At 60.3% G+C, this 56232-nt stretch carries 54 protein-coding genes (2 of these 54 cut by a window edge); 28 read left to right on the top strand and 26 right to left on the bottom strand.

Translation table 11 applies throughout. The features are described 5' to 3' along the window. Positions 1-554, bottom strand: partial view of a GNAT family N-acetyltransferase gene (locus ACP7BS_RS21085; RefSeq protein ID WP_426239683.1) — the 5' end (the start) only. Its footprint begins 619 nt before the window's first position; 554 of the gene's 1173 nt are visible here — the first part of the coding sequence; the start codon lies at positions 552-554; its stop codon lies beyond the left edge, outside the window. An 81-nt stretch (positions 555-635) separates the two neighbouring features. Continuing rightward, entirely contained in the window at positions 636-1889 is a 1254-nt protein-coding gene (locus tag ACP7BS_RS21080; RefSeq protein WP_426239715.1) for a lipopolysaccharide biosynthesis protein, read from the bottom strand. A 348-nt stretch (positions 1890-2237) separates the two neighbouring features. Between ACP7BS_RS21080 and ACP7BS_RS21075 the strand changes: the two genes are divergently transcribed. Both ACP7BS_RS21075 and ACP7BS_RS21070 read left to right on the top strand, forming a co-directional pair. Then, positions 2238-2924 carry a N5-glutamine methyltransferase family protein gene (locus ACP7BS_RS21075; protein ID WP_426239714.1) on the top strand — a complete coding sequence of 229 codons (687 nt, stop codon included), beginning with the start codon at positions 2238-2240 and terminating at the stop codon, positions 2922-2924. A gap of 53 nt (positions 2925-2977) precedes the next feature. Then, positions 2978-4093 (top strand): hypothetical protein, encoded by a 1116-nt coding sequence (locus ACP7BS_RS21070; RefSeq protein WP_426239682.1) that lies wholly within the window; start codon positions 2978-2980, stop codon positions 4091-4093. 30 nt (positions 4094-4123) lie between these two features. On the opposite strand, the gene nadE is transcribed toward ACP7BS_RS21070, so the two are convergent. From nadE to ACP7BS_RS21045, 5 genes are all read right to left on the bottom strand, one after another. Beyond that, a complete protein-coding gene (nadE, locus tag ACP7BS_RS21065; protein WP_426239681.1) occupies positions 4124-5137 on the bottom strand; it encodes an NAD(+) synthase in 1014 nt (337 codons plus the stop codon). Continuing rightward, positions 5134-6678: a class I adenylate-forming enzyme family protein gene (locus tag ACP7BS_RS21060; protein ID WP_426239680.1), complete on the bottom strand. Its 1545-nt coding sequence runs from the start codon at positions 6676-6678 to the stop codon at positions 5134-5136. Before ACP7BS_RS21060 ends, nadE begins: the two co-directional genes overlap by 4 nt. Before the next feature lie 26 nt (positions 6679-6704). Next, positions 6705-6983 carry an acyl carrier protein gene (locus ACP7BS_RS21055; RefSeq protein ID WP_426229896.1) on the bottom strand — a complete coding sequence of 93 codons (279 nt, stop codon included), beginning with the start codon at positions 6981-6983 and terminating at the stop codon, positions 6705-6707. A gap of 21 nt (positions 6984-7004) precedes the next feature. Next, positions 7005-8951: an asparagine synthase (glutamine-hydrolyzing) gene (gene asnB / locus ACP7BS_RS21050; protein ID WP_426239679.1), complete on the bottom strand. Its 1947-nt coding sequence runs from the start codon at positions 8949-8951 to the stop codon at positions 7005-7007. Between the two features lie 366 nt (positions 8952-9317). Continuing rightward, positions 9318-9578, bottom strand: a complete 261-nt coding sequence (locus ACP7BS_RS21045; protein WP_426229894.1) for a hypothetical protein — start codon at positions 9576-9578, stop codon at positions 9318-9320. 533 nt (positions 9579-10111) lie between these two features. Between ACP7BS_RS21045 and ACP7BS_RS21040 the strand changes: the two genes are divergently transcribed. From ACP7BS_RS21040 to ACP7BS_RS21025, 4 genes are all read left to right on the top strand, one after another. Beyond that, complete coding sequence (locus tag ACP7BS_RS21040; RefSeq protein WP_426239678.1) at positions 10112-10588, top strand: GNAT family N-acetyltransferase; 477 nt, start codon at positions 10112-10114, stop codon at positions 10586-10588. Positions 10589-10607: 19 nt separating this feature from the next. Further along, a complete protein-coding gene (locus tag ACP7BS_RS21035) occupies positions 10608-12632 on the top strand; it encodes a beta-N-acetylhexosaminidase (RefSeq protein ID WP_426239677.1) in 2025 nt (674 codons plus the stop codon). 365 nt (positions 12633-12997) lie between these two features. Then, complete coding sequence (locus ACP7BS_RS21030; RefSeq protein WP_426239676.1) at positions 12998-13213, top strand: hypothetical protein; 216 nt, start codon at positions 12998-13000, stop codon at positions 13211-13213. 19 nt (positions 13214-13232) lie between these two features. Beyond that, complete coding sequence (locus ACP7BS_RS21025) at positions 13233-15020, top strand: methyl-accepting chemotaxis protein (protein WP_426239675.1); 1788 nt, start codon at positions 13233-13235, stop codon at positions 15018-15020. A 74-nt stretch (positions 15021-15094) separates the two neighbouring features. On the opposite strand, the gene ACP7BS_RS21020 is transcribed toward ACP7BS_RS21025, so the two are convergent. Further along, positions 15095-18325 (bottom strand): efflux RND transporter permease subunit, encoded by a 3231-nt coding sequence (locus tag ACP7BS_RS21020; RefSeq protein WP_426239674.1) that lies wholly within the window; start codon positions 18323-18325, stop codon positions 15095-15097. A 39-nt stretch (positions 18326-18364) separates the two neighbouring features. Beyond that, positions 18365-19585 (bottom strand): efflux RND transporter periplasmic adaptor subunit, encoded by a 1221-nt coding sequence (locus ACP7BS_RS21015; RefSeq protein ID WP_426127293.1) that lies wholly within the window; start codon positions 19583-19585, stop codon positions 18365-18367. A gap of 185 nt (positions 19586-19770) precedes the next feature. Here ACP7BS_RS21015 and ACP7BS_RS21010 point away from each other — a divergent pair, with 185 nt between their 5' ends. Beyond that, positions 19771-20367 (top strand): TetR/AcrR family transcriptional regulator, encoded by a 597-nt coding sequence (locus tag ACP7BS_RS21010; protein ID WP_426229887.1) that lies wholly within the window; start codon positions 19771-19773, stop codon positions 20365-20367. A 55-nt stretch (positions 20368-20422) separates the two neighbouring features. Here ACP7BS_RS21010 and hutC (ACP7BS_RS21005) read toward each other — a convergent pair whose 3' ends face one another. Continuing rightward, positions 20423-21190, bottom strand: a complete 768-nt coding sequence (gene hutC, locus ACP7BS_RS21005; protein WP_426239673.1) for a histidine utilization repressor — start codon at positions 21188-21190, stop codon at positions 20423-20425. Positions 21191-21386: 196 nt separating this feature from the next. On the opposite strand from hutC (ACP7BS_RS21005), the gene ACP7BS_RS21000 reads away from it, so the two are divergent. The 7 genes from ACP7BS_RS21000 (at position 21387) to ACP7BS_RS20970 (ending at position 28228) form a co-directional block, all read left to right on the top strand. Beyond that, positions 21387-22226, top strand: a complete 840-nt coding sequence (locus ACP7BS_RS21000) for a transporter substrate-binding domain-containing protein (RefSeq protein ID WP_426239672.1) — start codon at positions 21387-21389, stop codon at positions 22224-22226. A gap of 142 nt (positions 22227-22368) precedes the next feature. After that, positions 22369-23091, top strand: coding sequence for an ABC transporter permease (locus ACP7BS_RS20995; RefSeq protein ID WP_426239671.1), 723 nt, complete (start codon positions 22369-22371; stop codon positions 23089-23091). A 15-nt stretch (positions 23092-23106) separates the two neighbouring features. After that, positions 23107-23817, top strand: a complete 711-nt coding sequence (locus ACP7BS_RS20990) for an ABC transporter permease (RefSeq protein WP_426229883.1) — start codon at positions 23107-23109, stop codon at positions 23815-23817. Between the two features lie 32 nt (positions 23818-23849). Continuing rightward, positions 23850-24620 (top strand): ABC transporter ATP-binding protein, encoded by a 771-nt coding sequence (locus ACP7BS_RS20985; protein WP_426239713.1) that lies wholly within the window; start codon positions 23850-23852, stop codon positions 24618-24620. A 2-nt stretch (positions 24621-24622) separates the two neighbouring features. Next, positions 24623-26116 carry an HAL/PAL/TAL family ammonia-lyase gene (locus ACP7BS_RS20980; protein ID WP_426239670.1) on the top strand — a complete coding sequence of 498 codons (1494 nt, stop codon included), beginning with the start codon at positions 24623-24625 and terminating at the stop codon, positions 26114-26116. A 20-nt stretch (positions 26117-26136) separates the two neighbouring features. Continuing rightward, complete coding sequence (solA, locus tag ACP7BS_RS20975; protein ID WP_426239669.1) at positions 26137-27294, top strand: N-methyl-L-tryptophan oxidase; 1158 nt, start codon at positions 26137-26139, stop codon at positions 27292-27294. Between the two features lies 1 nt (position 27295). Next, a complete protein-coding gene (locus ACP7BS_RS20970) occupies positions 27296-28228 on the top strand; it encodes an arginase family protein (protein WP_426239668.1) in 933 nt (310 codons plus the stop codon). Here ACP7BS_RS20970 and ACP7BS_RS20965 read toward each other — a convergent pair. After that, positions 28225-28758, bottom strand: coding sequence for a HutD/Ves family protein (locus ACP7BS_RS20965; RefSeq protein WP_426239667.1), 534 nt, complete (start codon positions 28756-28758; stop codon positions 28225-28227). The genes ACP7BS_RS20970 and ACP7BS_RS20965 overlap by 4 nt on opposite strands. 123 nt (positions 28759-28881) lie before the next feature. Between ACP7BS_RS20965 and ACP7BS_RS20960 the strand changes: the two genes are divergently transcribed. Continuing rightward, positions 28882-29145 carry a type II toxin-antitoxin system Phd/YefM family antitoxin gene (locus tag ACP7BS_RS20960; RefSeq protein WP_426239666.1) on the top strand — a complete coding sequence of 88 codons (264 nt, stop codon included), beginning with the start codon at positions 28882-28884 and terminating at the stop codon, positions 29143-29145. A 52-nt stretch (positions 29146-29197) separates the two neighbouring features. After that, positions 29198-29533 (top strand): type II toxin-antitoxin system VapC family toxin, encoded by a 336-nt coding sequence (locus ACP7BS_RS20955; protein WP_426239665.1) that lies wholly within the window; start codon positions 29198-29200, stop codon positions 29531-29533. A gap of 4 nt (positions 29534-29537) precedes the next feature. Here ACP7BS_RS20955 and hutU read toward each other — a convergent pair whose 3' ends face one another. The 5 genes from hutU to hutI are packed head-to-tail and all read right to left on the bottom strand — an operon-like array spanning position 29538 to position 35098. After that, positions 29538-31211 carry a urocanate hydratase gene (gene hutU / locus ACP7BS_RS20950; RefSeq protein ID WP_426239664.1) on the bottom strand — a complete coding sequence of 558 codons (1674 nt, stop codon included), beginning with the start codon at positions 31209-31211 and terminating at the stop codon, positions 29538-29540. Further along, entirely contained in the window at positions 31208-32032 is an 825-nt protein-coding gene (gene hutG / locus ACP7BS_RS20945; RefSeq protein WP_426239663.1) for an N-formylglutamate deformylase, read from the bottom strand. Before hutG ends, hutU begins: the two co-directional genes overlap by 4 nt. Next, positions 32029-32262, bottom strand: a complete 234-nt coding sequence (locus ACP7BS_RS20940) for a hypothetical protein (RefSeq protein WP_113247234.1) — start codon at positions 32260-32262, stop codon at positions 32029-32031. The genes hutG and ACP7BS_RS20940 overlap by 4 nt, the downstream gene beginning before the upstream one ends. A 1-nt stretch (position 32263) precedes the next feature. Beyond that, the gene (gene hutH / locus ACP7BS_RS20935) at positions 32264-33799 is read right to left on the bottom strand and encodes a histidine ammonia-lyase (protein WP_426239662.1); all 1536 of its coding nucleotides are present in this window, start codon (positions 33797-33799) and stop codon (positions 32264-32266) included. A gap of 48 nt (positions 33800-33847) precedes the next feature. Continuing rightward, complete coding sequence (gene hutI / locus ACP7BS_RS20930; protein WP_426239661.1) at positions 33848-35098, bottom strand: imidazolonepropionase; 1251 nt, start codon at positions 35096-35098, stop codon at positions 33848-33850. Between the two features lie 100 nt (positions 35099-35198). Between hutI and ACP7BS_RS20925 the strand changes: the two genes are divergently transcribed. Both ACP7BS_RS20925 and hutC (ACP7BS_RS20920) read left to right on the top strand, forming a co-directional pair. Then, the gene (locus ACP7BS_RS20925) at positions 35199-36539 is read left to right on the top strand and encodes a formimidoylglutamate deiminase (protein WP_426239659.1); all 1341 of its coding nucleotides are present in this window, start codon (positions 35199-35201) and stop codon (positions 36537-36539) included. Positions 36540-36664: 125 nt separating this feature from the next. Beyond that, a complete protein-coding gene (hutC, locus tag ACP7BS_RS20920) occupies positions 36665-37399 on the top strand; it encodes a histidine utilization repressor (RefSeq protein WP_426239712.1) in 735 nt (244 codons plus the stop codon). A 54-nt stretch (positions 37400-37453) separates the two neighbouring features. Here hutC (ACP7BS_RS20920) and ACP7BS_RS20915 read toward each other — a convergent pair whose 3' ends face one another. The 6 genes from ACP7BS_RS20915 to ACP7BS_RS20890 form a co-directional block, all read right to left on the bottom strand. Next, positions 37454-37594, bottom strand: coding sequence for a hypothetical protein (locus ACP7BS_RS20915; protein WP_200953611.1), 141 nt, complete (start codon positions 37592-37594; stop codon positions 37454-37456). Positions 37595-37640: 46 nt separating this feature from the next. Then, a complete protein-coding gene (locus ACP7BS_RS20910; RefSeq protein WP_113247230.1) occupies positions 37641-37880 on the bottom strand; it encodes a hypothetical protein in 240 nt (79 codons plus the stop codon). A gap of 342 nt (positions 37881-38222) precedes the next feature. Next, on the bottom strand, positions 38223-38795 hold the full coding sequence (locus tag ACP7BS_RS20905; protein WP_426239658.1) for a sarcosine oxidase subunit gamma family protein: 573 nt from the start codon (positions 38793-38795) through the stop codon (positions 38223-38225). Further along, positions 38788-41745 carry a sarcosine oxidase subunit alpha gene (locus ACP7BS_RS20900; protein ID WP_426239657.1) on the bottom strand — a complete coding sequence of 986 codons (2958 nt, stop codon included), beginning with the start codon at positions 41743-41745 and terminating at the stop codon, positions 38788-38790. Before ACP7BS_RS20900 ends, ACP7BS_RS20905 begins: the two co-directional genes overlap by 8 nt. Beyond that, positions 41742-42014: a sarcosine oxidase subunit delta family protein gene (locus tag ACP7BS_RS20895; protein ID WP_113247227.1), complete on the bottom strand. Its 273-nt coding sequence runs from the start codon at positions 42012-42014 to the stop codon at positions 41742-41744. Before ACP7BS_RS20895 ends, ACP7BS_RS20900 begins: the two co-directional genes overlap by 4 nt. Positions 42015-42023: 9 nt before the next feature. Next, the gene (locus tag ACP7BS_RS20890; RefSeq protein WP_426239656.1) at positions 42024-43274 is read right to left on the bottom strand and encodes a sarcosine oxidase subunit beta family protein; all 1251 of its coding nucleotides are present in this window, start codon (positions 43272-43274) and stop codon (positions 42024-42026) included. 90 nt (positions 43275-43364) lie between these two features. Between ACP7BS_RS20890 and ACP7BS_RS20885 the strand changes: the two genes are divergently transcribed. Beyond that, positions 43365-44342, top strand: a complete 978-nt coding sequence (locus ACP7BS_RS20885) for a GlxA family transcriptional regulator (protein ID WP_426239655.1) — start codon at positions 43365-43367, stop codon at positions 44340-44342. Between the two features lie 75 nt (positions 44343-44417). After that, a complete protein-coding gene (locus ACP7BS_RS20880) occupies positions 44418-45113 on the top strand; it encodes a helix-turn-helix domain-containing protein (RefSeq protein WP_426229865.1) in 696 nt (231 codons plus the stop codon). An 8-nt stretch (positions 45114-45121) separates the two neighbouring features. On the opposite strand, the gene ACP7BS_RS20875 is transcribed toward ACP7BS_RS20880, so the two are convergent. Together ACP7BS_RS20875 and ACP7BS_RS20870 are read right to left on the bottom strand one after the other, a co-directional pair. Beyond that, positions 45122-45544 carry a type II toxin-antitoxin system VapC family toxin gene (locus ACP7BS_RS20875; protein ID WP_426239654.1) on the bottom strand — a complete coding sequence of 141 codons (423 nt, stop codon included), beginning with the start codon at positions 45542-45544 and terminating at the stop codon, positions 45122-45124. Next, on the bottom strand, positions 45545-45787 hold the full coding sequence (locus ACP7BS_RS20870) for a type II toxin-antitoxin system Phd/YefM family antitoxin (RefSeq protein ID WP_426239653.1): 243 nt from the start codon (positions 45785-45787) through the stop codon (positions 45545-45547). A gap of 172 nt (positions 45788-45959) precedes the next feature. Here ACP7BS_RS20870 and ACP7BS_RS20865 point away from each other — a divergent pair, with 172 nt between their 5' ends. The 5 genes from ACP7BS_RS20865 to purU all read left to right on the top strand — a co-directional run bounded on the left by ACP7BS_RS20865 (position 45960) and on the right by purU (position 51379). Continuing rightward, positions 45960-46865: a class II glutamine amidotransferase gene (locus tag ACP7BS_RS20865; protein ID WP_426239652.1), complete on the top strand. Its 906-nt coding sequence runs from the start codon at positions 45960-45962 to the stop codon at positions 46863-46865. 38 nt (positions 46866-46903) lie between these two features. Then, positions 46904-47590 (top strand): protein GlxC, encoded by a 687-nt coding sequence (locus tag ACP7BS_RS20860; RefSeq protein WP_426239651.1) that lies wholly within the window; start codon positions 46904-46906, stop codon positions 47588-47590. Positions 47591-47605: 15 nt separating this feature from the next. Continuing rightward, positions 47606-48934 (top strand): FMN-binding glutamate synthase family protein, encoded by a 1329-nt coding sequence (locus tag ACP7BS_RS20855; protein ID WP_426229860.1) that lies wholly within the window; start codon positions 47606-47608, stop codon positions 48932-48934. A 91-nt stretch (positions 48935-49025) separates the two neighbouring features. After that, positions 49026-50333, top strand: a complete 1308-nt coding sequence (gene glnT / locus ACP7BS_RS20850; protein WP_426239650.1) for a type III glutamate--ammonia ligase — start codon at positions 49026-49028, stop codon at positions 50331-50333. Between the two features lie 161 nt (positions 50334-50494). Next, the gene (gene purU, locus ACP7BS_RS20845; protein ID WP_113246807.1) at positions 50495-51379 is read left to right on the top strand and encodes a formyltetrahydrofolate deformylase; all 885 of its coding nucleotides are present in this window, start codon (positions 50495-50497) and stop codon (positions 51377-51379) included. An 87-nt stretch (positions 51380-51466) separates the two neighbouring features. Here the strand turns inward: purU and ACP7BS_RS20840 are convergent, their stop codons facing one another. Then, positions 51467-52798, bottom strand: a complete 1332-nt coding sequence (locus ACP7BS_RS20840) for an NAD(P)/FAD-dependent oxidoreductase (protein WP_426239649.1) — start codon at positions 52796-52798, stop codon at positions 51467-51469. Positions 52799-52901: 103 nt separating this feature from the next. Beyond that, positions 52902-53936, bottom strand: coding sequence for a LacI family DNA-binding transcriptional regulator (locus ACP7BS_RS20835; RefSeq protein ID WP_426229857.1), 1035 nt, complete (start codon positions 53934-53936; stop codon positions 52902-52904). A 137-nt stretch (positions 53937-54073) separates the two neighbouring features. Between ACP7BS_RS20835 and ACP7BS_RS20830 the strand changes: the two genes are divergently transcribed. From ACP7BS_RS20830 to ACP7BS_RS20820, 3 genes are all read left to right on the top strand, one after another. Further along, entirely contained in the window at positions 54074-55099 is a 1026-nt protein-coding gene (locus ACP7BS_RS20830; protein WP_426239711.1) for a Gfo/Idh/MocA family protein, read from the top strand. 16 nt (positions 55100-55115) lie between these two features. Next, positions 55116-56018, top strand: coding sequence for a sugar phosphate isomerase/epimerase family protein (locus tag ACP7BS_RS20825; protein ID WP_426239648.1), 903 nt, complete (start codon positions 55116-55118; stop codon positions 56016-56018). Between the two features lie 107 nt (positions 56019-56125). Further along, a protein-coding gene (locus ACP7BS_RS20820) for an ABC transporter substrate-binding protein (RefSeq protein ID WP_426239647.1) crosses the window boundary here: on the top strand, positions 56126-56232 show its 5' portion. The gene runs 1126 nt beyond the window's last position; only the first 107 of its 1233 coding nucleotides appear in the window; it begins with the start codon at positions 56126-56128; the stop codon falls past the right edge of the window.

The following is a 56232-nucleotide window of genomic DNA, read 5'->3' as shown; positions in this document are numbered from 1 at the left end:
ATGTGGAGCGCTGCTGCCGCCGGGCGGAACGTGCGATGCCATTCCAGACTTTGAACAGGCAGGACATGGCCACCGCCGGCAACCCAATGGTCGGCGCTGACCGGTGATGCGTTGTCGGAAAAGCAGAAGTCCTGGCGTGCGGCACGCAGCATGCGGGCAAGACGGGCCGCTCCAGCCGCGCCGGACTTTCCCTCGGCCATGAACGCGCAGAGAACCCGGGCGGTCACCGGCCTGCCATGAACGCTGTATTCTATCGGCATGGCCAGAATGGCGCTGTCGATCGCCGATGTTTCGCTGAGATGAACGAGACTGCCGACGTCCGGCGTATAAAGAGGGCTGCCGAAGAAAACCGTTTCGAGATAGCCGGCCAGTTGGCTGTCGGTCTTTTGGTTGTTCTTGCGGAAGGTCCGGGTGAACAGATCGGCGACAACTGGCAGGTCCGATCGCTCCATGGCGCGAACTGTGCCTGTATGGGGCCTGGATTTTCCTTCCCCGGCAGGTGTGCCGGAGAGTTCGGGGGGGTGTTTCAGTGCGCTTTCCGCAGCGGGGGCCATATCACACTCTTCATATCCGGCTCTGTAGGACAATTATGTATGGGATGCCGGTCAATACTCTCTAAGCGACTTAAAGCGTCTTCATGTAAGCGCTGCTGCAGCAACACCTTTTGCTTCGTCCTGCTTCGCGTAGCGGAGGAAAACCGCCCAGGCGACGGCCACCATTGCGATCTCGATGACGTAGAATGAAACGACTGTTCCCATCGGCGGGGCATACCAGGTTGCCCAGGCAGCCAAGGCCGCGCCGAGAATACTGCCAAGACCCATGACGCCGGCGCGCGCGGCGTGATAGCCGGCAGCACCCAGAGCTTCCACGGCGATCGACCACATGCCGAGCGGCACGACGACCCAGCATAGTTTTCGCACGAAGGACACAAGCGTCAGATATTCGTGGCCGAACAGGTAGGGCAGCAAGGGTGCCAGCAGGAACACGGTCGTAGCCGCTGCCAGACTGATGCCGGTTGCGGCAAAGAGCACCTTGCGGATGCGGTCCATCGCCTTATGAAGGCCGTTGGCGGCAGCCCGTGCCGAGCCCGGATACATCAGCCGGTTCAAGGCCTCGACGGAGAGATAGCTGCTCTCCAAAATTCGGCGGGCGACGCTGTAACTCGCAACGATCTCGGCTGTCGTCACGAGGCTGAGCGTCAGGAGGTCGGCATTCTGGCGGATGGCGCGTAGGATGAAGGGGATGCTGAAATACATGCCGAGCGGCAGTTCCTCCCTGACGATCTCGTATTTTGGGCGCCCCAGTTTTGCCAATGCCCGGATGCAGAAAGCGGCAACCACGACATGGCAGGAAAACTGCCAGATAGCCCATTCCGCAACCGTTGAGACGCCCAATGCCAGGCAGGCAAGCGCTGCGGCAAAGGTGCGCGCCATGGCGAAGCCTACCACGGTCATATTGGCAGAGACGAAATTGGAATGGCCTATGAAGATCTGCTCGGTCAGGACAATGATGCGCACGAAAATGATGTTGGTGATCAGCATCAGCGTCATATCGAGGAGATTGAGCGATGGATCGGGTGAGAGCGCGAAGAAAAACGGTAATATGGCCACGCCAAGCAATACCAGGGCCACGCCACTGATGGCCGTCAGGATGATGTTATGGCCGAGCATGACCGGATACATCGAGGGATCGCGTGCGACGCGCCTGACCAGGCACTCCATGCCGCCAAGCCCGCAGAGATGAACGGCAATATTGCAAACTGCGGTAACGGCGACGAAGACGCTGAACTCGTTGACACCGAGTGATCGGGCCAGAATAGCGAAGGTGAGCAGTTGGGCAGCAGTGCTCAAGATGAGGCTGCCGCCGGAGGCCATGTAGGACATGACCATTGACAGCAGCGTTCGCTGCTTGGGCGCATGAAAAGCGTCCGCTGTCACCGTTGGTTCTCTCCTCTTGCAGGCAATGCGGTTCCGCTTGGTTGCGGTAACAACCGCGGCGAAACCGGCGGAACCTCAAAGTTGCAGGTGTGTCTGTTTCATTTGATTTCTGGTTGTCCCACAATACGTTCAATCGCTGCAAAGGTCGTTAATTTCACCGCGATCCGGTCTTTGCGGCATCAGCGAATTCATATTGAGGTTAACGCTTGCCATTGCCATATTGATTTCAGTTTATGTTTACTTCGCTACGCTATTGATTGCAGTAGGTTTTGGCGATTGCAGGTTGGGGTTGCGCTGGTGATGGACAAAGCACGTTTTGACAATCGGATCGGAACGCCGCTGCACCGTTTCATGGGGGTCGATTTCGAACTGGCTCCCGGCGTGCTCGTCCCAAGAGAAGAAACCGAGCTTTTGGGCCGCACGTCGCTCGGGTTGATCGAAGGACGGGTCGAAAATCCGCTTGTCATCGACATGTGCTGCGGCTCCGGCAATCTGGCGCTGGCCATCGCCACGCACATCCCGGAAGCCCGGCTCTGGGCATGCGATTTGACGGACGAGACTGTGAGCCTTGCAACGCGAAACGCCATGCGTTGCGGATTTTCCGATCGTGTGAGCGTGATCCAGGGCGACCTGTTCGGTGGACTTTCGGACAAGGATCTTGAGGGCAAGATCGATCTGATCGTCTGCAATCCTCCCTATATCTCCAGCCAACGCCTGGAAGGCGACAGCGCACATCTGCTCGACAGCGAGCCGCGGGAGGCCTTTGATGGTGGGCCCTATGGTATTTCCATCCACCAGCGTCTCGTTCGAGATGCGCTCGCATTCCTGAAACCGGGTGGCTGGCTTGCGTTCGAGTTCGGTGAGGGGCAACACCGGCAAGCTGCGGCCCTTCTCGCCCGGGCACGGGGGTATGAGCCTGCGGCCTTTGCGGAAGATGCGGCGGGGCTTCCACGCGTCGCCTATGTTCAGAAACGGTCCGAAGCCTAACCCGTCTGCACCAAGCCTGCCCGAAGAACCTGTTGCCGGAACCCGAAAAGCCGATGAGTGAAATCCGCGCGTTGCAAAGCTCCGATATCCCGGCCTTGGCGGGGATGTTCCAACGTGTCTTTCGCGACGCAAAAGCTCCAGCCAGCAAGGGGCTGGCAGACTATCTCCAGTCGTTCTATCTCGATGCGCCCGGTCAGGACATCGGAATCGCATCGCTCGTTCATTTGAATGACGGCGGCGAGATGACCGGTTTCGTCGGCGCCACCGGATTGCCGATGACATTCGAAGGCCGTCAATTGCGGGCAGCGATTTGCGGTTCGCTGATGGTCGAGGGCCGGGAGGCTGATCCGCTGGCGGGCGCGCGGCTGCTCAAAGCATTTCTCGCCGGCCCACAAGACCTGTCGTTCAGCGAGACGGCGAGCGAGGTGTCGGCCTCGATGTGGATGAAGCTGCGCGGGCTGGCTATGCCGCAATACAGTCTCGACTGGCTTCGCATCATCCGGCCGGCCGGATTTTTTGCCGAGCTCGGCGCAAGCCGCATCGGCGCTGCGCGTCTTTTGCGGCCGGTGGCGCGCAAGACCGATGATATCCTGCTCCGGCGCATGGGCGCCGATGACCTGCGATGGTCCGGTATTCCGGCGGCCTGGAACGGGCAGGGGAGCTTCAAGACGAGTGATGTGGCTGTCGAAGAGTTTGCCGCGCTTTTTACCCGGCTGACGGCGCGATACCGGCTTCGGCCTGATTTCCCTGATGCTCAGCTGGCATATATCCTGCAGGATGCACAGTACACGAGGACAGAAGGTGAGGCTGTGTTCTGCAAGGTCGAGGCGCGGACCGGTGCCGTTGCCGGTGCCTTCGTCTATCATGGCAATGCGGGCCGCATCGGGCGGGTCCTGCAGATCCTGTCGATCCCCGGCCAGGAACGCCAGATCATCGATTGCCTGATCGCGCATGCTGCAGCACAAGGGCTCGTTGCGTTGCGCGGCCGCACCCAGCCGGCCCTTCTCAAAGCCATGCTCGGCCGGCGCATCTCCTTTACCCACATCGCCTCAAGCGTCATCCACAGCAAATATCCAGAGATCCTCCAGGCTTTTCAGAATGGCGAAGGGTTCTTCAATGGGCTGGCCGGTGAACACTGGAGCCGGTTAGCGGCAGGCGATATCGATTGACGCGGCCGCCGCCTTCCAAAACCCCATGTCTCACTTCGGTGCGATTTCACTGACTGGTTCGACCAGCTGCGGCGCAAGATGCAGGTAGCGCGTCGCCTTGCGCTTGGCGGCGATATCGGCCCAGACGCGTGTCATTTGGTCTGCGGTCAACCCGGCGGCGGCGGCAACGGTTTCTGCGGGCAGATTGTTGTTGAGGCCGTAGAGGCAGAGATCCATCCGGTCGTAGGGCAGGGAGAAGTAGAACTCCTCCTGCGTCTGCTGCAGTGAATAGGTATCGGTCGTCGGCAGGCGCTTGCAGATTTCTTCCGGCACGCCAAGGTAAGCGGCCAGCTGATAGACCTGGGTCTTGTAGAGATGGGCGATCGGCTTGACGTCGGCAGCACCATCGCCGTTCTTGACGAAAAAGCCCTGATCGTATTCCAGCCGGTTCGGCGTGCCGATGACGGCGAAGTTCAGCCGGTCGGCATGGAAATATTCGAGCTGCTTGCGGGTGCGCTGTTTCATATTGGTGGCCGCGACGATGCCGAGATAAACCGATGGCGTCATGCGCAGCTTTGTCTGCTTGCCATCCGGGTCCTGCACGACGAGGTAGGAAATGTTGTAGCCATCGCCTTCCAGCGCATTGGAAATGACGATTTTCGAGGCCCAGGCGCTTGTGTATTCCGGAACCAGTTCGCGGATGAAGGCGTCGCGGCGATTGTAGCAGCCCATGGCCTGCAGCGACGGGCCGATGTCCTCGACGACGCTGTCGATGCCGAAGGTTTCGGCGATGGTGCGGCCAAGGCGCAGGCTTTCCGGATCGGAATCGTTTTCCGGCATGAACAGCGCATAGACATTCTTTGCGCCGACCGCGCGGGCGGCAAGGGCTGCGCAGACGCTGCTGTCGATGCCACCGGAAAGACCAAGAACGAGACCGCGCTTGCGCAGCGGACCGCGCAGCTGCTCACGCAGCGCTGCGACGATCTTGTCGGTTTCCTTGGCCGGATCGAGTGCTAGCGTTGCTGCCGAGAATGCGGCGGTGGTTTCGGCTTTGTGCATGTTCATTCGGCAGCCTCCAGTGTTTCTGCGGCGAGCCTGCGGCTGACCTTGCCGGTATCCGTCTTCGGCAGTTCAGCGCGAAACTCGATGAGACGCGGAACCATGAAGTCTTCCAGATGGGCGGCGCAATGTTTGATGATCTCGCGTTCCGTCAGAGCCGGATCGGAGAGAACGACAATGGCGGCGATTGCCTGGCCAAGGACAGGATCGGGCAGGCCGATGACGACGGCCTCGGCAATGCCGGGATGGGCATGCAGCACCGTCTCGACTTCCTTCGGCGCGACTTTCTCGCCACGGGTCTTGATGATGTCGTCCTTGCGGCCGACGAAATAGAGGAACCCTTCCTCGTCCGTGCGGAAGAGGTCACCGGTGTAGAGTACCCTTTCCCAAGGGTTGGGGCCGGGGCGCAGCATCTTGTTGGTCGCCTCGTCGTTGCGCCAGTAACCCTGCATCACATGCGGGCCACGGATCACCAGTTCGCCAGGGACGCCGGGCGCCACGCGCTGGCCGTCGTCATCGACAACAAAGGCTTCGGTATTGGGAATGGCGATGCCGACGGAGCCGGGGCGGCGATCGAGTTCAGCGGGCGGCAGGTAGGTACAGCGCTTGCATTCGGTCAGCCCGTACATCGAATAGATCGTCGCGCGTGGAAACAGTTCGCGCAGGCGGGCGATATGGGCAGGTGGCAGGGCTGCGGCAGTATTGGTGATGTAGCGCAGGCTCGGCAGGAAGTCCGGCTCGAGGTCACGCATCTGCAGGATCATCGCCGCCATGGTCGGCACCAGCGGAAAGCCGGTGACGTTTTCCTCGCGGATACGGGCGAAGATCGCCTGCGGGAAGGCGAAGGATGGTTCCAGAACGATGGTCGCGCCGAGTTTGACCGACATCAGCAACTGGTAGAGGCCATAGTCGAACGCCAGCGGCAGGACATTCAGGATGATGTCGTCGGCTGTGTTTTCCAGATAGGTGGTGATCGAGGTCGCGGCGGCTTCCACATTCCGGTGTGTCATCATCACGCCTTTCGGGCGGCCGGTCGAGCCAGAGGTATAGATCAAGAGCGCCAGATCAACGTCGATGCCGTGGTGATCGACACCGGTTTCGGCGGCTGCCAGGCAGGTTTCGAAATCGGCAATGCCTTCACCGGGACCAGCCCCTCGGAATTTTGTCGATGCGATGAACAGCGGCCTTGGCTCGGTTGCCCTGGCTTCTGAAACGACGGGCAGCAGTTTGCCTTGCGTCAAGATGCCCGCAGCCTCGCAGTTGCTGATCATATAGGCGAGCTTGTCGGCCTTGGTCGACGGATTGACCGGCACGGCGGTGGCCCCGGCCTTCAGGATGGCAAACAGCGAAACCGCTGCTTCCCAGCAATTGTTCATGAAGATGAGGACGCGGTCGCCGCGCAGGATCCCGCCTGCGGCAAGCGACGAGGCCAGCCGGCCGGCAGCCGCGTCGAACTCCGCATAGGTGATGCGCTTTTCGCCGGCCACCAGAGCCGTTTTTGCGCCGTTGATGCGGGCGCTGTTCTGCAGAAACTCTTCGACGCGCATCGTCTGTCTCCCGTCGGCCGATCCTGTCAGGCCGACATCTTGTTGAGTGCGGGATCCTGGGCGTGCCTGGCAACGAAGGCCGTGATGCGCGCCACGGAATCGAGATTGGCCGGGACGATATCCGCGTCGGCCATGACGAAACCGAACTGGTCTTCGATGAAGGCGACCAGCTCAAGAACGCCGGTGGAATCGATGACCTCGTTTTCGATCAGCGATGCCTCGTCCTGAAGATCGTAGGACGTGTCGCCGAACAGGAAATTCTCGATGATGAAGGCCTTGATGCTGTCCTTGAAGGGCTGGGTCATATGTCTTTCCTCAAATAAAGCTCAAGCCGCCTTGGTGCTGAGCACCTTGGCGGCCGAAAATGTGTTTTGCCAGAGCTGGGTTGATAGGATGCCGACGAAGGCGACATTGTCGCGATAGCCGGACGCCGGCTTCTCGCTGCATTTCTCGTAAAGTTTCGAGACGGCTTTCGGATTGAAAAGCCCGGTTTCGGCGATGCTGCGTTCACTGAAGGCATCGCGGACGTAATCCCGTCCGTTCTTGCCGACGAAGGACTGGCTGTCCGGTGCCCGGTAGGGCTGCTTTGTCCGGCGCCCGATGGAGTCCGGAAGCAGGTCTTTTGTGCCTTCCCGCAGGATGTGCTTTTCGACAAGCCCCTTGAGCTTCATTTCAGGAGGCAGACGCGTCGCGAATTCGACGAGGCGATGGTCGAGGAAGGGGAAACGGCCTTCGATGCCATGTGCCATGGCCATGCGATCGCCCTGGCTCGACAGGATATAGCCGGGCAAAAGGAAACGGCTTTCGAGACATTGCGCCTGATGCAGCGGGTGCCAGCGGCCGAAGTCCCGCGGCAGAAGCGAAATCATTTCTGCGGCGGCATCGTAGCCTGCGAGCGTTTGGCGCAGGTCGCCGGAGAAGAACAGCTTGGCGGCTGCCGTTCCGCGCAGGCGTGGCCGGTGCGAGAACAGCGGATCATCCGGTCTGTCATCGCCGGCGCCGAAGAAGGCGGCGAGATATTCGGCCGATTGCTGCTTCAGGCCGGGCAGATAGGCATAGAGCTTGCGAAACAGGTGCGGCCTGATCCGGGAGCCGGGCTGGCGGGCGCAGAAACGGCGCACCCGTGCCTCCTTGAAAATATCGTAGCCGGCAAATACCTCGTCGGCACCTTCGCCGGTCAGAACCACTTTCAGGCCCTTTTCGCGAACAAGGCCGGACAGCTGGTAGAGCGGCGCCGGGGCCGTGCGCAGGACCGGGCGTTCGGTGAAGCGGATCACATCGGGAAAGACGCTGGCGATATCGCCTTCGCCGCAGGCAACCGCGTGATGATGTGTGCCGAGCGCCTTGGCCATCTGTTGCTGGAAAGCGCTTTCGTCATGTTCTGCGCTGCCGAAGGTGACCGAGAACGTCGAGAGGCCGCCGGCTGCCATGGGGGCGGCCAGTGCGGAGACGATCGACGAATCGAGGCCGCCGGAAAGATAGGAGCCAACCGGAACATCCGCCCGCATCCGGATACGCGTCGCATCGGTCAGCAGATCGCGCAATTCCTCGGCGGCGGCGCGTTCGTCCGTGTAGACGGCAGGCTCGCCCATGTCGGGATATTGCAGCTGCCAGTAATGCTTGATCGAGACATCATTTTTCTCGGCGATCAAAAGATGCGCTGGCTCAAGTTCGAATATGTCGCGAAAGGCTGTGCGCGGTGCAATTGGTGCCCAAAGCGTGAAGATTTGATCCAGCGCCAGCGGGTCCATCTCAGCCGCGACGCCAGGCACCTGGAGCAGCGCCTTCACTTCCGAAGCGAAATAAAGGGTCTTGCCGACCGTCGTGTAGAAGAGCGGGCGAACGCCCATGCGGTCGCGGGCAATGACCATGCGTTGCCTGGATGCGTCCCAGATCGCAAAGGCAAAATCGCCGTTGAGCAAGGACACACAATCTGGTCCCATGCGCTCGTAAAGATGCAGGATGACCTCGGTGTCGCTGCCGGTGCGGAACACATGGCCCTGCGCCTTCAACGTCTCGCGCAGCTCGACATAGTTGAAAATTTCGCCGTTGAAGACGATGGTGAAATTGCCGCTGGAATGCGTCATCGGCTGCTGGCCATCGCCCAAGCCGACGATCGACAGGCGTGCATGGCCGAGCCCGACGGCGGGAGCGGTGAAAATCCCCTGCTCATCCGGACCCCGGTGCGCGATCGCGGCAACCATGCGCTGCAACAATGGCCGTGCATCATGGCGCGCGACGCCATTTCCAAAATACCCGCCAAATCCACACATGCCGCAGAATCCCCGACTTGCCCTGAGAGGCCTGATAGTGCATGAAAAGCGTCCGTGATGTGTTAATCTGGACCAGAATTCAGAAGCAAATTCCTATATTTGGTCTCACGGTAAAAATTGATTTAAGAAAAATTTTGAATTTTTATTTAAACTGCAAGTAAGCAACCGATGGCGACGATTCTCTCATCGACTGCAATTTCATTCGTGTTTCCCGGCTCGTCCAGGGCGGCGTAGATCGTTGCGTGGACTTGTCCGTGTCTAAATCCGTGCAATCCTTGGTGGATTTTGATGAAACCCGGGACTGCCTTCGCCTTATGCCTTGATGGTTAAGCAATCCTGAAATCGAAGGCAGCGCTATCTGACTGCTTAATCACGAGTCCGCCTTGCGGAATTGCGTCGTATGGGCGCTGGGTGATCGACAAAAACAAATGTTGGTTTTGAGTTCGCGGATGCGGCCTTACAGATCAGCACGACGGTCAGCAAAGGCCAGAAGAAGCAGAAGACCAGGCCTGCTACGCGGTGGGGCGACCACTGGCCGCCGGTTCTTTCACCCTCGATATAAGTCGGCGCCAGATAGAGCAAGGCGATGGCACCATAAACCAGCATCTCGATTTGCAGGGTGGACATATGCCGCGCTCCTCTTGTTGCGTGTGGTTATTCTTTCCTTCATGCAATTTGAGCGAATATAAGCTGGAAGTCACTATCGTAATAGGTGAAATTAGGACTTTCTTAACTTAAGGTAAATTTGGTTTTTTGCGCGTTCGGACGCACTCGCAACTGTTGTTTGCGGTGCCTTGATTTCGGTGATGGTGCGAGCCAGCCGGTTGACAGGCGTTCAACTCTCACCTTAGTTTAAGTCAAATACATTGACTTAATGGCTGGATCAACGAAGTCTGGGGAGGAGTTCGTCATGGCTGATGCGGCCGGACACGCTTGAGGGCCGTCGGCGCTGACGATGCCTTAAAGAGCAGGGGCTCCCGCCTTGATCTGGCTTTTCCTCCAGCGCTACCCGGTGGTTATCAAGGCGAGCGATCTTGCCATGCTCCGCATCACGCACAATATTGCCACAGCTTTTCGAGCAGGCGGCTGCAGTGATCGGCGATAACTGTTTTCGTCCGTGCGCTCGCCCATCCCAAACCTAATCACACAGGGTTCAACATATGGATTATCTGGTCAATCTTTCCCTGGTTAAGCCGGTTCCGGAACTCGATGCGCGCATGGAAAAGGCCGGTGTCAGCATCAGGCGGGCGCTTGCGCCGGAACTTGAACTGGTCACCGGCTGGGTGCGAGAAAAGTTCGGATCGGGATGGGCAAGCGAAACTGCCGTGGCTTTTGCCCGCCAGCCGCCGACCTGTTTTCTTGCGACGCGGGCGCAAAAGCTGATCGGCTTTGCCTGCCATGAATCGATCGCCCGCGGCTTTTTCGGACCAACGGGCGTGGATGAGGCGGCACGCGGCGAAGGCATCGGCCATGCCCTGCTTCTCGCCAGTCTGCTGGATTTGAAAGTGATGGGATACGGCTACGCCATTATCGGCGATGTCGGGCCATCGGCGTTTTACGAGCGGACGGTGGGTGCTGCGCCGATCCCGAACTCCGCGCCCGGCGTTTACGCGGGGCTGCTCACCAGCGCCGAATGACAGTTTTCTGGAGGACAAGATGACGATTGCAAGCAAGACCAAATATCAGCTGGAAACATTCTGGGTGCCTGCGGGGCAGGATGAAAATCCCGTTTACACACTGACCTTGACCAACAACACCGATCAGCCGCTGGCCGATTTCAAACTTTGCGTGTCCGGCCCGGCCCGCATCGACCCGGAAGCAACGGTCGAGGGCGGCAGATTGTTGAAGCGGCTGTCGAACCATTCGGAATTCGCACCGCTAGAAGGCTTCGTGCTCCAGCCCGGCGAGACCTGGACCATCAAGGCGCATGGCATGAGCTATCATCCGAAGCATTGGACCGATGGTGCCAATGCCGGTTATGTCGTGCTTGCCGACAACAATACGGTGCCGGTCAGCGTCGCTCCGACGCGAGCCAAGGGCGACAATGCGGCTTTGACGCGCGGTGCTGTTGTTTATCCGGTTCCGAAGGTTGCGCCGGTAGCGGTTTCCGTTGTGCCATGGCCAAGTGCCGTCTCGGTTTCCGGCCAGCTGGACCCTCCCGCCGGACTTGCGCTGCATGCCGAGGATGGTGACGCAGCGGCTGCTGCCGGGGCATTCAAGGCGCTTGTGGACAGCCTGTTTCCTGTCGAAGGTATTGTCCGTCCTGTAGCCGAAGGCGGGTTTCCAGTCTCGTTTGCCTCAGTCGCTGGCTTGGCGCCGGAGGCATATGACATCAAGTTTTCAACATCCGGGGTGACGGTTTGCGCAAACGCGCGAGCGGGTTTCCTCTATGGATTGATCACGCTTGGGCAGATCCTTCGCGGCTCGCGGCTTCATCCGGAGACCTTCCTGTTTCCGGCATCCGGCGAGATCACCGACGCGCCGGCGCTCGGCTGGCGTGGCGTGCATCTCGATGTCGCGCGGCAGTTTTACGGCACGGCGGAAATCGAGCAGTTCCTGCGCATCATGGCCTGGAACAAGCTGAACCGGTTCCATTGGCACCTCTCAGACGACGAGGCATGGCGCGTCGAGATCGATGCCTATCCGGCCCTGACGGAGATCGGCGCGTGGCGCGGTCACGGTCTGAAAATCCCGCCGCTTCTGGGCTCCGGCCCACAGGTGACCGGCGGTTATTATACCAAAGCGGCTATTCGCCAGATCGTGGCGCTTGCCGGCGGGCTCGGCATTGAGGTGGTGCCGGAAATCGATGTGCCCGGACATTGCTATGCGATGTTACAGGCGATCCCGGAACTTCGCGATCCGCAGGAAAAGGGCAGTTATTTCTCAGTGCAAGGTTTCCCGGACAATTGCATCAATCCGGCGCGAGAGGAAACCTACCGTGTTCTTGAGACGATCTTCGACGAACTGATCGAGCTGTTTCCATCCAAGATCATTCATATCGGCGCCGACGAAGTGCCGCTCGGGGCATGGTCGGGCTCGCCCGAAGCCCTGGCGCGCTTGCGCGACGTCAGCGGCGGAGCGATGGCAACTGCGCATGCCGCGCGGCTGAACGTCGTCACCAACACGCATGGTGCAGACGAGATCGACGGATCGGGTGCTGCGGTGCTGCAGGCGGAGTTCCTGGCGCGTATCCAGGCCTTTCTCGCCTCGCGCGGCTGCATCACCGGCGGCTGGCAGGAGGCGGCCCATGGCAACGTCATCGACAAGAAAAAGTCGCTGCTGTTCGGTTGGCGGACGGTCGAAGCATCTGCGGCCTTGGCAGGCGAGGGCTACGACATGGTCGTTTGCCCCGGCCAGGTCTATTATCTCGACATGGCCAACAGCCAGGCATGGTCGGAGCCGGGTGCCAGCTGGGCCGGCTGGTCCGATCCGGAAAAACTTTACACGTTCGATCCCATTGAAGGCTGGAGTGAAGAGCAGAAGAAGCGCTTGTCCGGCGTGCAATGCTGCATCTGGTCGGAACCGATGACGGATCGCGGTGTGTTCGACCGGCTGGTCTTCCCACGTCTTTCGGCGCTTGCCGAAACCGGTTGGACATTGCCGGAGCAAAAGTCCTTTGCCCGCTTTGAGGCGCTGGTCGGCTTGATGCCGATCCTTTACGGTATTTACGCGGAACGCTGATCTGGAAAGGAGCGCGGGCAATACCTGCACGCGCTCCTTTCGCAGCGATTGCAAATTCGGCATTCGTCGCGTGTGTCGAATATGATAATGTGCGAAATCAATTAAAGATTGTGACGTTTAGTGGTGTTTTTGCGAACGGGGAGTTCGCCGAGAGGCCGATCCTAAAGGCGACTTTTAGCCCGGAATATTTTCCGAAAAATCTTCAAAAAATAAAATAAAAACAATTGATTAATTGCGGAGTTGTTTATGGAGAGGTCCACCATAGAGGATGATGGCGGAAATCCTTATGCTTAAAAATTACTCGGCTTATTAATTCTTATTTTAGTAATTATACTAATAGTTGTAGTGTGCATTCGAATATTAGAATGTTCGAGCATGATGCTCATGCACAAGCCGGGAAGACCGGCATGTCTTTTTCAAAAAATCCTGACCGGCGCGGTGGCTTCTTTCCGAGGTACAGCGCTCGCCAAAGCCAGGACCCACGGCCACAACAGATATTGAAATACAGGGGCATTCGCGGTTTTGACCGGCCGAAGCGTGTGCTCTTTGTTGCGCCCAAATGGCGCATGAAAATCGAATAGATGCCGAAGGAGGCGTTGTATGAGCAGGCTTTTCCCACGTTTTGGTGGCGATACCGCAGCTGTTCTGGCTGCGATGCACAAGTCACAGGCGATTATCGAATTCTATCTCAGCGGCAATATCCTCAACGCCAATGCCAATTTCTGCGCGGCTTTGGGCTATGAGCTTGCCGAGATCAAGGGCAAGCATCATCGGATTTTCGTTGATCCAGCCGAAGCGAACAGTGTGGAATACCGCGAATTCTGGGGGCGGCTCGGCCGCGGCGAATTCGACCGGCAACAGTACAAGCGCATTACCAAGAGCGGTCGCGAGATTTGGATCGAGGCCTCCTACAACCCGGTTTTCCGTGGTGGCAAACCCTATAAGGTGGTGAAATTCGCAACCGATATCACAGCTGTCAGGCAGAAGGCCTTGGAAGATGCCGGCAAGCTGAATGCCGTCTCCCGTTCGCAGGCGGTGATCGAATTCACCCCGACCGGCGAGATCATCACCGCCAACGAAAACTTCTGCGGAGCGCTGGGTTATCAGCTGCAAGAAATTCAGGGCAGGCATCACCGGATGTTCTGCGACCCTACTTATGTGCAGACGGAGGAGTACCGGCAGTTCTGGGAGGGGCTCGGACGCGGTCAGTTCACTGCGGGCGAGTTCCTGCGCTTCGGCAAGGGCGGCAAGGAAATCTGGATCCAGGCGGCCTACAACCCCATCGTTGACGACAAGGGAAAGGTCTTCAAGGTCGTAAAGTTCGCGACCGATGTGACCGAGCGCATGGGCGCCGTCGGTACGTTGGCAAAGGCCCTGAAGGGTCTGGCTGATGGTGATCTGACACAGACCCTCGACAAGCCTTTCGTTCCGACGATGGAAAAAGTCCGCCACGACTTCAACGACGCGGTGGGCAAGTTGCGGTCAGCGATGCATTCCGTTGGTTCCAATGCCCAGGCAATCGCGGCCGGCTCGACGGAAATCCGCTCCGCAGCCGACGATCTGTCGAAGCGGACAGAGCAGCAGGCTGCCTCCGTCGAGGAGACAGCTGCGGCACTTGAGCAGATTACCACGACCGTCGCCGATTCCAGCCGCAGGGCGGAGGAGGCCGGTCATCTGGTTGCCGCGACGCGCGCCAATGCGGAACGGTCGGGTGCTGTGGTCCGCAACGCCATCACGGCGATGGGTGAAATCGAGAGTTCGTCGCGCGAAATCTCCAACATTATAGGCGTCATCGACGATATCGCCTTCCAGACCAATCTTCTGGCGCTGAACGCCGGGGTGGAGGCAGCCCGCGCCGGTGATGCCGGCAAGGGGTTCGCGGTCGTTGCCCAGGAAGTGCGCGAACTGGCCCAGCGCTCAGCCAAGGCAGCCAAGGAAATCAAGGCGCTGATCAACACGTCGGGTGAACAGGTGAAAAGCGGTGTTTCGCTGGTCGGCGAAACCGGCAAGGCACTGGAAGAGATCGTCAAGCAGGTCCAGGAGATCAATACCAACGTCGTCGCCATCGTCGAAGGCGCACGCGAGCAAGCGACCGGGTTGAAGGAGATCAACCAGTCGGTCAATGCCATGGACCAGGGCACACAGCAGAATGCGGCGATGGTCGAGCAATCGACGGCCGCCAGCCACAGTCTGGCCCGCGAAGCGGAAGCTCTGTTCTCGCTGCTTGGCCAGTTCCGGGTCGGGCAACAGACGAGCGCCCCCCGGGCAGTGGAGGCCGGACACTACTCCCGGCCGGTGGCATCGCCGGCCCGCAGGGTGGCAGGGCAGGTGATCCGCGCCTTTTCCGGCAGCGCAGCACCTGCGCAGGAGAATTGGGAAGAGTTTTAAATCGGCCGAGCCCGGCTGAAATGAAAACGGCGCCGCTGATTGCGGCGCCGTTTATCGTTGTTTCGACCGGCCGCTTATTCGGCGGCTTCAAGCCCGGGCAGGAGCGGCTGGGCATGCAGTTGCGTTACCGAGGCCGTTTCGTGGGCGGCGGCATGATGTCCGCTTTTCTTCAACGGCCGGTTTCCGGTCATTGCCCGCACCAGCGTATAGAAGACCGGGGTGAGGAACAGCCCGAACAGCGTCACGCCGATCATCCCGGAGAACACCGCGACACCCATGGCATGGCGCATTTCAGCACCGGCGCCGGTCGAGATCACAAGCGGCACGACACCCATGATGAACGCCATCGAGGTCATCAGGATCGGCCGAAGCCGCAGGCGGCTCGCCTTGATGACGGCTTCGAACGGCGTCGCCCCTTCGAACTCCAACTCTCGGGCGAACTCGACGATCAGGATGGCATTCTTTGCCGACAACCCCACCAGTACGATCAGACCGATCTGCGTGAAGACGTTGTTGTCGCCGCCGGTCAGCCAGACACCACCGAGGGCTGCCAGGAGCGCCATCGGGATGATCATGATGATCGACAGCGGCAGCGTCAGGCTTTCATACTGGGCTGCCAGCACCAGGAAGACCAGCAGGATCGACAGCGGGAAGATCAGGATACCGGTATTGCCGGCAATGATCTCCTGGTAGGTCAGCTCGGTCCATTCGAAGGTGACGCCGGCGGGCAGCGTTTCGGCGGCGATCCGTTCGACGGCAGCGCGGGCCTGGCCGGATGAAAAGCCGGGTGCCGTATTGCCGTTGATATCGGCCGAAAGGAAGCCGTTATACCGCATGGCGCGTTCCGGACCGGCGCTCGAGGTGACATTGAGCACCGCCGAAAGCGGAATCATTTCACCGGAGCTTGAGCGGACTTCGAGCTTGCCGATGTCTTCCGCCTGAGCGCGGTAGTTGGCATCGGCCTGCACACGCACGGAATAGGTTCGTCCGAACTTGTTGAAGTCGTTGACATAGACCGAGCCCAGATAAATCTGCAGCGTGTTGAAGATTTCCGTCAGCGGAACATTCAGCTGGCGGGCTTTGGCCCGGTCGACATCGGCATAGAGCTGCGGAACGTTGACCTGATAGCTGGAGAACATGCCCACCAGTTCCGGTGTCGTATAGGCCTTGGCCATAAAACCCTTCACGGCTGCATCGAGTGCTTCGTAGCCTAGACCGGCCTTGTCTTCCAGCTGCAGCTTGAAGCCACCGATCGCACCGAGACCCTGGACAGGGGGCGGTGGGAAGATAGCGCTGAAGGATTCCTTGATGACGCCGAGTTCCTGGTTCAGCCTTCCAGCGATTGCACCGGCGGAAAGGTCCGGCGTCGTGCGTTCCTCGAAAGGCTTTAGCGACAGGAAGACGATGCCGGCATTGGAGGAGTTGGTGAAGCCGTTGATCGACAGGCCGGGAAAGGCGATGGCGCTTTCGACGCCGGGAACCTTCAAGGAGATGTCGCTGATGCGGCGGATCACTTCTTCCGTGCGGTCCAGCGAAGCGCCGTCCGGCAGCTGTGTGAAGCCGACCAGATATTGCTTGTCCTGCGGCGGTACGAAACCGGGCGGCACCGCCTTGAAGAAGAACACGGTGGCTCCGACCAGCAGCAAATAGACGCCCATCATCAGGGTCTTGCGCGAGATCACGCCCTTGACGCCGGAACTATAGGCCCGCGAGCCGCGTGAGAACACGGCGTTGAAGCCACGGAAGAACCAGCCGAACAGAAAGTCCATGATTCGGGTCAACCGGTCCTTCGGCGCATCGTGGCCGCGCAGAAGCAGGGCAGCAAGCGCCGGGGACAGGGTGAGCGAGTTGAAGGCCGAGATGACGGTCGAGATGGCGATCGTCAGGGCGAACTGCTTGTAGAACTGACCGGTGAGGCCGGAGATGAAGGCAAGTGGCACGAAGACGGCGACCAGAACCAGCGCGATCGCGATGATCGGGCCGGAGACTTCCGTCATTGCCTTGTAGGTCGCCTCGCGCGGCGAAAGTCCATCCTCGATATTGCGCTCGACATTTTCCACGACCACGATCGCGTCATCGACGACGATACCGATGGCCAGCACTAGGCCGAACAGGCTGAGTGCATTGATCGAGAAGCCGAGCATCTGCATGACAGCGAAAGTGCCGATGATGGAGACCGGAACGGCGATCAGCGGAATGATCGAGGCGCGCCATGTCTGCAGGAAGATGATGACGACGATGACGACCAGTGCAATGGCTTCGAGCAGCGTATGGATGACGGCCTCGATGGAGGCGCGCACGAACTGCGTCGTGTCATAGACGATCTCGTAGTCGACATCCTGCGGCATCGATGCCTTGATTTCCTGCATGGTGGCGCGGACCTGGTCGGCGATCTCGATCGCATTCGAGCCGGGTGCCTGGAAAACCGGGATAGCGACGGCCTGCTTGTTGTTGAGCAGCGAGCGAAGCGAGTATTCGGCCGAACCGAGCTCGATGCGGGACACGTCGCGCAGACGGGTGATCGCGCCGGTCGGGCTCGTCTTGATGATGATCTCGCCGAACTCTTCTTCGCTTTGCAGGCGGCCCTGCGCATTCACCGAAAGCTGCAGATCGACCCCCTGTGCATTCGGCGATGAACCGATCACACCAGCGGCAGCCTGGACGTTCTGGGCGCGGATTTCATTGACGATATCGGAGGCGGAGAGGCCGAGCTGCGCCATTTTCTGCGGATCCAGCCAGATGCGCATCGAATAGTCGCCGGAACCGAACAGCTGGACCTGGCCGACGCCGTCGATGCGGGCCAGCCTGTCCTTGACATTGATCAGCGCATAGTTGCGCAGATAGGTCATGTCGTAGCGGCCTTCGGGCGAGGTCAGGTGCACCACCATCATCAGGTCCGGGGAGCTCTTGATGGTGGTGATGCCGAGGCGGCGGACTTCTTCCGGCAAGCGTGGCTCGGCCTGGCCGACACGGTTCTGGACAAGCTGCTGCGCCTGGTCGGGGTCAGTGCCGAGCTTGAAGGTGACGGTGAGCGTCATCAGGCCGTCGGTCGTCGCCTGGCTGCTCATGTAGAGCATGTCCTCGACGCCGTTGATCGATTCCTCCAGTGGCGTCGCCACGGTCTCGGCAATGACTTTCGGGTTGGCGCCGGGATAGTTGGCGCGAACGACGATCTGCGGCGGCACGACATCGGGATATTCCGAGATCGGCAGGATCGTCATCGCGATCAAGCCGCCAAGGAAGATGATAAAGGACAGAACGCCCGCGAAAACCGGGCGATCGATAAAGAACCTAGAGATATTCATGGCGTGATCCGCCCTTGTGCTGAAGTGCCGGAGAAAGGCTTAGTTGGTTATCGAGGCTTGCTGCTGAGGATCGGCAGCCGGCTTCATGGAGACCATTTCAGGTGCCACGAGCGCGCCGGGACGGATGCGTTGCAGGCCGTTGACGACGATGCGTTCCTGAGCTTTCAGGCCAGCCGTCACCACCCGCAGGCCATCGGATTTCATGCCGACGGTGATCTCGCGGTATTCGGTGGTGTTGTCCGGCTTGACAACCATGACGTATTTCTTGTTCTGGTCGGTGCCGATGGCCCGTTCATGCACCAGCACGGCGTCTTCGGACTTTGCCTGGCCCATGCTCAACCGGGCAAACTGTCCCGGCATCAAAGCGCCATTGGCATTGTCGAACACGGCGCGGACACGGATCGTGCCGCTCTGGGGATCGACGCTGTTGTCCACCAACTGAAGCTTGCCGCTGACGTCCGACGATCCCGCAACATCCATTCGGACCGGCACGCGGTCGATGAAGTTGCGGGCGTTGACGCCCTCCGGCAATTCGGCGAGTATAGTTGAGACGATCCGCTCGTCGGCCTCGAAGCTCGCATAGATCGGGCTCAGGGAAACCAGCCGGGTCAGGATCGGCGAGGAAGGACCGGCGGCGATCAGGTTGCCTGCGGTGATCTCGATCTTGCCGACGCGGCCGGTGATCGGGGCGCGGATTTCGGTGTATCCGAGATTGAGCGCTGCCGATTGCAGCACGGCGCGGGCGGCACCCACGTCTGCTTCTGCGCTTGCCAGGCCATTCATGCGCTGATCGACTTCGCTTTGCGACACTGCATTGGAGGCCAGCAATTGCCTGCCGCGCTTCAGCTCGACGCGCGCCAGCGAAGCGCGTGCTTCGGCTGCGGTCACGCTGGCTTGGGCGCGGGCGACCTCGGCCTGGTATGGGGCGGGGTCGATGGTGACGAGCAGGTCGCCCTTATCGACAATGGCGCCTTCCTGGAAGTGAACCGACTGGATGGCGCCGGCGACGCGGGAACGCAACTCGACATGATCGACGGCTTCCAGGCGGCCGGAGAACTCACTCCACTGGGTTACGGACTTCGCTTCGACGACCGCAACGGAGACAGGTATGGCAACGGGCGCTGCGGTCGAGGCATCAGCCGCGTTGCCGCTTCCCGCCGGGCTTCCCAGCAGATCGAAATAGATCGTCGGCGAAATGGTGGCGACCGCAAGCACGAGGCCGGTGGTGAGAAGCTTGGTTTTGAAAGTTCCGAATGACATGGCGGTTATCCTGAATTTCTGCCCCGGGTGTGGGCTGCCTTGTGTCCGACGTGGGAGGCGAAGGATTTGGGCGAGGGTTGCATTGACGTTCAATACCGTTCGGTATAGAAATAAGTTCTGAAGCCGATCACTGTCAATCGAATTATATACCGATCGGTATAAAAAAATTCGGGAGGGCCCACCCCATGGGACGGCCAAGAGAGTTTGATGTCGATGATGCCCTTGAAACGGCGATGGAGCTGTTCTGGCGAAAGGGCTACGAAGGCACGTCTCTGACTGACCTGACCGAAGGCATGGGCATTACCAAGCCGAGCCTCTATGGCGTCTTCGGCAATAAGGAAGGCCTCTTCCTCAAGGCCTTGGAGCGCTACGAGCGCACCAAGATGAACTTTTTCCATGAGGCTCTGAAGGAACCGAAGGCACGCGATGTTGCCGGGAAAATCCTCAGAGGCTTTGCCGATTCCCAGACCGCGGCAACTGGTCCGAGCGGTTGTATGGGGATCAATGGTGCGCTCGCCTGCAGCGAGGCTGCCGCCGAAATCCAGAAATGCCTGATTGAAAACCGCCAACGCGGCGAGCGTGATCTGGGCAGACGGTTCGAGCGTGCAGCGAGCGAGGGTGACCTTCCAGCCGGGCACGAGCCTTACGATCTTGCCCGCTATATCATGACCATCTCGCAAGGGACCGCCATTCAGGCGGCGTCTGGTGCTGACCGGCCGGCGCTCTACCGGGTCATCGATATGGCGCTACAGTTTTGGCCCGAAACCGTCGAGCAGAACTGAATCAAGCGGTTATCGAAGTTCCATATACAACACGGGCGGTGTTTTAGCGGTCGCTTCACTCGTCGGTCATCTTCCCACTGCGTGATTCCAGCCGATACCGGTTGCCGGGATAGACCAGCCGGGCAAAAGACACGGCGCGTTTCGAGGACCATGTCCGCCGCCGGATGAGCAGGCAGGGCTCGGTACGCAGGATAACCAGCAGCTTACACTCCCACGGCTGCGGCATGGCGGCTTCGACGATATGTTCGGAGCCGCTCAATGGGGCTTCCGCCGTCAGATAAGCATTCGGTGTCTGTACTGTGAAGTCCTGCTCCAGATACCCTGGTGCTGCTTCCGGGTTGACGAAGCGGTCTTCGATCTGGACCGGAACGCCGTTTTCGCTGTGGACGATCAACGAGTGAAACACCGGTGCGCCGATTGAAAGTCCGAGTGCATCGGCAACGTCCGGTGCCGCCGTTTCCTGCGCCAAAACGACGACGGAGGCCTGATGCGTATGGCCCCGCTCGTCGATCTCCTCGGCGATGTTGCGCACTTCGAGCAGTTCGGAATAGCCTTTGCGCTCGGCAACGAAGGAGCCAACCCCCTGGATACGCACGAGTTCCCCTTCGCTTGCCAGTTCCCTCAATGCCCGGTTGGCCGTCATCTTGCTGACGCCGAGTTCCGCAACCAGTTCGTTCTCCGAGGGAACCCGGTGCTTCGGTGGCCATTCGCCGCTCTGGATGCGGTCAAGGATCATCTGCTTGACGCCGGCGTAAAGCGGCGAGCCGTCATTGTCGCTGGTGTCCCATTTTAACGGAGCGTTCTGGTCGTTGCTTCGTTTCATATGCTCATTCCTTGGGCGGAATTAATTTTGCATTCAAATGCGGCCGCCTACTTGCATACCATAAAAATTAGCATATGGTACCATATACAACATGGATGTTCAGGGGCATTTTTTAGGCCTCGTTCTCCATCAGTTATTGTGAAGCCGGCGTAGATCGGCGGACGTTGTTGAAGATAAACCTCAGAGGAACGTGAACATGAACCTGTCAAAATTTCTGACGGCTGGTGCCGTCGCATTCGCCACGCTTGCCGCTCCAATGGCTCAGGCCAAGGACTGGAAGACCGTTACCATCACGCTTGAGGGCGCCTATGCTCCGTGGAACCTGACCAATCCCGATGGCACGCTCGGTGGCTTCGAGCCAGAGCTTGCCAAATATCTCTGCGACCACATGAAGGTCGAGTGCACGCTGGTTGCCTCGGACTGGGACGGCATGATCCCGGCACTCAATGCCGGCAAGTTCGATGTGATCATGGATGCCCTGTCGATCACCGAGGAACGCAAGAAGATCATCGATTTCACCATTCCTTATGCCCATACGCACGCTGCTTTCGCGACGCTCAAGGATGGTCCGCTGGCCAATGCCGCAGGCACGGGTACGGTTGTGAAGCTCGATCCGGGCGCAACCGGCGTCAAGGAAGTGGAGGCGATGAAGGCAGCCTTTGCCGGAAAGACCATCGGCATTCAGGCGGCCACCGTCTATTCCAAGTTCGTCTATGACAACTTTGGCGATGTTGCCACGGTGCGGGAATACAAGACCGGCGCCGAGCGCGACCTCGATCTCGAAACCGGCCGTATCGACCTCGTCTTCGACGATGCCGTCTACCTGATCTCCGCCTTTGAAAAGTCGAACGGTACGCTCGGCTTCACCGGCCCTGAAATCGGCGGAACCATTTTCGGCAGTGGCGAAGGCCTCGGCGTTCGCCAGGCTGATACCGACCTGCGCGACATGTTAAGCAAGGCAATCCAGGCTGCTCTCGATGACGGCACGATCAAGACGCTGTCGATGAAATGGTTCAAGACCGACGTTACCCCCTGATCCGGATTTGCCCGCCGCTTGCTATTTTGCCTGCGGCGGGCACACTTGTTGCGGCAGGCCGCTCTTAGGAGAGGTGCGGCATGCCATATCCACTTGAAGATCGGGAATCCGGCTTTGCCGGGAGCGAGGGGATGCCTGCGGCATGGCTTTACTTCAAATGATCGGATTTGGCCCCACCGGCTGGGGCGGGCTGCTGCTTATGGCAGCGCTTATGACGCTCTGCGTCACCGCCGTGGCACTGTTGATCGGCGCTATTCTGGGTTCGCTCGTTGCCTGGGCGAAGCTTTCGGGAAGCCGGATCATGAGAACGATCGGCGGTATCTACACAACGGTGTTCCGTGGCGTTCCGGAGCTGTTGATCATCTATCTCGTCTATTTCGGTGGCTCGAGCGCGGTCACCGCCATCGGTACGGCGATGGGTTATGAGGGCTTCCTCGGCCTTCCATCTTTTGCTGCCGGAGCGCTGGCAGTGGGCCTCATCTCCGGCGCCTATCAGGCCGAAGTGTTTCGCGGCGCCTACCTTGCCATCCCAAAGGGAGAGCTGGAGGCGGCGCAGGCGATCGGCATGAACCGCAGCTTGCGCTTCCGCCGTATCATCGGACCGCAGGTGTTTCGCTTTGCCATTCCCGGTATCGGCAATGTCTGGCAGCTCAGCCTCAAGGACTCGGCGCTGGTTTCGGTCACCGGCCTTGCCGACCTGATGCGCACCAGCCAGGTTGCGGCCGGCTCCACCCGCCAGCACTTCCTGTTCTTCATTGTCGGCGGTTGCCTCTATCTGATCCTCACCAGCTTCTCGGACCGCATTTTCAACAGTGCCGAGAAGCGCGCCAATCGCAGCATGCCGACCAGTCTCGGCCAGGCCTGATCAAGGAGACGCGCGATGGACATCGCCTTCATGTTCGAGACCATGAAAACGCTGCTGGCCGCTCTGCCGATGACGCTGGCGCTGTTTTCCCTATCTGTCATTTTCGGCGGGCTGCTGGCGCTTCTGATCGTCTGGATGCGCGTCAGCGGCAATGCCGCCGCCCGCAATTTCGCCAAGGGCTACATTTTCATCTTTCGCGGCTCGCCGCTTTTGATCCAGATGTTCCTGATCTTTTACGGTCTCGGCCAGTTCGGTTTCATCCGCTACAGCTTCCTGTGGCCGGCCCTGCGCGAACCCTTCGTCTGCGCCGTCCTGTCGCTGGCGCTTTGCACCGCCGGTTATTCGGCGGAAATCTTCCGCTTCGGCCTGCGGGCCATTCCGGCCAAGGAGATCGAGGCTGCGCGCTCCATCGGCATGTCGGGTTTCCTGTTGACCCGCCGCATCCTCGCCCCGATCGCCTTTCGCCATGCGCTGCCGGCTTATTCGACCGAAGTGGTGATGATGGTGAAATCGACCGCGCTCGCCAGCCTTGTGACCGTCTGGGAAGTGACCGGCGTTGCCCAGCGGCTGATTTCGCAGACATACCGCACGATGGAAGTCTTTCTCTGCGCTGCTGCGATCTATCTCATTCTCAACTTCATCATCCTTCAGGCCATGGCGCTGCTTGAATACAAGCTGACCCCGCATCGCCGTGCAGCACCGCTTTTCCCGGTACCGCAACGATGAACGCCTCGACCCTCAACCAGACTGGAACGACCATGGCAGGCACGACCCGGCTTTCCGTCCGCAATATTCGCAAAAGTTTCGGCACGCATGAAGTGCTGCGCGGCATCTCGCTCGAGGCCCGCGACGGCGATGTCATCTCGCTGCTTGGCGCCAGCGGCTCGGGAAAGTCGACATTCCTGCGCTGTATCAATCTGCTGGAAATCGCCGATCACGGCGAGATTTCCGTCGATGGCGAGCTGATCCAGATGCAGCAGCGTGGCGGAAAGAACGTTCCGGCCAATCGCCGCCAGGTGGACCGGATCCGCTCCGAACTCGGCATGGTGTTCCAGTCGTTCAATCTCTGGTCCCATATGACGATCCTCGAAAACGTTATCGAGGGGCCTGTTCATGTGCTCAAGCGCCCGCGCGCCGAATGTATCGCCGAGGCTGAGGCGCTGCTGGAAAAAGTCGGCATCGCGGAAAAACGCCATGCCTATCCCGCCCATCTCTCCGGCGGCCAGCAGCAGCGCGCGGCAATCGCCCGCTCTCTGGCAATGCGGCCAAAGGTGATGCTGTTCGACGAGCCGACCTCGGCGCTCGATCCGGAGCTGGTCGGCGAAGTGCTGCGCGTCATGCGCTCGCTGGCCGAAGAAGGCATGACCATGCTGGTCGTCACGCACGAGATGAGCTTTGCCCGCAACGTCTCCAACCGGGTGATCTTCATGAAATCCGGCGAGATCGACAGCGACGGCGCGCCGGACGAACTCTTCGGCTCGGGCGGTTCTCCCAGCTTCCGCCAGTTCATCGGCAATTTCGGAGGCTGACCGTGCAGGACATCGTACTCGACGCGACGCTCGACTGGCGCGCCGTGGCGGCGGTTGCCTATGGTGCAACGCTTTCGCTCTCCGACGCTGCCAGGCAGCGGGTCGAAACGGCGAGCCGCATCGTGTCTGCGATCGTCGAAAGCGGCGTGCGGGCCTATGGGGTGAACACCGGCGTCGGCGCACTGGCCGATACGGTAGTTGACCGTGCTTCGCAGAGCCGCCTGTCGCGCAATATCATTTTGAGCCATGCCTGCGGTATCGGGCCGTTGCTGGAGGCGCGGGAGGTTCGCGCCATCATCGCAGCCCAGATCGCCAATTTTTCCCACGGTCATTCCGGCGTGCGCCCGGCGATCGTCGAGCTGCTGCAGATCTTTCTGCGCGAAGACTGCATTCCCGAAGTGCCGTCCAAGGGCTCGGCCGGGTATCTCAGCCACAATGCCCATATTGCGCTGGTGCTGATCGGCGAAGGCAGGGCACGGCTGAAAGGTAAGCCGGTGACCGGTGCCCAGGCATTGCAGACGCTCGGCGTCACGCCGCTGGTTCTGCAGGCAAAGGAAGGCTTGAGCCTCGTCAACGGCACGGCCTGCTCCACGGGGCTCGGGGCCGTGGCCCTGGTGCGAGCGGAGCGGCTGTTGGATTGGGCCGATGCCATCGCAGCGCTGACCATTGAAGCGCTCGGCTGCCAGATGACCGCATTCGACGCTGATGTGCTGGCCCTTCGCAAGTCGACAGGGATCGAGAAGGTCGGCAGGACTTTGCGCGCGCGCCTCGCCGGTAGTGGATTGATTGAAGCAGCGAGAGGCGCGTGGACGCAGGATGCCCTGAGCCTGCGTTCGGTCCCGCATGCCCATGGCGCGGGATGGGACGTATTCGATTTTGCAAACATGGTGGTCAATCAGGAGCTTGCTTCCGTCACCGACAATCCGGCGGTTTCCGGCACGCCGGACGCGCCGGTGGTTTCCTCCGAGGCGCATGCCGTGGCGCCGGCGCTTGGACAGGCGCTGGATAGCCTCGCCATTGCGATTGCCCAGATATCGATGATGAGCGAGCGCCGCATCGATCGCCTCGTCAATCCGCTGGTCAGCGGTCTTCCGGCTTTCTTGGCCGCCGACCCGGGTGCAGGCTCGGGCTTCATGATCGCGCAATATACGGCAGCAGCCCTTGCTGCGGAAAACCGACGTCTCGGTGCTCCGGCAAGCCTTGATGGCGGCATCACGTCGGCGTTGCAGGAGGATTTCCTCGGGCATCCGACGGCTGCCGCCAACAAGCTACTCGCCGTGATCGACAATGCCGAGCATATTCTTGGTATTGAGTTTGCCGCCGCCGCACAGGCGCAGGATTTCAAGGTCAGTGTTGCGCCGCGGGCCAAGGGGACTGATCTGCTCTATCGCTATATCCGCGCCGATATGCCAACCTATGCCGACGACCGGCCGCTCGGCTGGGATCTGGAAAAGGCCCGCGACCTGCTGCGCGCATCGCCACCGCCAGATATTTAAACTCCCGAAAGGATAGTGCCATGACCGCCCATTTCGACGTTGCCGTTGTCGGCCTTGGCGCCATGGGCAGTGCTGCGATCGCGCATCTGGCCGCCCGTGGAGTGAGCGCGATCGGTATCGATGCCTATTATCCGGCGCATGCGCTGAGCTCGTCGCATGGTGATAGCCGGTTGATCCGGCTTGGTTATTTCGAAGATCCGTCCTATGTGCCGCTCTTGCAGCGCGCCTATGCCAATTGGCGGGCGCTGGAGGCACGGCTGCGCGAGGATATCCTGACAATCACCGGCGTGCTGCAGATCGGCAAGCCCGACAGCAAGATCGTCAGCGGCACGAAGAAGAGCTGTGCCTTGCACAACCTGCCGCTGGACACCCTTGATCCCGGCGAAATGCGCCGCCGTTTCCCGGTGTTTTCACTGGATAGCGACGAGATCGCGCTGCTTGATCCGCAGGGCGGTTACCTCCGGCCCGAAGCGGCCGTGATGGGGCACCTGAAGCTCGCGGCCGCCGATGGCGCGGCCTTGCATTTCGGCGAGAAGGTGACGGCGATCGAGCCGGGTGACCACGGCGTTACGATCGTTTCCGATACCGGACGCTACACGGCCAGCAAGGTGATCGTCGCGACCGGCTCCTGGATCGGCGAACTGGTGCCGGCATTGCGCGATCATGCGGTGCCGATCAAGCAGGTCGTCTCCTGGTATCAGCCCTCCGACGGTTTCGTGACCATGCCGCAGCGCATGCCGGTGTTCATTCGCGACGAGGGCGAAAACGGCTCGTTCTTCGGCTTTCCGGCGATCGGCGTCGACGGCGTCAAGGTCGGCCGTCATGCGCATTTCCGCGAGCCGATCGATCCGAACCAGCCCAATCCACCAGTCAATGATAAGGATACGGATCTGCTCGACAGCTTCCTCAAGCGCCGTCTGCCCGCCGCTGCCGGACTGCGCGTGCGCTCCACCACCTGCCGTTATACGATGCTGCCGAGCGAGGATTTTCTGCTCGACCTTTTGCCGGGCGACAAGCGCATCGTCGTCGCGTCGCCCTGCTCCGGCCATGGATTCAAGTTCACCAGCGTCGTCGGCGAAATCCTAGCGGATCTGGCGCTCGAGGGCGGCACGGACCTTTCGATCGGCGCCTTTTCGTTTGCGGCAATGGACCGGTTTCTGGCAGCGCGGGCGGCATGATATGACGTACACACTTCAGCCGGTGTCAGAAACGTTCTTTGACCTGCCAGCCGCGAGCGAAGCTCCAGCGGGATCGGTCGCGATTTTCGGCGCCGTGCATGGGACGGCCTATCCCGGCAGTATCGCCGATCGGTCCGGTATAACAACGCCGGATGCCATCCGCCGGGCGATCACCGAGGCTTCCGTGCATGTCGATCATTGGGATTTCGATTTCGACGGACCTTTGTTGAACGACGGCGCACTGGATGTGGTGGATCTGGGTGATGTCGTTACGCGCCACAATGATAATGCAGGTAATCGCGCGGCGATCGAGGCGGCAACCCGGTACATCCGGGCAGCCGGCGCCATTCCGCTTCTGATCGGTGGCGATGATTCCGCCGCCATTCCCTTCATGCGCGGTCTCTCGGATGTCGATACCCTGCATATCCTGCAGATCGACGCCCATATAGACTGGCGCGACCGGATCGGCGACGAGCCGCTTGGCTATTCCAGCACGATGCGGCGTGCCTCCGAGCTTCCGTTCGTGCGCTCCATGACCCAGGTCGGCATTCGCGCCGCGGGTAGCGCGCGCCGCGAAGAAGTTGAGACGGCAAAGGCGTGGGGTTCGCGGCTGGTGACGGTGCGCCAGGTGCGGGCAAACGGTGTTGCGGAGATCGCTGATGCCATTCCGCGTGATGGTGCACTGCTGATCCATATCGATGTCGATGCGCTCGATCCGTCGATCTGCCCGGGCGTCAATGCAATGTCGCCCGGAGGTCTATGGCTCGAGGAAGTCACTGATCTCATCGTCTCGGCAATGACTGGCCGCACACTCGCCGGCTTCTCGATTGTCGAGTTTCAGCCGAAAGCCGATGTCAACGGTATGACCGCGACGGTTGTTGGCCGGTTGATCTGTCACGTGCTTGGCAACCTGGCTCGAAAGAATGGCCGTTAGACGGGGCTGATGCGGATCAGGTAGGCTTCCACCGGCATATCGGAACTGATGCGGCAAAATCCTTCGATGATGGCGCAGTCGAGCCGGGCCAGTTCCTCGGCGTGCTCACCGCTATCGATCCGCAGATTGCCAAGTGATAGAAGCATCGTCACGCCGCCTTCGGCATCGAGAGGATGATCGCCTTCGAACACGCGCCGTTCGACCCGATGCGCCCATTTGCCCCGCCGGGTCATCACGTTGAGATCGACGATCGTGCCCGATACCAGCCGTGCCGAAGTTGCTGAATCGGCCGGAAACGCGAGTGGTTCCGACGCCCGGGTCAACACGACAGGCTCACGTCCGGCGATATCCAGTTCCATGCCTTGGCCTTCAAGGATCGACAGGGTCCGGTCGATGCCGGTGAAGACGGAAAACGGCCCGTCAGTCGCCACCGTTGCCATGCTGACGCGCCAGCCGAAGCTGGTGAGATCGGCCTCCGGCGGAAACACCGCAATCTCCACCGTCTCGCCGCCGCCGTTTTTCCACGGCATGCGGCGATGGTCTCGGGCTCTCAGTATATGCAAATGGCTATGAGGCGGCGTTTTTGGGTCTTGCATTATAAACCTCTGCGAAGTGGACCAAGTTTAATGGACTAAGTCCGAAGGAGGGTGATGATGGAAACTGTCACTATTCACGAGGCAAAGACGCATCTGTCCCGCCTGATGGAGAAGGTCTCGAAGGGGGAGTCCTTCATTATCGCCAAGGCCGGAAAGCCGATCGGCAAGCTGGTTCCGCTGGATGAGGCGGAAATGCCGAAGAAGCGCCGCATTGGTTTCATGGATGGCGAAATCACCGTACCGGATGACTTCGATACGATGATGGCCGAAGACATCGAAGAGATGTTTTACGGCAATCCCGACAAATTCAAAGATCGATGAGAGTTCTGCTCGATACACATATCCTGATCTGGGCGGCGGGCGGTATCATCTGATGCCGGACAACGTCAGGCGGCTCATCGAAGACGAGAGCGGCGAACTCCTGTTCAGTCCTCCCAGCATCTGGGAAACAGCGATAAAACACGGTCGCAGGCGGGACGATTTTCGCACCGATCCTTTGTCCTCGCGTTATCGCCTTCTCGAAAACGGATATATCGAGCTGCCGATCAACAGCGAACATGCAATCGCGATTGCCGGTTTACCGCTGCTTCACAAGGACCCCTTCGATCGCATCCTGATTGCTCAGGCGATCATCGAAGGGGTTCCTCTCATAACGGTTGACGATATGGTCCTACGCTATCCCGGACTTCCGAAATATCCGCTGACCTAAAGCCCTAGTTGCCCAGAATACCCGGTAACCTCAGCCCCTTTTCCTTGGCGCAGTCGATGGCGATGTCATAGCCCGCATCGGCGTGGCGCATGACGCCGGTGGCCGGGTCGTTCCACAGCACGCGCTCCAGGCGGCGGGCAGCATCGTCGGTGCCATCAGCGCAGATGACGACGCCCGAATGCTGCGAGAAGCCCATGCCGACGCCGCCGCCATGGTGCAGCGACACCCAGGTGGCGCCGGATGCGGTGTTAAGCAGGGCGTTGAGCAGCGGCCAGTCGGAGACGGCGTCGGAGCCGTCCTTCATCGCTTCGGTCTCGCGGTTCGGCGAGGCGACGGAGCCTGAATCGAGGTGGTCGCGGCCGATCACGACCGGGGCGGAGAGTTCGCCGGTCCTGACCATCTCGTTGAAGGCAAGGCCGAGGCGGTGGCGATCGCCGAGGCCGACCCAGCAAATGCGCGCCGGCAACCCTTGAAAGGCGATGCGCTCGGCGGCCATGTCGAGCCAGTTATGCAGGTGCTTGTTGCCGGGCGTCAGTTCCTTGACCTTGGCATCCGTCTTGCGGATATCTTCCGGATCGCCCGACAGCGCTGCCCAGCGGAACGGACCAATGCCGCGGCAAAACAGCGGGCGGATATAGGCCGGCACGAAGCCCGGAAAAGCGAAGGCGTTTTCGAGGCCCTCATCCTTGGCGACCTGGCGGATGTTGTTGCCATAGTCGAAGGTCGGGACGCCCATGTCCTGGAAGGCGATCATCGCTTCGACATGTTCGCGCATCGAGGCACGGGCGGCCTTTTCGACGGACTTCGGATCGCTTTCGCGCTTTTCCTTCCACTCGGCCATTGTCCAGCCCTTCGGCAGATAGCCGTTAATCGGGTCATGGGCGGAGGTCTGGTCGGTGACCATGTCGGGGCGAATACCGCGGCGAACCATTTCCGGCAGAATTTCGGCGCAGTTGCCGAGCAGGCCGACGGACTTGGCTTTACCGGCAGCGGTCCAGCGAGTGATCATGTCCATCGCTTCATCCAACGTTTCGGCCTTTTCATCGACATAGCGGGTGCGCAGGCGGAAATCGATCGAATCGGGATTGCATTCGACCGCAAGGCAGCAGGCGCCCGCCATGACGCCAGCGAGCGGCTGAGCACCGCCCATCCCGCCGAGACCGCCGGTCAGCACCCATTTGCCCTTGAGATTGTCGTCGTAATGCTGGCGTCCGGCCTCGACGAAGGTCTCGTAGGTGCCTTGGACGATGCCCTGCGTGCCGATATAGATCCACGAGCCGGCGGTCATCTGGCCGTACATGGCAAGGCCCTTCTTATCCAGCTCGTTGAAGTGATCCCAGGTCGCCCAATGCGGTACGAGGTTGGAGTTGGCGATCAGCACGCGCGGCGCGTCCTTGTGGGTGCGGAACACGCCGACCGGCTTGCCCGACTGCACCATCAGCGTCTCGTCTTCGTTGAGGTCGCGCAGCGTTTCGACGATCTTGTCGAAATCGGCCCAGGTGCGGGCGGCGCGGCCGATGCCGCCATAGACGACCAGTTCATGCGGGTTCTCGGCCACTTCAGGATCGAGATTGTTCATCAGCATGCGAAGCGGCGCTTCGGTCATCCAGGATTTTGCCGTCAGTTCGGTGCCACGGGCGGCGCGGACGTCGCGGATGTTGTGACGAGGATTGGTCATTTTGTTCCCCTTTTGGTGTGTGCCAGTGTCAGCGCAATCGTTTCGATGCGCGTGAGAATGTCTTTGAGGTGAATGCGAAGTTTGGCCGCCTTGGCTTGGTCATAGGCGAAGGGCGGGGCCTCGGTGCTCAGATGCGTGGCTTGCGCCAGCTCCATCTGGATCGTGTGAACGCCGTTTTCCTGATCGCTGTAGTGACGCGTCGTCCAGCCGCCCTTGAAGCGGCCGTTGAGGATGCTGGTATAGCCCTCGGCATTCAAAACGACATCGACGGTTGCATCCTGAATGGCCGGATCGCAGGTCTTGCCCATATCGGTGCCGACGTTGAAATCAGGCAATGTGCCTTCGAACAGGAATGGAATGTCCGACCGGATCGAATGGCAGTCATAAAGCACGGCGATGCCGTGGATCGCCTTCACCCGCTCGATTTCGGCTGAGAGTGCCGCATGGTAGGGCGCGTGAAATTCGGCGAGACGGGCGGCAATGTCGGCTTCGTTCGGCTCCTCGCCATCCTTCCAGATCGGAACACCGTCGAAATCCGTTTCCGGAATGAGCCCGGTGGTGTTCTGGCCGGGATAAAGGCTGACACCTTCCGGATCGCGGTTGGCATCGAGGACGTAGCGGTGGAAAGTGGCGCGCACCGTTGTGACGTCAGGCAGCAGGCCATCGTAGAGGTGATGGATATGCCAGTCGGTATCGGTCAGCAGCCGGCCGGTGTCGTTGAGCCGCTCCCAGATGGCTGGCGGCACATCGGTGCCGGTGTGCGGGAAACCGAGAATGATCGGCGACGTGCCCTGTTTGACTTCGAAGACGGGTTTGGTCATTGAAATTTCCTTCCCGATTTTCTTGTGGGGTATTCAACTTCTCCGTCATTCCTGTGCTTGTCACAGGAATCCAGCGCGCCCAAGTCCTTGGGCGCGGAAGACTCTTTTACCGGCGAAACCAGTTCATTCACGGCGCCGACGCGCCGTGGCTGGATTCCTGTGACAAGCACAGGAATGACGGCACTGCTTGGGCTCCCCTGGGAAAATGAAGAGAGTTGCGGGGCGTTCATGTCACGCCTCCAGAACCGGAAGGATGCCGTTTGAAACCGCGGCGTTCAGCGCGCCGGTGGCAACGAGGTCGGTTGCGGCCTTGAGGTCGGTCGCCATGTAGCGGTCGACGTCCAGCGTCGCGACGACAGAGCGGATCGCGCCGATGGCATTGGTCAGTTCCGGGCTGGTGACGAGCGGGGCGCGGAAGTCGATGCCCTGAGCGGCCGTCAGCGCCTCGATACCGATGATGGCGAAGAGGTTATCGGTCATTTGCAGCAGGCGGCGGGCGCCGTGGCAGGCCATCGAGACATGGTCTTCCTGGTTGGCCGAGGTCGGCGTCGAATCGACCGAGGCCGGATGCGACATCTGCTTGTTTTCGGACATCAGCGCTGCCGAGGTGACTTCGGCGATCATCAGGCCGGAGTTGAGGCCCGGCTTCTTTGCCAGAAATGCCGGCAGGCCGTAGGAAAGGGCCGGATCGACCAGAAGCGCGATACGGCGCTGCGAGATGGCGCCGATCTCGCAGATGGCAAGCGCGATCTGGTCTGCGGCGAAGGCTACCGGCTCGGCGTGGAAATTGCCGCCGGAGACGACGGAATTGTCGGACAGAACCAGCGGATTGTCGGTCACCGCGTTGGCTTCGATTTCGAGCGTGCGGGCAACCGAGCGCAAGAGATCGAGGCAGGCGCCATCGACCTGCGGCTGGCAACGGATGCAATAGGGATCCTGAACCCGCTCGTCGCCTTCGATATGGCTTTCGCGGATCACCGAGCCCTTGAGCAGGCCACGCAAGGCGGCAGCGGCGTCGATCTGGCCCTTGTGGCCACGCAGGGTATGGATATCCGGATGGAACGGTGCCGACGAACCCATGGCGGCATCGGTCGAAAGCGCACCGGTGATGAGGGCAGATTGCGCGGCGCGGTGGGCGCGGAAGAGGCCGGCGAGGGCCAATGCGGTCGAGACTTGCGTCCCGTTGATCAGCGCCAGGCCTTCCTTGGCGGCCAGCACGACCGGCGTCAGGCCGGCACGTTCCAGAGCCGTGCGGCCGTCAAGCTGCTCGCCGTTGAAGAAGGCTTCACCTTCGCCCATCATCACGGCTGCCATATGGGCAAGCGGCGCCAGATCGCCGGATGCGCCGACGGAGCCTTTTTCCGGGATGACCGGGATGACGCCCTTGTCGAGCATACCCTCGATCAGGCGGACGAGTTCGAGCCGCGTGCCGGAGGCGCCACGACCGAGCGAAACCAGCTTCAGCGCCATGATCAGGCGGACGATGTTTTCAGCCAGCGGCTGGCCGACGCCGCAGCAATGCGACAGGATCAGGTTGCGCTGCAGGGTGGCGACATCGGCAGCGTCGATCTTGATGCTCGCCAGTTTTCCGAAGCCGGTGTTGATGCCATAGACCGGCGCGTTGCCGGCGGCGATCTCGGCGATGCGGGCGGCGGCCTTCTCGATGCCCTTGTCGAAGGAGGGATCAAGCCGGGCAGGTTCGCCGGTCCAGTAGATGGTTTCAAGCGTCGAAAGCGGGACGGAGCCCGGCTGAAGAATAAGCGTCATAAGTCAGTCCTCACCAATGCGCGGAGCCAGGCTCACACGCCTCCAAGTTCAATGTCCGTTGCGGACGCGCGCATGAAGCGGGTTGAAGCCCATGCGGTAGACGAGTTCGGCCGGTCGCTCGATGTTCCAGATGGCGAAATCGGCCCATTTTCCAGGCTCCAGCGTCCCCACCTCATCGACCAGACCCAATGCGCGCGCCGCCTCCCGCGTTACGCCGGCGATGCATTCGGTGACCGTCATACCGAACAGAGTGGCCGCCATGTTCATGGTAAGGAGCAGCGAGGTCAGCGGCGAGGTGCCGGGATTGTTGTCGGTGGCGATCGCCATCGCAACGCCTGCCTTGCGGAACAGCTCGACTGGTGGCTTCTTCGTCTCGCGGATGAAATAGAATGCGCCCGGCAGAATGACGGCAACGGTGCCGCTCTTTGCCATCGCTTCTGCGCCGGCTTCGTCGGTATATTCGAGATGATCGGCCGACAGCGCGCCATATTCGGCGGCAAGGGCTGCGCCATGCAGGTTGGAGAGTTGATCGGCATGCAGCTTGACCGGCAGGCCATGGGCTTTGGCCGCATCGAATACCAGCCGCATTTCGTCGGTTGAAAAGGCGATGCCTTCGCAGAAACCATCGACCGCATCGGCCAGTCCTTCAGCCGCGATTGCCGGCAGCATCTCATTGACGACCTTGGCGATATAGCCGGCCTTGTCGCCCTTGAATTCCGGCGGCAAAGCGTGAGCGCCGAGGAATGTGGTGCGGATGGCGACGTCGCGTTCGTCGCTCAGCCGGCGGGCGGCGCGCAGGGCCTTGGCTTCATTTTCCAGGTCGAGGCCGTAGCCGGATTTGATTTCGACGGTGGTGACACCCTCAGCCATCAGGGCGTCCAGGCGGGGAAGGGCTTGGGCGACGAGCTCGTCTTCGCTGGCTTGCCGCAGCGAGCGAACGGAGGAAACGATGCCACCGCCGGCACGGGCGACCTCTTCGTACGTTGCGCCGGCAAGCCGCATTTCGAATTCGTTGGCGCGGTCGCCAGCATGGACCAGATGCGTGTGGCAGTCGATCAGGCCGGGGGTGATCCAGCGGCCGCCGCAATCGATGATCTCGGCGGCATTCTCGATCGGGAAGGGCAGGTTTGCTTGGTCGCCGGCATAGAGGATGCGCCCGTCCTGAACGGCAATGACGCCATTTTCGATGAGGCCGAGGCCCGGCAATGCGGGGTTCAGGGTCACAAGCCGGGCGTTTCGCCAGAGGCGGTCGCAGGCGGTTGGCCGGGGGCTGTCGGGTGCCGATTTTATGGAAGACATCGTTTTCTAGCCTTTCCTTTTCGTGCTATTATGTATAGACATAAAGAAAATCAGCGCAAGTGGTTTTTTTTGAGCGACGCAGTCAGGAAGGGATGAGGCCTTGACCAGCATTCATGTGAAATCGGCTCTGACGCCGGCGGGTTGGCAGAAGGATGTGCGGCTGACCATCAAGGATGGCCGGATCGCTTCCGTCGAGCCGGGCGCGGAGGGGCAGGCAGGCGACGAGCGCCATGATATCCTGATTCCGGGCATGCCGAACCTGCACAGCCACGCCTTTCAGCGCGGCATGGCGGGCCTTGCGGAAACACGCGGTCCCGGCGCCGACAGCTTCTGGAGCTGGCGCAATGTGATGTACCGGTTTGCCCTGACGATGACGCCGGATCATGCCGAAGCCGTTGCCAGCCAACTCTATGTGGAAATGCTGGAAGCTGGGTTTTCACGGGTCGGCGAGTTCCATTACCTGCATCACGATATCGATGGCCGCGCTTATGCCGATATTGCCGAAATGGCGCAGCGGATCGTCTCGGCCGCTTCCCAGACAGGGATCGGCTTGACACTTCTCCCGGTTTTTTACGCCCATTCGACCTTCGGCGGCGCGGCACCGAACGAAGGTCAGCGCAGGTTCATCAATAATATCGAGAGCTTCGAGCGGCTGCTTGAGGGTTGCCGTACCGCAGTCAAGGATCTACCGGAGGGCCGCGTCGGTGTTGCACCTCATAGCCTGCGGGCGGTGACGCCGGACGAGCTGTCCGCCGTTGTCGCGATGGCGAAGGACGGGCCGATCCATATTCATGTAGCCGAACAGGTCAAGGAAGTGGAGGACTGCATTGCCTGGTCCGGGGCGAGGCCGGTCGAATGGCTGCACGATAATGCCGGGCTCGATGGCCGCTGGTGCCTGATCCATGCAACGCACATGACTGATGACGAGACCCGCCGGATGGCCAAGAGCAAGGCGATCGCCGGTCTTTGCCCGATCACCGAAGCCAATCTCGGCGACGGCACGTTCAATGCCGTCGTGTTCGCAGAGGCGGGCGGCAAGTTCGGCATCGGTTCGGATTCCAACGTGCTGATCGGTCTGCCGGATGAACTGCGCCAGCTTGAATATTCGCAGCGCCTGGCCCACCGCTCCCGCAACGTTCTGGCAGCCCCCGGCCAATCGACCGGCCGCGCGCTGTTTGACGGGGCTATCGACGGTGGCGGTATCGCCATGGCGGCCAAAACCGGCATCGCCGCCGGCAACCCGGCCGATTTCGTCAGCCTGCGGGTGCCTGATGGCGATCTCACCGATGACGCGGTGTTGGATTCCTGGCTTTTTGCCAATGGCACGAAGCCGGACAATGTCTGGGTGGCGGGCTGCAAGCAGGTCGAAGGCGGCCGTCATCACCGGCGGGAGGAGATATCGGCCAAATTCCGTAGCGTGATGCGCGAGCTTTTGGCCTGAAGGTTCCGGTTTGCGACCACGTCTTTTACAGACAAGCGGTGCCAAACAGTTTCTGCTAGGACCAAACAGGATGTGTTGAAGGTGAGAACGTGGTGAAATCGCAGGATATCGATCAGGCCGTTGACATGCCGCTGGCCGAAAATGCCGGCGACCTGTCGCTGCATCAGCGTATCCTCGGCGATATCGAGGACCGCATCCTGTCCGGCGAATGGCAGCCTGGTTTCCGCATTCCGTTCGAAGTTGATCTGGCCGAGCAATACAAATGCTCGCGGATGACGGTGAACAAGGCGCTGACACAGCTGGCAAAGACGGGGCTTATCGAGCGGCGGCGAAAGTCCGGTAGCTATGTCACGCAGCCACGGGCGCAGTCAGCCGTGCTTGAAATTCGCGACATTAAGCTTGAGGTCCAGTCGCTCGGTCTTGCCTATGACTACCGGCTTTTGAGCAAAATCCGCCGCCGCAGCACCACTGATGACAAGCACAGGCTCGGTCTAAACGCTACAGCTTCAATTCTGGAGGTGAACTGCACGCATTTCGGCGGCACAAGGCCATTTTGCTTCGAGCAGCGCCTGATCAATCTGACGGCTGTGCCGGATGCGGCAGTGGAAACTTTCGATGTCGAGGCACCGGGTCCATGGCTTCTGAACCGGGTGCCCTGGAGTGCTGCCGAACACACGATCCGGGCCATCGCTGCCGATGAGACGATTGCGGCGGCTCTAGCAATTCCGAGCGGGACGCCATGTCTGACGGTCGAGCGGCGGACACGGAGCAACGGTTCCTATGTTACCCATGTCCGCCTGATCTATCCGGGCGAACGGCATGCGCTGATCGCCAATTTCACGCCATCGCAGCCGAAATAGATGAAATGCAAGGGGCGGCGCTGGTTATCCAGCGCCGTCCCTTGCATTGGTATCTTACTTCTTCGGCTTTGCGCCGGAGAGCTTTGGAACTTCCTTCTGGGTCGTCGCGGCGAAAGGGGTTGCTGTCTTGACAGCTTCCTTATCCTTCTTCGGCTTCCTGACTTCCTTGTTGCTCTTTGCCTGTCCCTTGGCCATGTGCCGTCCTTCCTCGTTCGATCTATGGAGGGTGAGCACAGCGGCTCTACCCTTTGGCGTCTTCCAGATTGTCTTCCGTCGTTACCCGTTCGTAGGTCTCGCCTTCGGTGCGAATCCGATATTGCGGCGAACCATCCCGGATGGGCAATGTTGCGAGAATGCGAAAAATCGTTTCGTCGCGCAATGACAAACCGACGGTACTTTTCATCCGGACCTTTTGTCCGATGGAAAAGCGGTGCAGCCGGGACTTGGGCTGCCCTCTGGGCGGGGCGGAGTTGGTAGGCATGGCCGTTCTCCTTGACGTCAAAAATGGAAATGAAAAAAGCGGAGCCTGGCCCCGTCTTGGTCATATCCGCTTTTTTTCAAGGAGCGTCTGCCGGGTCGGGAGCTGCCAGTCCATCCGTGGTCAATTCCTGCCGAGTGCCGGCCGGAAACGTTCATATCGCGTATAATAGACGTGCCCAAGCCCCATGGCGATACCAGGGGCGGGACAATCGAAAATTTGGATTAGATTGGCGGGCTGGAAATACCAGCACCGCGAGTAGCCAAGCTTTGGCCAAAGAACGATTGCGGTCGAGGTTAGCGTCAATTGAGGTTTAATTGAGGCTCACCATCGTCCTCATATCGCTCATTTTCCGGTGCGGGCATCGATGCCAAATTCGAGGCTCATCTGGATCAGTTCATCCCAGAGGCTTTCGGCAAAACCGCGTAACACCAGAAGCTCGAAGCTTTCCGGTCCCGTCCGGGAAATGAGGGCCGAGATATGGCCGATCAAGGTCATTGCGGAATGGCCAACCGGGAAATTCGGCAGAGCGAGATCGACCGCCGTGCCCTTGGCGAGGACCGCTTCGACGGACATGCCGCTGATGCCGATCCGGACGCGTCCATGGCCCTGATCGGAAATGGACGCCTTACCATCCAGAAGCGGTGTCTTGGCGAAAATCTCCGCTGCGGAAAGCGGGGCATCGCCGATGACGAACCATTGTCCGGGGCCATAGGGCCGCATGGCATGCGAAGTGCCATCGCCAATTTGCGGGATCAGGTCTGTCAGGTCGCCGCTTCCGCGGGAGCTGAGAACATGCAGCACGTGACCTTCCGGCAGAGCCGTTAGCATGATCCGGCCGTTGGTTGACGGTGCGCCAAACGAACCGGACTTGGCATCGGCAAGGGCAGGGCGGTGGAGGAGCGCAAAATCAGCCATGGAGCTTTCCGTTTTCCGGATCGAAGAACACCGGGCTGCACAGCACGGCTTTGGTATATTCGCTTTTCAGGTCATTCCACACAGTCACATTCTCGCCATGGCGCTTCGGACCGTGCTTGACCAGAGCCAGGCCGATGGTCGAGCCAAGGTTCGGCGAGTAGCAGCTGGAGGAGACGTAGCCCTGGTCGTTTTCAAGCGACGGGACGACGCCGTCCGAGAGGATATGTGAGCCTGTCTTAAAGGTGGTTGCCGGATCGAGCGGCTTGACGCCGACCAGCGAGAGCCGGTCATCCGCTATCAAACCTTCCCGTGACAGCATCGCTTTGCCGATGAAGTCAGGTTTAGCCGCCGATACCATTTTTGCAAAGCCGAGGTCCGACGGGATGACGGTGCCGTTGATTTCGGAATGGGTGACATGGCCCTTCTCGATGCGCATGACGCCCAGCGCCTCGACGCCGTAGGGGCAGATGCCGTGCGGTTTGCCTGCGTCCATGATGGCGTCGGCGATCGCTTCGCCGTAGCCGGCAGGAACCGCAAGCTCGTAGGCCAGTTCGCCGGAAAACGAGATGCGGAACAGCCGGCCGGTCAGCGTGCCGCCGCAGAGTGAAACTTCCTTGGCGCCGAGGAACGGGAAGGCCGCATCGGACATGTCATCGTCCACCAGCGTTTGCAGGATCATCCGGGATTTCGGTCCGGCAACGGCGATCTGCGCCCATTGATCGGTCGAGGAGGAAAACTGAACGTCGAGATCGGGCCATAGCGCCTGAGCACAGAATTCCAGATGGTTCATCACGCCTGCCGCGTAGGCCGTGGTCGTTGTCATGAAGAAATGGGTTTCGCCCAGGCGGCTGGTCGTGCCGTCGTCATAGATCATCCCGTCTTCGCGCAACATCAGGCCGTAACGCGCCTTGCCGATCGGCAGCTTCAGGAAAGCGTTGCTATAGATCCGGTTGAGGAATTCGGCGGCGTCCTTGCCGAAGATTTCGATCTTGCCAAGCGTGGAGACATCGCAGATGCCGGCATTCTTGCGGACATTCAGCACTTCGCGATCGACGCTTTCGCGCCATGTCGTTTCGCCCGTTTTCGGGAACCAGGAGGAGCGGTACCAGAGGCCCGTTTCGACAAAGACGGCGCCATTCTTCTTGGCCCAGTCATGCAGCGGCGACTTGCGCACCGGCTGGAAGTGCTTGCCCTTGGAGGCGCCGGTCAGTGCGCCGAAGGTGAGCGGCGTGTAGAAAGGCCGGAACGTCGTGGTGCCGACATCGGCCGGCGAGACTTTTCGCGCTTCGGCGAGAATGCCGATGGCATTGATGTTCGACAGCTTGCCCTGATCGGTTGCCATGCCGTTGGTGGTGTAGCGCTTGGCAAGCTCGACATGGCCGTAGCCCTCGCTGACGGCGAGGCCGAGATCCTTGAGGTGCACGTCGTTCTGGTAATCGACAAAGGCCTTGCCCTTCGATCCGTGGACGCGCCAGAGCGGTTTGGACACGGTTGCCGTATCGGCTTTCGCGGCGAAAGCGGCGGTGGCACTGGAAAAGCCCAGCGATTGCAGGACTGAGGCGGCCTTTGCGGCGCCGTCTGCAAGGCAGGCTTCGATACTGCCAATGCCCGCAGCGGCACCGGCGACGGTCAGCCCGTCTTGGGTTTCCGGCGCGAGGAACGCCGCCTTGGCATCCGACCAGACCGGTTTTGCGCCGCGATGGCAGGCGAGATGAATGATCGGGCTCCAGCCGCCGGACATGCCGAGTGCGTCTGCGGAGATGGTTTCCGGGTGGCCGTTGTTGAGGATTGTTACGCCTTTGAGGCTCTTGCCACCATTCGCATCGACAACCACGGCGCCGGGAAGAACGCGGGCCTTGCCGGACCAAGTGCGTGCGGCATCCGTGCGGCTGTCAACGATTGCTTCGACGTTGAGGCCGACGGCTTCCATATCGGCTGCTGTCGCATAACCGGAGGCATCGTTGGTGAAGATGACTGTTCTGTTTCCAGGCGCGACAGCCTGGCGGCTGAGATAGGAGCGCATGGCGCTTGCCATCATGACGCCGGGAATATCGTTGCCGCCGAACACCAGCGGCCGCTCTTCGGCGCCGGAAGCGAGGATCGCCTGTTTGGCGGCGATGCGCCAGATGCGCTCTACTGGCCGGTTCGGGTTCACTGTAGCCGTGTTCTTCTGCACGCTTTCGACAGCGCCGAAGACATTGCCGTCGTACCAGCCGAAGACCGTGGTGCGGGAGAAAATGCGGACATTGGGCATATCCGCCAGTTCGGCCAGCGTCTGAGCCAGCAGATCGGCTGCGGGTTTTCCGATGATGGGTGCCGTCTCGGAGAGCAGAGACCCACCGGGTTCAAACCCTTCGTCCGCGAGGATGACACAGGCACCGGCACGGCCGGCCGTCAGAGCCGCAGCGAGGCCTGATGGGCCGGCGCCAATCACCAGCAGGTCGCAATGCGCCCAGCATTTTTCGTAAGTGTCCGGATCGGGCTGGTAGGTGGCGCGGCCAAGGCCTGCCGCTTTACGGATGATCGGCTCATAGACTTTTTCCCAGAAGGCAGCCGGCCACATGAAGGTCTTGTAGTAGAAGCCGGCACCGAGGAAGGGCGAGAGCAGGCTGTTGACGGCGCCGAGGTCGAAATCGACCGAGGGCCAGCGGTTCTGGCTCTTGGCGGTCAGGCCGCTGTAGAGTTCGACCAGCGTGGCGCGGGTATTGGCTTCGGTGCGGCCGCCTTCGCCGATGGTCACCAATGCATTCGGTTCGGCGGCGCCTGCCGTCAGGATACCGCGCGGGCGGTGATACTTGAAACTGCGGCCGACCAGCTGGCGGCCGTTGGCGAGGAGCGCCGAGGCCAGCGTATCTCCGGAAAAACCCTGCATTGGTTTGCCGTCGAAGCTGAAATCGAGCGGCTTGGCGCGGTCGATGCGGCCGCCCTTGGAAAGACGGTAGGAACTCATGCGGTCTCTCCCTCAGCGCTTGCATCCGTGACAGTGTAGATCGCGTGGGTCATCGTATCGCGCTCGACCACCAGCCAGCGGCGGCAGCCGGATGTGTGATGCCAATGTTCCTTGTGGCGTCCGCGCGGATTGTCGCGCAGATAGACGTAAGCGTACCAGGCATCCTCACCGGCATCCGGCGCCGGGCGGGTTATGCCGGCGTCACCGCGAACGGTGAATTCTTCCTTGGGGCGAGGCCCGCAATGGGGGCAGGCGATCAGGCTGGCCATATGAAGTCCTCAATGCAGATTGGGTTGCGAGCCGACGCCCTTTTCATCGATCATCCGGCCGCGCGCGAAGCGGTCGAGCCGGAAGGCGCGACCGGTCTCATGCGGTTCGTTCCTGGCGATCAGATGGGCATAGCAGAAGCCGGAGGCGGGCGTGGCCTTGAAGCCGCCGTAACACCAGCCGGCATTCAGGTAGAGATTGTCGATATGCGTGCGGTCGATGATGGGCGAGCCATCCATGCTCATGTCCATCACCCCGCCCCAGGAGCGCAGCACCCGGACACGCGACAGAGCCGGGATCATCGCGACACCGGCCTCGGCGACATGTTCGACCGTCGCCAGATTGCCGCGCTGGGCATAGGAATTGTAGCCATCGATATCGCCGCCGAAGACGAGGCCGCCCTTGTCCGATTGCGAGACGTAGAAGTGACCGGCACCGAAGGTGACGACATTGTCGATGAAGGGTTTCAGCCCCTCGGAGACGAAGGCCTGCAGCACGTGGCTTTCGATCGGCAGTTTCATGTCGACCATGTCGGCAACGGTGGTCGAGTTACCCGCTGCGGCCAGCGCCAGCTTGCCGCAGCCGATAAAGCCCTGGCTGGTTTCGACGCCGGTGACGCGGCCGTTTTCGCGGCGAATTCCAGTGACTTCGCAATTCTGGATGATATCGACGCCGCGACTGTCGGCGCCACGGGCATAACCCCAGGCCACGGCGTCATGGCGCACGGTGCCACCGCGCTTCTGCATCAAGGCACCCTGGATCGGGAAGCGGGCATTGTCGAAATCGAGGAACGGCAGCATCTGGCGCACCGCGTTGCGGTCGAGCAGGTCGGCATCGACGCCGTGCAGCCGCATGGCATTGCCGCGCCGGGTATAGGCGTCGCGCTGGGCGTCTGAGTGAAAGAGGTTCAGCACGCCGCGCTGCGAGACCATGGCGTTGAAGTTGAAGTCCTGTTCCAGCCCTTCCCAGAGCTTCATCGACAGTTCGTAGAACGGGTTGTTGCCCTCAAGCAGATAATTGGAACGAATGATCGTCGTGTTGCGGCCGACATTGCCGGAGCCGATATAGCTCTTTTCCAGCACCGCCACATTGGTGACGCCGAATTCCTTGGCAAGGTAATAGGCGGTCGCCAGTCCATGCCCGCCGCCACCGATGATGATGACGTCATAATGGTTTTTCGGAACCGGGCTGCGCCATGCAGGCTTCCAGCCCTTGTTGCCACGCAGGGCATTCAGAAAAACAGAAAAGGCAGAATAACGCATGGCAAGGGGATCCTGGTGAACCGCTGAGATCATGACAGGATTGCGTTTCTGTACTTGCAGAAAAGAGACGTTTTAAGCCATGATTAGGACATGGTGTCAGATGACCAGAAAAACGTCCAGAAGATCGGCTTTATCCTCATCCCGGGATTTGCGCTGATGTCCTATGCCTCGGCCGTAGAGCCGCTGCGCGCCGCCAATCTTCTCGCGGGCCGGGATATCTATGCCCTGTCGGCGCATGTTGTCGACGGAGTTGCCGGGATGACTTCTTCGGGCATTCCCGTGCCCGCCACGCCATTGCCGGGCCGAGGATCGGGTTTCCATACGGTCTTCGTTTGTGCCGGCGGTACGCCGGTCGACTGGAATCTTCCAGCTGTTTTGACCTGCCTGCGTCAGCTTGCCCGCGACGGCGTGCGCATCGGCGGTATTTCCGGTGGCCCTTATCTGATGGCTGCGGCGGGATTGCTGGAGGATCGCGATTTCACCATTCACTGGGAACACGCGCCAGCGCTGATGGAAGCCTTTCCGGACCTTGCTCCGCGTCAGGCACGCTATGTCCTCGACGGCAACCGCATCACTTGTGGTGGTGGCGTGGCGCCGCTCGACATGATGCATGCACTGATTTCCGAACGCATGGGCTCGGATTTTGCCCGCCGGGTCAGCGACTGGTATCTGCATACCCATGTGGAAAGCTCCGGCGCACCCCAGCGGGCCTCGCTGGCCGAGCGTTATGGCGTCAATCATCCGGGCCTTCTCACTGTGCTGGAGAAGATGGAAGCAACGATCGAAGCGCCGCTCGATCGCCAGACGATGGCGGCCTTGGCGGGCTTGTCGCCGCGCCATTTGGACCGGCTGTTTTCCAGCCAGATGGGGTCGTCCTTTCTTCTCGAGTACCGCAAGCTGCGACTCGATCATGCCCGCCGTCTGCTGCAGCAAAGCCCTCTCTCCATCTCGGAAATTGCTTTTGCCACCGGCTTTTCCAGCGCCGGCCATTTCTCACGCAGCTATCGTGCCGCATTCGGCGAGCCGCCGCGTTCGCAGCGACAAAATGGCAGTGCAGGACCGCGCTGACATATATTCTTCCCGGTTGAGAAAATTTCACTCTCAGGATAGATTGATCGTCTTGCAGTCGGGGGGTAGCGCCACATGGCGAAGAAGCAGCCAGTCATCGATATCGGCCGTGTGACGGATGACGAGAAGCCGGCGCTGACGGCTGCCTTCCTGCAGGATCCGCATGCGCTGCGCGAACCGAAAGAAAACAATCTCGAAATCGCCATTGGTCACGAGGTGCGCGCCTTTCGCAAGAAGCTCGGCATCACCGTCACCGACCTTGCCACCGCCACCGGCATTTCGCTCGGCATGCTGTCGAAAATCGAGAATGGCAATATCTCGCCGTCGCTGACGACGCTTCAGTCCCTGTCACGGGCGCTGGGCGTTCCGGTCACGGCGTTCTTCCGCCGCTATGAGGAGCCGCGCAACGCCGTGTTCGTCAAGGCCGGTGAAGGCGTCGAGCTGGAGCGGCGCGGAACGCGCGCGGGCCATCAGTACAATCTGCTCGGTCATATCGACAACAACACGGCCGGCGTGGTCGTCGAGCCTTATCTGATTACGCTGACGGCGGATTCCGACACGTTCCCGGCTTTCCAGCACGAAGGCATGGAGTTTCTCTACATGCTGGAAGGCGAAGTGGTCTACCGCCACAGCGACCGGCTCTTCACCATGCAGCCGGGCGACAGCCTGTTCTTCGACGCCGACGCGCGCCACGGTCCGGAAGAGCTGGTCAAGCTGCCGATCCGCTACCTGTCGATCATTTCCTATCCGCAGACGCGCGGCGGTATATAGGGGGAAAGCTACAACAAGTTCGTGGATATTCCGAGAAGCGATCCGGCACGCGCCATCTTTTTGTCGAGGGTGCAAATAGTCATTTCATGGTCGGATGCGATTGCAAGATGAAGAGCATCTCCCGACCTCAAAGCCAATTTTGAGTTTTCCGTGAAGCTGGCCGCGAGTTTAAAGTGCCGGGTTGATACTTCCAAAACCTCTAGGGACGCGTCAACCATCTGATAAAACTGAGCTCTGACGCGTTTTGCGTCTCCAGCGCCGATCCCACCGACGCGTTCCTTCAACGACAATGCGGAAGAAAACTCTGTGATTGACCACTGGCTGATATAAAGAGCGTCGTTTTCAAAACGCAACAGTGCTTCCTGTGCACGGTGCGTATCCATCTCGTTGGTCAAGCTCGACACGAGAACGGATGTGTCAACATAAATCATTCAATAGCGCTCGCTGTCACGCATGGTGCGAATGAAGTCGCCTGCACTGGTCTCCTGATAAGGCATGCTTTCAGTCAGGCGTTTGAGCGCTTCGACATCAATAGGTTTCTTGGTCGGCTTGGCCGGAGTCAACTGAGCAACTATCTTGCCCGCACTTGAAATTTGGATCGTTTCCCCCGCCTCGGCACGGCTCACAAGATCGGTAAGATGATCCTTGGCATCGGACAGCGTTACAATGCTCATGTGTTGCTCCTTCAGCAAAGCTGACTTTAGTCCTGAAAAAGAATCAAGACAAGAAGCCGCTGCGAAAGCTCGGCAGAATATTGCTTTAAAAGAAAATAACTTTCTTCACAGTTGAAATCCAAAACGGCAACTGATATCCATCTTTTCATCAACGAAACGAAGGATTGTCCCCATGTGCGGAATTGTCGGATTGTTTTTGAAGGACAAGAGCCTGGAGCCGCAATTGGGTGCCATGCTGTCCGATATGCTTGTTATCATGACCGACCGCGGGCCTGATAGCGCAGGCATCGCCATCTATGGTGCGCCGTCGGAAGGCCGTGCCAAAATCACCGTTCAATCGGCTGACCCGAAGCACGATTTTGCCGGTCTTGACGCACTGCTGAAGCCAGCCGATTCCAGCGTTACCGTAGAATTGAAAAGCACGCATGCAGTCATCGAGACCGATGCTGCCAAGGCTCTAGCTGTGCGTGATCTGCTTGCCCAGGAACGGGCCGGTATCCGTGTCATGGGCTCGGGCGACAGCGTCGAGATCTACAAGGAAGTTGGTCTGCCGAAGGATGTAGTCTCCCGCTTCGGCATTCGCGCGATGGGCGGCACGCACGGAATCGGCCATACCCGCATGGCGACGGAATCGGCCGTCACTACGCTCGGCGCGCACCCGTTTTCGACCGGTGCCGACCAGTGCCTGGTGCACAATGGTTCGCTCTCTAATCACAACAACTTGCGCCGGGAACTGGTGCGCGAAGGCATGACCTTCGAGACGCAGAACGATAGCGAAGTCGCCGCCGCTTACCTCACGGCTGAAATGGCCAAGGGCAAGGATCTGGGCCAGGCGTTGACCAGCGCGCTCGACGATCTCGACGGCTTCTTTACCTTCGTCGTCGGCACCAAGTCCGGCTTCGGTGTCGTGCGCGATCCGATCGCCTGCAAGCCGGCCGTCATGGCCGAAACCGATCAGTATATTGCCTTCGGTTCCGAATACCGTGCGCTCGTCAACCTGCCGGGTATCGAGAATGCGCGTGTCTGGGAGCCGGAGCCGGCGACTGTGTATTTCTGGGATCATGAGAAGGCGGCCTAACCGTGGATGTCAGCGTCAAACGAGAAAGTCTGGAAGCGATGCGCGTATTCGATCTAGCCACCACGCCGCTGCGCGAACTGAACAGCGCGCTTCACACCATCGCCCCCGGCGCCAATGACACCAATTTCGAGGTCGTCAATCCACGTGGGAGCCATGCCGTCGCCGTCGGTATCGACCAGCCGGTCACCGTCGAAGTGCGCGGCAGCGTCGGTTATTATTGTGCCGGGATGAACGATGGCGGCGCCGTCACCGTCCATGGTTCCGCAGGCCCGGGTGTCGCTGAAAACATGATGTCGGGAACGGTTGTCATCGAGGGCGATGCCAGCCAGTATGCCGGGGCGACGGGCCGTGGCGGTCTGCTGGTGATAAAGGGCAATGCGGCCTCGCGCTGCGGTATCTCGATGAAGGGCATCGATATCGTCGTCCAAGGCAATATCGGTCATATGTCGGCCTTCATGGGTCAGTCGGGTCACCTGGTGGTGCTTGGCAATGCTGGCGATGCGCTGGGGGACTCGCTCTATGAGGCCAAGCTGTTCGTGCGTGGCGAGGTGAAAAGCCTCGGCGCCGATTGCATCGAGAAGGAGCTGCGCCCGGAGCATATCGAGAAGCTCGCCGAGTTGCTGGAGAAGGCAGGCATTACCGACGTCAAGCCGCAGGAATTCAAGCGCTACGGCTCGGCCCGCACACTCTACAATTTCAACATCGATAACGCTGATGCGTACTAAGGCAGGGAACCGTCCATGAGCTATCACAACCCCTATACCCCGCCGCGCAAGTCAGCGACCTTCGACGATTATACGCTTGCCGAAATCCGCCGCGCGGCGGCGACCGGCATCTACGATATTCGCGGCGCCGGCACCAAGCGCAAAGTTCCGCATTTCGACGACCTGTTGTTCCTCGGTGCTTCGATCTCGCGTTACCCGCTCGAAGGTTACCGCGAGAAGTGCGACACATCCGTCGTGCTTGGCGCGCGCTACGCCAAGAAGCCGATCGTCCTGAAGACGCCGATCACCATTGCCGGCATGAGCTTCGGTGCGCTCTCGGGCAATGCCAAGGAAGCGCTTGGGCGCGGTGCGACCATAGCCGGTACATCGACCACCACCGGTGACGGTGGCATGACGGACGAGGAGCGCGGCCACAGCCAAACACTGGTCTACCAGTATCTGCCGTCGCGCTACGGCATGAACCCGAAGGATCTGCGCCGCGCAGACGCCATCGAGATCGTCGTCGGCCAGGGCGCCAAGCCCGGCGGCGGCGGCATGCTGCTCGGCCAGAAGATTTCCGATCGCGTCGCCAATATGCGCAACCTGCCGAAGGGCATCGATCAGCGCTCGGCCTGCCGGCATCCGGACTGGACCGGCCCGGACGATCTCGAAATCAAGATCATGGAACTGCGCGAAATCACCGATTGGGAAAAGCCGATCTATGTGAAGGTTGGTGGCGCGCGTCCCTATTACGATACAGCCCTCGCCGTGAAGGCCGGTGCCGATGTTGTCGTGCTCGACGGCATGCAGGGCGGTACGGCGGCAACGCAGGACGTCTTCATCGAGAATGTCGGCATGCCGACGCTTGCCTGCATCCGGCCCGCCGTTCAGGCGCTGCAGGATCTCGGCATGCACCGCAAGGTGCAGTTGATCATCTCCGGCGGCATCCGCTCGGGCGCCGATGTGGCGAAGGCCTTGGCGCTCGGTGCTGACGCCGTTGCCATCGGTACGGCAGCGCTGGTTGCCATCGGCGATAACGATCCGCACTGGGAAGAGGAATACCAGAAGCTCGGAACCACGGCCGGTGCCTATGACGACTGGCACGAAGGCAGGGATCCGGCCGGCATTACCACGCAGGACCCGGAGCTTTCCAAGCGCCTCGATCCTGTCGCAGCCGGACGCCGCCTTGCCAACTACCTCAAGGTGATGACGCTGGAAGCCCAGACGATCGCCAGGGCCTGCGGCAAGAACCATCTGCACAATCTGGAGCCGGAAGACCTCGTCGCATTGACGCTTGAGGCTTCCGCCATGGCGCAGGTGCCGCTCGCCGGCACTAGCTGGATCCCAGGCAAGGGAGGCTTCTGACCCAAACATAGCTTAGGCCGTTGCACGATCTTCAAAGATAGGCAGCGGCCTTTTTACGAAAAAGTGTCTGAATAATCCAAAGGGGAACACAGTGACACTCGATCTTGCCAGCTTTGCCAAAGACCGTGGCATCAAATATTTCATGATCAGCTATACCGACCTGTTCGGCGGCCAGCGGGCGAAGCTCGTTCCGACCGAAGCGATCGCCGATATGCAGAAGAACGGCGCGGGTTTTGCCGGTTTTGCCACCTGGCTCGACCTTACGCCTGCTCATCCGGACCTGTTTGCGCTTCCGGACGCCTCGTCCGTCATCCAACTGCCCTGGAAAAAGGACGTTGCGTGGGTCGCTGCCGACTGCGTCATGGAAGACCAGCCGGTGGACCAGGCGCCGCGCGTCATGCTGAAACGGCTGATCGCTGAAGCTGCCAAAGAGGGCCTTCGTGTCAAGACCGGCGTCGAGCCGGAATTCTTCCTGATTTCGCCGGATGGCGGCAAGATTTCCGACGAGTTCGATACGGCCGAAAAGCCCTGCTACGACCAGCAGGCAGTCATGCGCCGCTATGACGTGATCGCTGAAATCTGCGACTACATGCTCGAACTCGGCTGGAAGCCCTACCAGAACGACCATGAGGATGCGAACGGCCAGTTCGAGATGAACTGGGAATATGACGACGCGCTGCAGACCGCCGACAAGCACTCGTTCTTCAAGTTCATGGTGAAAACCGTTGCTGAAAAGCACGGCCTTCGCGCCACCTTCATGCCAAAGCCCTTCAAGGGGCTGACCGGTAACGGCTGCCATGCCCATATTTCCGTGTGGGATCTGGAAGGCAAGACCAATGCCTTCGCCGACAAGGAAATGCCGTTCGGTCTTTCGGCCCAGGGCCGGACCTTCCTCGGCGGTATCATGAAACACGCGTCGGCACTCGCTGCGGTTACCAATCCGACGGTCAACTCCTATAAGCGCATCAACGCGCCGCGCACCATTTCCGGTGCGACCTGGGCGCCGAATACGGTCACATGGACCGGTAACAACCGCACCCATATGGTCCGCGTTCCAGGCCCCGGCCGATTTGAGTTGCGTTTGCCGGATGGTGCGGTCAATCCGTATCTTTTGCAGGCAATCATCATTGCGGCGGGCCTCAACGGTATCCGGAAGAATGCCGATCCGGGCCGTCACTGGGACATCGACATGTACAAGGAAGGCCACACCGTTACCGGCGCACCGCTGCTGCCCTTGAACCTGCTCGATGCGCTGAGGGAATACGACAAGGACGAAGAACTTAAGGCCACGCTTGGCCAGAGTTTCTCCAGCGCCTACCTGAAGCTCAAGCACCGGGAGTGGAATGCCTACGCATCGCATTTCACCGACTGGGAGCGGCAGACGACGCTCGATATCTGAGCGTTAGGCCACGTTCCAACACCAGAAGAGACGGCGTGGCCTGTTCCTGCTATCCGATGTCGCTAAACGGATGGACGGGCAGGCCGGCGCCGCGCTAGCTTCCGTTCCACGATGCTGGGCCCGGAGGGCCAGCCAAGACCCAAAGCGAGAGACTGAAACCGATGAAGAGCTACGTTCTGACCGTATCGTGCAAATCCACCCGTGGTATCGTCGCGGCGATCACCGGCTATCTGGCCGACGAGGGTTGTTACATCACCGACAGCTCGCAGTTCGACGACATGGAAACCGGCCTGTTCTTCATGCGCCTGACCTTCATCAGCCAGGAAGGTGCGACGCTCGACAAGCTGAAGGCCGGCTTCGAGGCGGTAAAGACCCGCTTTGGCATGGAAGCCGATATTCTCGACAGTGAGCATCGAATGAAGGTGCTTTTGATGGTGTCGCGCTTTGGCCATTGCCTCAACGACCTGCTCTACCGCTGGAAGATTGGCGCCCTGCCGATCGAGATCGTCGGCGTCGTCTCCAACCATTTCGAATACCAGAAGGTCGTCGTCAATCATGACATCCCGTTCCATCATATTCCGGTGACCAAGGCCAACAAGCCGCAGGCCGAAGCCCGGATCATGGATGTGGTCGAACAGACCGGCACGGAACTGATCGTGCTTGCCCGCTACATGCAGATCCTGTCGGACCAGATGTGCCAGAAAATGTCGGGCAAGATCATCAACATCCACCACTCGTTCCTGCCGTCGTTCAAGGGTGCCAACCCGTACAAGCAGGCCTATGAGCGCGGTGTGAAGCTGATCGGTGCAACGGCGCATTATGTCACTGCCGATCTCGACGAAGGCCCGATCATCGAACAGGACATCGCCCGCATCACCCATGCCCAGTCGGCCGAGGATTATGTCTCGATCGGCCGCGATGTCGAAAGCCAGGTTCTGGCGCGTGCCGTGCACGCCCATATCCACCACCGCACCTTCATCAACGGCAACCGCACCGTCGTCTTCCCGGCGAGCCCGGGAAGCTATGCGTCCGAGCGCATGGGCTGATCCTCAGCTCTTTCATCGAATGTCTTCACATCCCCGAAAGCCTTGTGCGTTCGGGGATGTTTCATATCTGGAGATGGGCCGTACGGTTCAAACCGGCGGTGCGATCTCGATCGGCGTGCCGTCCGAAAAGCGGCTAAAGCGGAACGGGGTGGGATCGACGATCGGCGTGGTTCCCATGACCAGATCGGCGGTGAGATGGCCGGCGCCCGGACCGATACCGAAGCCGTGGCCCGAAAATCCTGTCGCGATGACCAGGCCGGGAAGGCTGTCGAGTGTGGAAATGACCGGGACCGCGTCCGGCGTCACATCGATCAGGCCGGCCCAGATCTGCTCCACCTTCGCATCCCGAAGTACCGGCAAAGCTTCCGTAGCCGCCCGCAACGCGTTCAAGGCGGATCTGCCATCCGGATTCGGATCAAGAATCCGATGCCGTTCGAATGCACCGGGCCGGTCGAGGGGGACTGCGGAGATTTCGAACAGTTCCTGAAAGCTTCGAGCGCTGAGGCCGAGCTGCACCGCGTCGCCCTCGGCCTTCCTGGCGGGTTGGAAATCGCGGAAGAAGGCAAAACTGTCCGGCACCAGCGCATGCATATTGATGCCGCCATTGGCAATGGTGTAGCCGCCGTCCAGCCGTTTCCGGTAGGCAAAGGTCGCTGTGGCCCCCGCGCCATCCGGCCCCCGGTTCACTGCGCTGGTGCGCAGCACCGAGTTGCGCACTTTCAACTGCGGCAGCCGGATGCCAAGTCCCTTGCAGAACAGACGCGACCAGGCGCCGCCGGCAAGCACAACAGCGGACGTCTCGATCCGGCCCTTCTCGGTGATCACAGCGCTGATCCGGCCCGCACTCTTCTCGATACCGCGCACGGCGCAGCCTGTCAGGATCCGGGCACCGGCCCGGCGCGCGCCCATTGCAATCGCCGGCACTGCTTTTTGCGGTTCGGCGCGTCCATCGCTTGGCGTGTAGAGCGCGCCCTTGTACCGTTGCCCGGTGCCCAGCATCACGGTAGCCGTCTCATCCGCGCCAATCTGGCGTGTGTCAAGCCCGTAGGCTTGCGCCAGTTTCAACCAGGCATCGCGGTTGGCGATATCCGTTTCGGTCTCGGAGATGTAGGCAATCCCCGAACGGTGAAACCCGGTCTGCCCGCCGACGCGCGCGTCCAGCCCGTCCCAGATTTTCAAGGCTTCGATGGCGAGCGGAATTTCGCGCCGGTCGCGGCCCATGACCCGGACCCAGCCCCAGTTGCGGCTGGACTGCTCGCCACCGAGAATGCCTTTTTCGCAGAGCACGACGTCAACGCCGCGCTCGGCAAGGAACAGCGCCGTGCTCACCCCGATAATGCCGCCGCCGATGATGACGACGCCTGCTTTCTTTGGCAGGGCGTGGTCCGTTACACTGTGGTCGAGGGCTGGGCCGGGCATGGGAGGGTTCCGAGCGTCGAAGGATGAGATTTCCGATGTGCACGGTAAATTGCCGTTGTTCAAGTCGCAAAGATTGGCCGGTTATTGGGTCTGCGTCCTGCATTCAGGCGGGCAGTGAAAAAGCGTCGCTCTCACCTTCGACAAGGTCTTCCGGCCAGACTTTGCGAAGGTCCGCATCCGGATAGAAATGGCTGAAGGCTGGCATGGTGGCGAGCAATGCTTCAGCCAACGCGATGCCGAGATCGCGTCGCGATAGCGTAAAACCGGTCAGGCTTGGCGACAGGAAATGCGATTGCGGGCTCTGGCGGCCGATGATGGCGATATCGCGTCCGGGCTTGAGGCCGGCTTCGCTCATGCCGCGATAGAAGCCGATGGCAATCGTCTCGTTGACCAAAAGGATTGCGGTTGGCCGGTCCTTCATGGCCAGCAATTGCTGGGCGACGTGATAGCCGCCCGCTTCGTTGGGCTTCGAACTGAAGATAAGATCGGGATCGAGCGTCAATCCGTGCGCTGCAAGGGCCCTGGCGCTTTGGTCGACGAAGAGATGACCAAGGTTGATGTCGTCATGCGGCCGCGTCACGGCGATGCGCCGGTGACCTTTGGCCACCAGCCGGTCGATCGAGGTCTGTGCCATGCCTTCGAAATCGAGATCGAGCCAGGGTTGGCCGACATCCGTCAGGCTGCGTCCCAAAGTAACAAACGGGATCTTGCGTTTGGCGAGAAATTCGAAGCGCGGGTCGTTCCGCTGGGTGGCCGAGAGAATCAGGCCATCGGCAAAACCACGGGCGACGACACGGCGAAGATAGTCGTCCGGGTCTTCTTCCGACGAGCAGAGCAGGGCGACCAGATCAAGGCGATGGCGGGCAAAGACGGTCTGGACGCCATCGAACACACTCATGAAGAACGTATCACCCTGACCTGTGATCTCGGTGCCGGTCTGCATCATGAAGCCGATGATATTGGTGGTGCCCTGGCGCAGGCTGCGGCCGGACTGGTTGGGCACATAGCCGAGTTCGGCGGCCGCTTCGAGAACCTTGCGGCGCGTTTCCTCATTGACATCGGGACGCCCGTTCAGAGCCCGCGAGACGGTGCCGATGGAAATATCCAGATGCTGTGCAAGCCTGCGTATGCCCGTCATTTCAGCTGCTTTCAACGCGTGATCTCGGTGATCCGATGTCCATCTATTGACACGTTTCAAAAATCGTTCATAGTTCCGTAAACGTTTACGGTGGCCGAAAAGGAGCGAAAACCGTAGACTTTGAGGAGGAGAATCCCATTGTGCGTGCAGTTCTGTGCGGGTGCGGAGCCATGGCCAAAGGCTGGCTCAACGCGATCGCTGAAAACCCTGAAATTCGCTCGGCGGTTGATGTCGTCGGGCTCGTCGACGTCAATCCGGTGGCGGCAAAAGCGCTGGCCGCTGAATTCGGTCTCACGGATGCCGTCATCGGTTGCGACCTTGCCGACGTCCTGGCAAAGACCTCTGCCGATATCGTTTTCGATGTCGTCATCCCGTCCGCGCGTGGCGATGTGGTGGGAACCGCTTTGGCTCATGGCTGTCACGTGCTCAGCGAAAAGCCGATGGCGGCGTCGATCGAGGCGGGCCGTTCGCTGATTGCCCAGGCCGAGGCCGCCGGGAAAGTCCATGCCATCGTCCAGAACCGCCGGTTCATTTCGGGCATTCGCCGTATTCGCCGGCTGGTGGAAAGCGGTGCGCTGGGCGAATTGACGGCCATTCATTGCGATTTCTTCATCGGCGCGCATTTCGGCGGGTTCCGCGAGGAGATGGACAATGTGCTGCTGCTCGACATGGCGATCCACACATTCGACGCCGCCCGTTTCGTGGCGGACAAGGTGCCGGTGGCAGTCTATTGCCACGAAAGCAATCCGCGCGGCTCCTGGTATGCGCATGGCGCCGCCGCTAATGCGATCTTTGAATTTTCCGACGACGTGACCTTCACCTATCGCGGTTCCTGGTGCGCCGAAGGGGACAATACCAGCTGGGAAAGCCAGTGGCGGATCATCGGCACCAAGGGCACCTTGCTCTGGGATGGTGCGGACGATTTCAAGACCGGCGTAGTTGCGGGCTCCGAAGGCTTCCTCCGTCCGATCGTGGCCATCGACGTGCCGCAGCCGGCTGATGAGGCGCAGACCCATGGTCATGCCAGCGTCATCGCAGATTTTTTGAGCGCCATCCGGACCGGCGCCAAGCCGGAGACGGTCAGCAACGACAATATCAACAGCCTTGCCATGGTGTTTGCAGCGATTGAAAGCGCCCGCACTAGGCAGCGCGTGACCTTATGAAGAACAGGACAGTTTGATGAGCAATCCGGCAAAAGCCATCCGCATCGGTACCATGATCAGCGCATCCCCAGGCAAGGCGGCGGAGCGTATCGGCAAGGTGGCAGACATGGGCTTTGAAAGCTTCGAGCCCTTCTTCTGGCAGACGACCAATGGCCAGGACCTCGCCGAACTCGGCAAGCGCTGCATCGAGGCGATCGGCGACCGAGATATCACCATTTCGACGCTCGGTATGTTCGGTAATCCGCTGGAAACAACCGATATCGATCGCGATACGCTGCAGGGCTGGAAGGACTGCATCGACAACGCCCATCATTTCGGTGCCACCTGCATTGCAGGTTTCACTGGCCGCATCCGCAACAAGCCGCTGACCGATAGCCTGCCGCGCTACAAGGAAGTCTGGAGCGAGCTTGCCAAGCGCGCCGCTGACAAGGGGGTGAAGATTGCGTTCGAGAATTGCGCCATGGACGGCAACTGGGCAACCGGCGACTGGAACATCGCCCATAATCCGGATGCCTGGGAACTGATCTTCAACGAAACGCCGGATGACAATATCGGGCTCGAATGGGAGCCGTGCCACCAGATGGTCTATCTCATCGACCCGCTGCCGCAGATCCGCAAATGGGCAAGCAAGATCTTCCACGTGCACGGCAAGGACGCGACGATCCGCTGGGACGTCATCCGCGAGCACGGTATTTTCGGCAAGGAAAAATTCGTGTTCATGCGCACGCCGGGTTTTGGCGATACCAACTGGACGGACGTGATTTCCGAGCTGCGGCTTGCCGGCTGGTCTGGCTCGATCGACATCGAGGGCTGGCATGATCCGGTCTATCGCGATGCGCTCGAGATGACCGGCCAGGTTCATGGCCTCAATTATATGAAGACTTGCCGGGGCGGCGATTTCGTCGTTGATCCCGCCTGATCGGCCAAGCCTGCCTGGTGAATCAGGCGGCCTGACAGACTGAAATGGACTGAAGAAGGCCGGCATGGAGGATGACGGCCGACAGGATAACCACAAGGAGGAAAATTATGGGTATCCGCAAATATGCAGTCATTGGTGCGCTGGCGCTGGCAGGCGTCTCGATGTTGGGTCTTTCTGCCAAGGCGGAAGATGTGAAGCTGACTGTCTGGTCGCT

The organism is Pararhizobium sp. DWP1-1-3 (assembly GCF_049896125.1).
Taxonomy (GTDB): Bacteria; Pseudomonadota; Alphaproteobacteria; order Rhizobiales; family Rhizobiaceae; genus Pararhizobium.
This window is presented reverse-complemented; position numbering and strand designations above follow the sequence as displayed.

Excerpts from the sequence above, each read along its gene's own strand:
- ACP7BS_RS20825 (WP_426239648.1), top strand. The coding sequence starts at position 55,116 with ATGAGCAATCCGGCAAAAGCCATCCGCATCGGTACCATGATCAGCGCA.
- asnB (WP_426239679.1), bottom strand. The coding sequence starts at position 8,951 with ATGTGTGGATTTGGCGGGTATTTTGGAAATGGCGTCGCGCGCCATGAT.
- ACP7BS_RS21045 (WP_426229894.1), bottom strand. The coding sequence starts at position 9,578 with ATGTCCACCCTGCAAATCGAGATGCTGGTTTATGGTGCCATCGCCTTG.
- ACP7BS_RS20915 (WP_200953611.1), bottom strand. The coding sequence starts at position 37,594 with ATGGCCAAGGGACAGGCAAAGAGCAACAAGGAAGTCAGGAAGCCGAAG.
- hutH (WP_426239662.1), bottom strand. The coding sequence starts at position 33,799 with ATGACGCTTATTCTTCAGCCGGGCTCCGTCCCGCTTTCGACGCTTGAA.
- hutU (WP_426239664.1), bottom strand. The coding sequence starts at position 31,211 with ATGACCAATCCTCGTCACAACATCCGCGACGTCCGCGCCGCCCGTGGC.
- ACP7BS_RS21070 (WP_426239682.1), top strand. The coding sequence starts at position 2,978 with ATGAGTGAAATCCGCGCGTTGCAAAGCTCCGATATCCCGGCCTTGGCG.
- ACP7BS_RS20995 (WP_426239671.1), top strand. The coding sequence starts at position 22,369 with ATGGCTTTACTTCAAATGATCGGATTTGGCCCCACCGGCTGGGGCGGG.
- ACP7BS_RS21060 (WP_426239680.1), bottom strand. The coding sequence starts at position 6,678 with ATGCGCGTCGAAGAGTTTCTGCAGAACAGCGCCCGCATCAACGGCGCA.
- ACP7BS_RS21020 (WP_426239674.1), bottom strand. The coding sequence starts at position 18,325 with ATGAATATCTCTAGGTTCTTTATCGATCGCCCGGTTTTCGCGGGCGTT.
- ACP7BS_RS21040 (WP_426239678.1), top strand. The coding sequence starts at position 10,112 with ATGGATTATCTGGTCAATCTTTCCCTGGTTAAGCCGGTTCCGGAACTC.
- ACP7BS_RS20855 (WP_426229860.1), top strand. The coding sequence starts at position 47,606 with ATGAGCTATCACAACCCCTATACCCCGCCGCGCAAGTCAGCGACCTTC.
- ACP7BS_RS21015 (WP_426127293.1), bottom strand. The coding sequence starts at position 19,585 with ATGTCATTCGGAACTTTCAAAACCAAGCTTCTCACCACCGGCCTCGTG.
- ACP7BS_RS21000 (WP_426239672.1), top strand. The coding sequence starts at position 21,387 with ATGAACCTGTCAAAATTTCTGACGGCTGGTGCCGTCGCATTCGCCACG.
- ACP7BS_RS20900 (WP_426239657.1), bottom strand. The coding sequence starts at position 41,745 with ATGAGTTCCTACCGTCTTTCCAAGGGCGGCCGCATCGACCGCGCCAAG.
- ACP7BS_RS20870 (WP_426239653.1), bottom strand. The coding sequence starts at position 45,787 with ATGAGCATTGTAACGCTGTCCGATGCCAAGGATCATCTTACCGATCTT.
- ACP7BS_RS20885 (WP_426239655.1), top strand. The coding sequence starts at position 43,365 with ATGGTGTCAGATGACCAGAAAAACGTCCAGAAGATCGGCTTTATCCTC.
- ACP7BS_RS21025 (WP_426239675.1), top strand. The coding sequence starts at position 13,233 with ATGAGCAGGCTTTTCCCACGTTTTGGTGGCGATACCGCAGCTGTTCTG.
- solA (WP_426239669.1), top strand. The coding sequence starts at position 26,137 with ATGACCGCCCATTTCGACGTTGCCGTTGTCGGCCTTGGCGCCATGGGC.
- ACP7BS_RS20985 (WP_426239713.1), top strand. The coding sequence starts at position 23,850 with ATGGCAGGCACGACCCGGCTTTCCGTCCGCAATATTCGCAAAAGTTTC.
- nadE (WP_426239681.1), bottom strand. The coding sequence starts at position 5,137 with ATGAACATGCACAAAGCCGAAACCACCGCCGCATTCTCGGCAGCAACG.
- ACP7BS_RS21055 (WP_426229896.1), bottom strand. The coding sequence starts at position 6,983 with ATGACCCAGCCCTTCAAGGACAGCATCAAGGCCTTCATCATCGAGAAT.
- ACP7BS_RS21075 (WP_426239714.1), top strand. The coding sequence starts at position 2,238 with ATGGACAAAGCACGTTTTGACAATCGGATCGGAACGCCGCTGCACCGT.
- ACP7BS_RS20875 (WP_426239654.1), bottom strand. The coding sequence starts at position 45,544 with ATGATTTATGTTGACACATCCGTTCTCGTGTCGAGCTTGACCAACGAG.
- ACP7BS_RS20860 (WP_426239651.1), top strand. The coding sequence starts at position 46,904 with ATGCGCGTATTCGATCTAGCCACCACGCCGCTGCGCGAACTGAACAGC.
- ACP7BS_RS20910 (WP_113247230.1), bottom strand. The coding sequence starts at position 37,880 with ATGCCTACCAACTCCGCCCCGCCCAGAGGGCAGCCCAAGTCCCGGCTG.
- hutG (WP_426239663.1), bottom strand. The coding sequence starts at position 32,032 with ATGACCAAACCCGTCTTCGAAGTCAAACAGGGCACGTCGCCGATCATT.
- hutC (WP_426239712.1), top strand. The coding sequence starts at position 36,665 with ATGCCGCTGGCCGAAAATGCCGGCGACCTGTCGCTGCATCAGCGTATC.
- ACP7BS_RS21010 (WP_426229887.1), top strand. The coding sequence starts at position 19,771 with ATGGGACGGCCAAGAGAGTTTGATGTCGATGATGCCCTTGAAACGGCG.
- ACP7BS_RS20905 (WP_426239658.1), bottom strand. The coding sequence starts at position 38,795 with ATGGCTGATTTTGCGCTCCTCCACCGCCCTGCCCTTGCCGATGCCAAG.
- ACP7BS_RS21030 (WP_426239676.1), top strand. The coding sequence starts at position 12,998 with ATGTTCGAGCATGATGCTCATGCACAAGCCGGGAAGACCGGCATGTCT.
- ACP7BS_RS20960 (WP_426239666.1), top strand. The coding sequence starts at position 28,882 with ATGGAAACTGTCACTATTCACGAGGCAAAGACGCATCTGTCCCGCCTG.
- ACP7BS_RS20895 (WP_113247227.1), bottom strand. The coding sequence starts at position 42,014 with ATGGCCAGCCTGATCGCCTGCCCCCATTGCGGGCCTCGCCCCAAGGAA.
- ACP7BS_RS20880 (WP_426229865.1), top strand. The coding sequence starts at position 44,418 with ATGGCGAAGAAGCAGCCAGTCATCGATATCGGCCGTGTGACGGATGAC.
- ACP7BS_RS20865 (WP_426239652.1), top strand. The coding sequence starts at position 45,960 with ATGTGCGGAATTGTCGGATTGTTTTTGAAGGACAAGAGCCTGGAGCCG.
- hutC (WP_426239673.1), bottom strand. The coding sequence starts at position 21,190 with ATGAAACGAAGCAACGACCAGAACGCTCCGTTAAAATGGGACACCAGC.
- ACP7BS_RS20965 (WP_426239667.1), bottom strand. The coding sequence starts at position 28,758 with ATGCCGTGGAAAAACGGCGGCGGCGAGACGGTGGAGATTGCGGTGTTT.
- ACP7BS_RS20990 (WP_426229883.1), top strand. The coding sequence starts at position 23,107 with ATGGACATCGCCTTCATGTTCGAGACCATGAAAACGCTGCTGGCCGCT.
- purU (WP_113246807.1), top strand. The coding sequence starts at position 50,495 with ATGAAGAGCTACGTTCTGACCGTATCGTGCAAATCCACCCGTGGTATC.
- ACP7BS_RS20840 (WP_426239649.1), bottom strand. The coding sequence starts at position 52,798 with ATGCCCGGCCCAGCCCTCGACCACAGTGTAACGGACCACGCCCTGCCA.
- ACP7BS_RS20955 (WP_426239665.1), top strand. The coding sequence starts at position 29,198 with ATGCCGGACAACGTCAGGCGGCTCATCGAAGACGAGAGCGGCGAACTC.
- ACP7BS_RS20940 (WP_113247234.1), bottom strand. The coding sequence starts at position 32,262 with ATGAACGCCCCGCAACTCTCTTCATTTTCCCAGGGGAGCCCAAGCAGT.
- ACP7BS_RS21035 (WP_426239677.1), top strand. The coding sequence starts at position 10,608 with ATGACGATTGCAAGCAAGACCAAATATCAGCTGGAAACATTCTGGGTG.
- ACP7BS_RS20970 (WP_426239668.1), top strand. The coding sequence starts at position 27,296 with ATGACGTACACACTTCAGCCGGTGTCAGAAACGTTCTTTGACCTGCCA.
- hutI (WP_426239661.1), bottom strand. The coding sequence starts at position 35,098 with ATGTCTTCCATAAAATCGGCACCCGACAGCCCCCGGCCAACCGCCTGC.
- ACP7BS_RS21080 (WP_426239715.1), bottom strand. The coding sequence starts at position 1,889 with ATGGTCATGTCCTACATGGCCTCCGGCGGCAGCCTCATCTTGAGCACT.
- ACP7BS_RS20835 (WP_426229857.1), bottom strand. The coding sequence starts at position 53,936 with ATGACGGGCATACGCAGGCTTGCACAGCATCTGGATATTTCCATCGGC.
- ACP7BS_RS20890 (WP_426239656.1), bottom strand. The coding sequence starts at position 43,274 with ATGCGTTATTCTGCCTTTTCTGTTTTTCTGAATGCCCTGCGTGGCAAC.